Below are 57,671 nucleotides of genomic sequence, written 5' to 3'. Positions count from 1 at the left end.
TAAAGTTGCTGAGACTTTCCTGTATTTCCGCACTCATGCCACCGGTGCTCTTCATATTGGCGGCATTCCTTTTCTTCACCATCGGAGAAAGAATACGGGTGAAAAGCAACAGTAATACTGCCGGAATCAGCGTGGCGATACCCAGTTTTATATTGATGGACAACAGGAAAATACCTGCGCCGATCATAGACATAATACCACTTGCAAACTGTACAAGGGACTGTGAAAAGAACTGATTCATTTTGTCCGTATCGTTGTTGATACGGGAGATCAGATCACCGGTTTTATTCTGATTGAAGAAAGCGATCGGCAATTCCTGCAATTTCACAAAGAGTGCGCTTCTCAGCATATAGAGCATCCTCTGTCCTACTTTTCCCATCATCAGGGTCTGGGAATAGGCGAAAATCAGGTTCACCAGAAATATAGCCAGCAGCAGACCTGCTCCCCGGAGAATGCCGGAAAAGTCTTTATGTGCTACATAATGATCGATCGTATAACCAACCACATATGGTACGGTGATGGTCAATGTCTGGCTGATCACCATGATACCGAATACGCCCAGTAATGCACGATGTTCTGTTTTTATATAGGCCAGTAATTTCAGGAGGCGTTTCCCCGAAGTACTCTGCTGTTCGTTTGTATCTGTATTATTCAGGTTGTAATTCATAATTGCTGGTACTACGTTGGGAATTAAAGATCTGTACGTATTCGGGACATGTCTGCATCAGTTCATGATGTGTACCTGTGGCCACCACTTCACCATCCATCAGCAGGATGATCTGATCGAAGTGTGCGACAGCAGCTATTTTCTGAGTCACAGAGATGAGTGTCAGGTGCGGATAATTCTCCTGTACATTTTCCAGTATACGCTGTTCGGTATTGGCGTCCACTCTGGCGGTAAAGTCATCCAGCAGCAGGATCTGCGGATTGATGGCAAGCGCTCTGGCCAGCATGATACGTTGTTTTTGTCCGCCGGAAAGACTGTTCCCCCGCTCAGAAACCACTGTATCTAATCCTTCCGGGAGACTGGCAACAAACTCCTTCAGCTCTGCTGTAGCAATCGCCTGTTTCATCAGCTCCTCACTCACATTCTCGTTGAAGGCAATATTCTCCCGCAAACTCATATTGAATACGATACTATCCTGAAATACCAGTCCAACCTGTTGTAACAGGGCTGTTTTATCATAATCTGTCAGATCAGTGTTGTCATAGCTGATATGACCACCATTTGGCTTCAGCAAACCGACAATAATATTGAGCAACTGTGTTTTACCTGCGGCTGTCGGACCGATAATCGCGGTACGCGTACCTGCTTTTACGGAGAAGGACACTTCCTTCAGGATTGGTTTGCCGTCAAGGGAAAGATCGATATGATCTACATGCAGATCGCCTTTCAAGGCATCTTTCACAGTTCCTTTTTCTTCAGATTCGGGTGCATGGAGCACTTCTGCAATACGCTGATAGGAAGCGGTGGCCTGTGCGATCAGGTTACTCATAAAACCGATTACAATGATCGGGAAGATCAGCATGGCGATATAGCTGTTAAAGGCAGCAATATTACCGAGGGTCATTTCTCCGTTGATCACGAAGTGACCACCCAGCAGTAAGGTTGCCAGTGTGGCCATACCACCGAGGAAACTGATCACCGGTACCAGACCGGCAAACAGACGCACGACAGCAATACCGAGGGACATGGATTCACCATTCGGTGCTATAAAACGATCATATTCCTGCTGCTGTGCATTGATCACCCGGACAAGGGCAGCGCCGGTAATACTCTCGTTAATGGTCTTATTCAGTTTATCGACTACTTCTCTGCTTTTCCTGAAGGTGGTTCTTACCTTCCGCAGGACCGTCCCGAATGCCACGGCGATGAAAGGCACGACAGAGATAACGGTCAGACCAAGTTTCCAGTCGATGCTGATCAGCAATACGCAGCAACCGATGATCATAAATACGGAAGAAGCGATCGAGATGATAGCCTGCGACACGAACAGTTTGATACTATCGACGTCGCCGGTGAGGTTGGTCAGTAGTTTGGAGGGATTGACCTGCTGTATATAGGCATAGTCCTGACGGGAGATACGCGCAGCGAGGTCCGTACGTAACTGGCGGCCTACCCTTTCAGACATGTAGGTCTGAATGATACTCTGCACATATGTAAAAATGAAAATGGCGACAGCAGCACCAATGAATTCTGCCACCAGATGGTTCAGATTGAGTGTACCGGCGGTGTAAGCGTCGATTCCTTTGGACGTCAGGTAAGGCAGCACCAGATTCAGCAGGTTGCTGCATAGAGCCATCAGAATCAGTAGGAATAACTGGCCACGGTAAGGGCGCAGCAGAGACATTAATCCGGAGTTTCCTTTGCCCGTTTTGGCTACGGGCGTGTTGGTCTTCTTCATATCAATAGCAAATATATAACAGGCGGCAGACCTGTGGGCTGCGGGAGGCCAAATTTACTTTAAAAAAATAGTGTCAGGCGCAGGTATAAGGTAATGGCTATCGGGCCACTTATGGAGAGACGAATGAACAAAATGAATATTGTATGCACAAAAAAATCCTTCCGGAAAAACCCGGAAGGACTTCGACGCGTCCGCGTCCCAGATATTTTTTATGGAGCAACCCGGTTAGGCGATACCAACCGAAGGTTTCCATGAATATTCTGTAGATTGCATGAATACCTCCTTTTCTTTGATGAGTTATGAAATTACGGATTTTATCCGAAAAAGCTTAGCCCATTTGTCTGTTTTAGCGAATAATTTTCGTGTTATTTATGATACTTATCGAGACCTATATTCCAGCGCAGCTGACCCATCTGATCAAAACCTGCTGGTACCTGCAAGTACCGGCTGACCTGCCACATCCTTATCAGGAAGATATACTGCCCGACGGGCATCATGAAATTATTTTTCACCTGCCTCCACATACAGGCAAACGCTGTTTCAAAGACGGCAACTGGATCGAAGAGCCTGCTGCCTTTATTGCAGGTCAGACGCTCACCAGCTACCGGCTGCAGTTGATGCCGGGAGCACAATTGTATGGTATCCGCTTCTATCCGCATACACTGTCAGCCTTCCTGAAAATGCCGGTGCCTGATACGGAGACAGGCATCACACCTTTGAGTGATATCCTGCCGGAAGCACCTTTTTTACAGTGTATACAGGAAGATCCGCAGACGACTTTCAGGCGGTTTGAGTGTTTGCTGACAATCAGCATCAGCAGACTGGAGCAGCCTTCAGGAGCTTATGATTATGTACATGCAGCGGTAGCCGCTATCCTGCAAAGCAAAGGGAATATTTCGGTGGACAAGCTGATACAGCGTACCGGCGTTTCGGCCAAACATCTGGATGTCCTTTTCAAACGACAGGTCGGATTAACCCCAAAGGCCATCAGCAATATTATCCGCTTTAATCATTTTATTGCGTCGAAGAACCGGCATCCGGAACAGAATTATACGGCCGGTGGCTATGAAACAGGTTTTTATGACCAGTCTCACCTGATCCGCAGTTTCCATCAGTATACACAACAATCACCTAAAGCCTGGTTCAATAACAACACCGGGATCAATGATATATTTGTCAATATCTGACAGTTCACTTTTTTACAATTTTACCCATCTCCCGCAGAATAGCTTTGCAGTAAAAAACATATGCGACTATTACTGATCATAGCGATTCTTCTCTCATTTCGCGCATCCGCACAAGATAAAAACATTGCTCAGTTTGTGATCTGGGAACCCAAAGAAGGCATGGAACAGGCTTTTGAAAAAGGCTACCAGCAACATTTGCAGTGGCATGCCACTAACAGTGATCTATGGGATTGGTATGGCTGGTATTTCATATCCGGACCAAGGGATGGTCAGCTGTTAGATGCGACGGTGGACCATACATGGGCCGACTTTGATCAGCGGCTGAAACCTGCTGAAGATGCGGCAGATAATCAGCTGCATGTCCACCCTTTCGCAAAATTAAAGGCAGTTATAAAAATGGAAAAGATCGGCAGCTGCGGACATAATAAAGGCCTGCAGGCACGCTTCTTACGCATGATCACGATAGACGCCTGGCCATTGACAAATGCCATAAATGCACTCAGTAATGTAACAGGACAATTACACGCAGGGTGTTTTTATACGTATAAGGTCATCGATGGCGGGCATCTCCATCAATTGATCTTATTGCTGGGATATGACAGCTTCAGCGACTTAGGCAAAGATGCAAACATTACGGAACTACTGGAAAAACAGGCCGGTATCACATTGAAGGAGATCAGTTCGGAACTGCTGTCATTCAGGAAAGAGATGAGCCGCCTGCATCAGTAAATGGCTGCTTTTTCTCAAAGACTTCCGCTTTCCAGAGTAATAAAAATATCCAGCCGGTTTCTATGGTGTACAACAACAAGGCAACAATATAGAGTACCCTTTGTGTGGTTTCACTGACAATCTGATCTCTCGAATTCAAATAGCAGAAAATGACATTTTCGGCTTCCAGCGAAGGTTCTGCAGCTCTTACTATGCCCGGAGAAAAGGGTTCTGTTTCTTTTGGTGGAAATACCTTTTGTATGCAATACAATGCCGGCTCGCCCCAGCCATATGCCAGTACCAGCGCAAAACCAATCAGCCAGTTACGGACCTTTCTGGCCTTTGCGGCGTTGGCAGCGTAGCCCCTGCCCCAGAGAAACAGCAGGAAAACCGCGATGAATACAGGAATAAGGAATATCAGATAAAGCAATAGCCCAAAAGGGACGAGTATGGCCCATTCCCATAGCTTTTCCGGGAAAATGTACAGGCTGAGTACATCTGCTACAGTACGCGACGGATAGAAATTGTGCCTGATATGGAATAACAGGCCGACAAACATAACGGCTGTCAGGATCTGTACGTGAATGGATATTTTTTTACGTAGGGTTGTATGCGTGGTCTGGTTCATTGACATAGTTAATGACTGAAATATAGTCATTATTCTTTATTTCAGTAAAAAGGCCCTGCTTACGCAGGACCTTCTACAGATTATTTGTACCACCCAGCCACAGTGTCCAGATAATTTTCTATTGGCATCGATCTGCGCATTTCCATCAGTTGATTACCCATGGCGCTGAGTACAGTACGGAACTGTTTACTTGCGCCGGTAGCCAGGGCGTAGATAGCATCTACAATGGTTTGCGGATCGTCCAGCGGGCCATTCTTTGCCTCCTGCATCATCTGTTTGACGCGTGTCGTAATGGCCTCATAATCCGTTATTTCCGGATGTTCATTCCAAATGACTTTATCTACGAAATTGTTACCACTGGATCCACCCTGTTCTATCAGGTGCAGACTGATATTCAGTGGCTCCAGTTCGTAATACAGTCCTTCGGTCAGTCCTTCCAAAGCAAACTTCGACATGTTATATAAAGAGCCTACCGGCACGGCGGTAGTCACGCCCATGAAGGAGCTGATATTAATAAACTTTCCTCCTTTCTGTGCTCTGAAATGCGGCAGGAAGGCACGGATAACATTGATAGGACCACGTACGTTTGTTGCAAATTGCCAGTCAATTGTTTCTTCTTTCGCCAACTCCAATGCACCATATGTGCCCGCCCCCGCATTATTTACCACTACATCAATTTTACCGAATGCAGCAATCGCCTGTTCTATTGCTGTATTGACCTGCGCGATATCTGTAACATCCAGTTTGAAGATCTTGACATTATCATATTGCGTCAGTTCTGTTTCTTTTTCAGGTGTACGCATCGTAGCCGCTACATTCCAGCCCTGTGATGCAAAATATTTAGCTGTCAGCTTACCCAGACCACTGCTGGTACCTGTAATGAATACTGTCTTTTTCATATCTGATGATGATTATTTTTATAATATTGGAACTTTTATTCCACTAAGGTAGTTATAACGGAACAAAAGTTCCAAATAAATCTTTCACTTTTTTAAAAATTCCGGAATATTAGTTCCGTTTCGTACCTTTATGCCGGGCAACTAAGCATTAAGACCTGAAAACTAACGTGAAGCTCTTCGCTGCATGTCAATTCATAGTTCTTAATTGCTAATTCTTAATTTCACTTTGTTATGGCACGAACAAAAAGATTTGACGAAGAGGAAGTGTTGGATAAAGCGATGCAGTTTTTCTGGCACAAAGGCTATAACGGTACTTCTCCGCAGGAGATACTGGATGAACTGGGGCTGAGCCGTTCCAGTCTGTACGATACATATGGCGACAAACGAAGTCTGTTTATCAGCGCACTGACGCGTTACAGAAATACAGTGACGGGCAGTATTCTACAGTTATTGGCCAATGCGGAGAATGTACCTGAAACGCTGAAATCATTATTCCTGATTTCAAAAAACAGCTGTTTTGTCAACGAAGATAAAAGAGGCTGTTTTATGGTAAATTCTATCATGGAACTGGCCACGCATGATGACGAAATTGCGGAAATTGTAAAAGAGAACAGGGAAGCTCTGGAAAATGGTTTCACAGCGGCCATCAAACGTGGACAGGAAATGGGACAGATCCCGAAGGAAAATACGCCACGATCGCTGGCACGTTTTATTATGAATAATCTCTGGGGATTGACCGCACATTCCAAGTCAGGGGCTGACAAGAAAGTGTTTGATGACATTATCAGACTAACAATGTCAATGCTGAAATAAAAAAGAATTCACACATAAAAGAAGAGGCTACCCACCATACGGCGGATAGCCTCTTTTTTGTTGACCACAGCTTTTACTGCTGCCGTCTCATGGTTTGTAGTCATATAACGAAGGCTTTAAAAGCTGGTAGATTTTGTCAATGCTTCTTTTTCTTTAAAAGCGTCTTTCAATAATTCCAGTTTTGCCATACCCCGTTCGTAAGCGTCTGAACCCAGCAACAGGTATACCGGAGGTTTTTGTTCGTTGACAATCGCGATCATCGCTGCCGCTGCTTTGTCAGGATCTCCTGCCTGTTGACCATCCATTGATTGGTATTTTTCATGCGAATTTCTGATAGCGGTATATTCCGGAATCGTATTTTTCGCCAGGGTCAGTGATTCTTTTGTCAGGAAGCTGGTCCTGAATGCGCCCGGCGCCACAACAGTCACTTTAATACCAAATTCTTTTACATCTTCTGCCAGTACCTCGCTCAGTCCTATCACGGCATGTTTTGCAGCACCATATATAGACCAACCAGTGGCCGGAGCAATACCTGCGATAGAAGAGATGTTAATGATGTGTCCTGAACGCTGTGCCCTTAACTGTGGCATAGCCAGACGGATCACATTGAGTGTACCGAAAACATTGACGTCAAAAGCATCCCGGGTTTCTTTATCTGTCAGCTCTTCGATACTACCACCGATACCATAACCCGCATTGTTTACTACGACATCCAATCTGCCGAAAGTAGCAATCGTCTTTTCAATTGCTGCTGTCACACTGGTTTCGCTGACAAGATCAGTTTCCAGCGGGAGAAAATCTTCAGACTGTTCACTTACCGCCTTTACCAGTTCTTCTACCTTTCTTGAAGTTGCTGCCACGCGTTGACCTGTGGCGAGCAGCTGTTTTACCAGACTTAATCCCAATCCCTTGGAAGCGCCGGTTACAAACCATACTCTGTTGTTGTTGTTGCTCATCGTTTGCTAAGTTTAATGATGCAAAACTACACCGGATCTCTATGCCGGCTATTACATCATTCAAAGCAATACTTGCGGAATTCAAACAATCCTGAAAGAGGATGGTGTCTGGCTGGTCTGCTTCCTGAAAAAGTTATTGAAATGCGCAGGTTCTTCAAAGCCCAGACAGTAACTGATCTCAGAAACGTTCCAGTTGGTATGTTTCAGCAGGGCTTTGGCCTCGCTGACCAGTCGTTCTGAGATGTGCTCGGTCGTCGTTTTACCCGTTGTTTCCTTGATGGCCCTGTTCAGGTGATTGACGTGTACGGCCAGCTGATCTGCAAAATCTTTGGCCGAACGGAGCGTAAAGCGCTGGGATGGTGATTCGATAGGGAACTGTCTTTCCAGCAGTTCTGTGAAGATGGAGGTAATCCGGGACTTGGCATCCGGATGCTTATATAATGTCTCACTGGGCTCCAGTTTCAGGGCATAATGGATCATTTCTGTCACATAGTTCATCAACAGATCATACTTATACCGGTAATCCGAATTGATCTCGTCCAGCATTTTGGTAAAGATCTGACTGACGTGTGCATCCTGTTCTTCCGTCAACACATAGGAAGGTTTACCTCCGGGGGCAAACATCGGCAGTTCATTGATACTGCCTCTCATCCGCTCGGTGAAGAAGCCTTCTTTAAAGATGCAGAAGAAACCTGTCTTTGTTTCGGACAGGGTCTCATATGTATATGGTACCTGAGGATTGAAGAAAGTCAGGGTACTGCCATCCAGTTCCACGCTTTTATCAGCGTAATGATAAACATTCCGTCCTCTGACCAGATTGATCTTATAAAAATCCCGGCGGCTATATTTAAAGGTCTTTGCAGACGGCCCCTGGAAGTCTTCCAGCCGGAATACATTGAAATGTCCTATATCCTGCTGGAGGTTTTCAGGCAGCCAGTTGAACTTCTGCTGATAGAACTCCGCTAATGTTTGTGTTTCTGCCATACTGCTAAGTTACAAAATTCAAACATTCCGAAAAACGGGTTTTCTCAAAGGCTATTGATAGGGCGTCAATGTCACCGGACCGATCAGGCCTGAAGCCTGTAAGGGCCAGCCTGCGGCATCAAAAGGTTGGTAGTTGATATTGACAAAATTGATCTCATGGTAGTTACGCCATTGAATGCCCCGTTGATCCATATAACGGATCCTGTTGGCCATCAGATTGGCCACCTCGATCCGGATCTCATTTTTACCCGGACGCAGGTATTGCCCTACCCTTCCCCGGAACGGAATCGCCCAGTAAATACCAGCGTCCTGTCCGTTGATCGTCACCCGGGCACTTTCATGCACTTTTCCGAGATCCAGCACATATTCCTTTTCCGGCTTATCCGGCAGGGTAAATGTCTGGCTATATACAGCCGACCCGCTATAGGCAATTGCCGCTGTATCGGAGAGGTTTGTCCAGGAGACCAGTTGAACCAGCTGACGGTCCGCAGGTTTAAAAGGGCCTCCCTGCGTAAATGTAAGGTCCCATTTACCTGCTAAAGGAAGCGGTGTTCCGGGCTTATTCAGATACGTCCAGTTACCAGCCGCCTTTTCTGCGGCAGTGACCTGACCGGTTCTTATAATCAGGGACTGACCGGGTTCCAGCTGGATCCTGACCACATCATTAACATGCTGATGTCCTACTGCTGTAGTACCATATCTTCCTGTCATAGGGTCGAGCAATAGTACGGTGTCTTCTTCCCCTATCTGATTAAGAGGTATCGCGTCATCTACAGCGTCTGCCGTATGATTGACGATATAATACCATGTTCTGTCTTTATCTTTTCTACGGATAAACTGCAGACCATCAGCCGTCAGTTTTTCTCCATCAATGTGCTGTTGATGCAAGGCTTCCTGTATGCCGTAATAGTCATACATAATGCCTTTTCCCATCTTTTTACGGACCATTCTGCCCGGTAAAGGTCCTTTCACCTTTTCCCGCAGTGCTTTAAACTGTTGTCTGCGTTTATCAAGATTATACAAACCCGGCACATCCTCTGGCATTGATTCAAAAATAACCGTCGCACCTGCTTCTACCAGTCTGATGATCTGCTCAAATGTCTCCGGAGGCATCAGCTTCATTGTAGGAATGATCAGCACTTTATAAGGTGCAGCATTGGCACCTGTAAGCAATTTCCCGTCCTGCACATGCGTCCTGCCCAGTTGCTTATCTGAGACAAAATCGAGCGAATATCCTGCCTGCTGCAGGCTTTTTACCTGTTTATAAAAAGGTGTCGGATGCAGCCATTCGTCAATATCATGCACTTTCAATGGCAGATCCCTTCCTTTGGTATTTTCCCAGCAGTCATACACCGGCCAGTAGATCAGCAGTTCATTATCAGGTATGCCGGTCTGTAGTACAGACTGTACTCTGGTAATATAGCTATTGAGACCAGTCAGGTGCGACCAGAAACTATTGGCAGGTACGAAATTGACAGATGCATAAAACAGCCAGCCGGGCCATGCTACATCTGGTGGAGAAAAGGTATTACCATGATAAAACACGTGATTCACACCTGCCAGAAATGCCTGTTCTACTTCGGGTTTACATTGGGAAAGGGAGGTCTTGAAATGCTCCGTCAGCCAGGTAAATGTCTCACAGGATACCAAAGGATGGCCTGCCACATGCGCTGCCGAGGAGGCAAACTTTAACATGACCGGATCGGGTGCTACGTTACGGATATCGGCACTATCCCTTCTGAGTCCGGGGATGGGGAAATAAGTGGAGCCAAAGGTTTCGCATTCGGGGATATCGACCGCTGCGTATAAATCCAGCAGATTACCGGGAGAGCCATGCGCCTGATTCTTCGACACACTGCCATAGCCATGGGCCCATTGGGTCCACGGAGTAGTAAAATTGTCCAGCAGTAATGCTGCCATGGTTTCCCGGTAGTCAGACTTTACCCTGCCCACCAGCGCTGTACTATCTTCACTGAGCAGTTCCGGCAGATAGTCACTGAGCTCATAGCCTCTATGCGTTTTAAAGGCAGTAAGAAAAGTGGGTGTCCAGTCTGCATTGTACACTTCATAACTATCGTTATAGAAAGAGCGTATACCCGGTGACTTCCCTTTAAAAGCAGTATCAAAACGTTGCAGATATACAGGTAAAGCAGCAGCGGAAAGGTGATCAAGCGTATACCCTTCTCCACCGGGAGCGGCTCTTTTTACCTGCTGAAGCGTCCAGCCGCTGAACAAGGCATATAATGTCCAGTCACCCGCAGGCGGCGTCCATTTCAGGTAACCGTCCTTATCCACTTTATTGAGCAGGGAGAGACGTTGTTTACCATTATACGCGGTCAGGGCCTGTAAGACGGCGCCCTGTTGTCTGGCATCATTTACCCGTATCTGTGTTGTGAAAGCAGTGCCGCCTTTTACAGGATAGGACTGTATGATCATACGGGAGGCGGCTTGTTCTTTTGTCAGCTGTGGACCACCAAAAGGCCATCCTGTACCGGTAGTTAAGTCCACGCCCATATTATACCCTGCAGCCGTTTTTACTGTATACCGTAATAAATCCATCCATTGTGGCGAGAGAAAACTGACATATCCGGATTCATATCCTTTGGCCCCATAGATCGGGGCTATTTCAACACCACCGAATCCTGCATCATGCAAAGTCTTTAATGAGACCTCCAGACTTTTTTCATTTACTGCACTGCCCGGCCACCACCACCGAGTCCATGGCTGCTGCAGCCTGTTACCCGGCGCAGGCCATACGGATGGACGCAAAGTGTCAGTATGTGGTATTGAAGGCTGTTGGGCCACAGCCGGCTGTACAAACAGCATTGACAGGATAGCTGGCAGTAATCTGCAGGATCTTCTGATAACAGTTTTCATAACGTCATTTATTGTTCGGTAGCCGACCAGTCAAACTCTGGGTTTTCCGCCGGCGTTTTGGATTGCAGCATCAGTCCGGAGAGCGCTTTCACTTTCTGTGGATATTTAGCGGCCAGATCATGCTCTTCTCCTATGTCTTCTGAGAGATGATACAGTTCAAAACGTTCGGGTGTGCCACGTTTTTTAAAACGGATCAGTTTCCAGTCATCCTTTAGCAATGCTTCCTGTAATCCGCCTTCATTGAACTGCCAGTAGAAGTAGTCATGCTGCCTTGCGGGTTTCTTTCCGTTCAGCGCTTTACTGTAAGATAAGCCATCTGCTCCGGATAAAACAGGGGAATGTGTAATATCACTCAGAGTTGGCAGTACATCCCAGAAAGCCCATGGAATACTGCTAACCTGTCCGGCAGACACTTTACCCGGCGCTCTCACGAGCAGGGGTACTCTGATACCTCCCTCATAGAGGTCTCGTTTAATGCCTTTTAAAGGGCCATTGCTGTCAAAATAAACAGGGTCTGCGCCCCCTTCTCTATGCGGACCGTTATCGCTGGTAAAGAAAATATAGGTATTGTCGTCCAGTCCGAGTTGTTTTATCAATGCACTGATCTCCCCTACATTCCTGTCCAGTTTTGTAACCATGGCTGCAAATGCAGCATGCGGATTATCCTGACTGCGATAGGTTCCATTCTTTCGTTCGTAAGGTGTTTCAGGACCGAACTTACTGCCGCCATCCGCATTCAGGAAAGGCTGCATGTCAGCCGTCGGTGGCGCCAGCTCCGCATGTGGCAGGGTAAAGGGCAGGAAGAGGAAGAAAGGTTTGTCTTTATTCTCATGGATAAAAGACAAGGCATGTTGCAGGATCTCATCCTGAGAATATACATTCGTATCCCTTGGCACACGGCTGATCTGCCCGTTCTTCACTTCAAAGAGATAGTCTGTATAGTAGTTATGTGCGTGTTGCTGGTTCAGATAACCAAAGAAGGTATCAAAGCCTTTTATCTCCGGCGATCCGGTTGTACCTGCTTCTCCCAGTCCCCATTTACCAAACATACCGGTACGGTAGCCATTCCCTTGCAGCAGCTGTGCCAGAGTGCTGTCCTGCGCGCGTAAGGGCAGCCGTGTATTACCTCTGATATAGGCATGTCCCATATGCTTTCCGGTGAGCAGGGCGCAACGGGAAGGAGCGCAGACAGTATTGCCGGAATAGAAGTTCGTGAATTGTATGCCCTCCTGCCCCAGCCTGTCAATATTAGGTGTTTTAACAGGGCTTTTGCTGTTATAATCGCTGATATTACCATATCCCAGATCATCTGCCAGTATAAAGATGATATTGGGTTTGCGGGTCTGTGCCTGACTCAGGATAGTAGTCAATAGCGCACATCCTGTCAGGACGAGGCCCAAAAGTTTCTTCCGGTCCATAGTGTTGGTTGATCGACGTAAATAATCTGTTAGCGAAAGCCAAGATACACAACTCCACTAAATTAATAGACTAGTCGGTCATAAAAGAATAGAATGGGGTAAGCCGGGACAATAGTATTCAATAAAAAAGGCTTCCGTTATAGCGGAAGCCTTTTACCTATAATATGTTGTCTGACTATTCAGCTACTTTGAAAGTACCTACTGCGCTTTCGATCACAGGTGTAACAGTGGCTTCATCTTTTACTTTCGCCACACCGGTGATAATATAGGCGATGCCATTTTTCACCACGGTATAGTTGCGGGCAATAACGTCAGCACCGCCTGTCTGGTCGGAACTGTATTTAAACCATTTACCCGGCAGTCCGCTGATGTCTTTATCACCGCTTTCCAGCACCTTGAAATTGCTCATATATTTACCCATGGTAGCGAGGGTTGCTTTATGATAATCCTCGAAACTGAGCTTACCGACATTTTCACTTACAACGTTAATATTGGAACGGAAACCGTCTGTTTCAACAGGCGCAAACAGGAAGGTCAGCTTGATACCATTCAGTGTGGTATCGGTTTTTCTCCATCCTGCAGGTGCATCAATTGAAAATTTACCTGCACCGCTGTTCATATTCTTCTGGGCTTGTTCCAGCAATTCCTTAGACGTCTTTGGGGTATTATTACCATTCTTACAGGCACTGAAAAATACAGCTCCTGCAACAACCAGTAAAGAAATGTACTTCATAAATTGGTGTTTATTAGTCCGCTAAAGTAAAATCATTTTATTTAAAATCAGCATATTTCAGACAAGTACCGTGCCGTCCATACTATTCCACATTTTGCTTTTTTGCAGATTTTCTATATTTAATACAGGTTTTTACCTTTTAATATATTATTTTCAACTTAAGTCTTATTGTCACTACCTGTGCCAGATTATGTGGTAGAATATTTCAAACAGATAGCAAATTATGGTCAGATACTATGCAATATTCAGGGATGGAAGTTATAGTCCGCTACACAATCTCGAATCAATTTCTGCTTTTCCGGAGTACGCGTATATTCTCATGACAACGGATACCTTAAAACCCAATGGTTATGTTGAATCCACCATTTATCAATTCGTGAATGCAAAAGGAGAACTGGAAATGCTTAGAATAGCTAACTGGGAACTCCTGTATATCAGTCCATGGACCTTCAATTCAGAGGGCCTCCGTTACTGCCTGTACAATCACCTGACGAAAACAGCCCATGAATTCCGCGGAGAAGAAACCAGTCTTTCCTTCTTCAAAAATGACCTGTTTCCGAAGTTACGGGAGCTCTCCATCATACCTGATTATCACCAATATCTTTTGAGTGAAAAGGTGGATCTGCTGGAAGAAGAGCTGACAGAACTCAGAAGACGGCTCTATGAAGTAGAGAAAGTATTAAAGAGATAAGCGTCAAAAGACATAACTTGCTATGACTGAACAGACAGGTTATGCGCACATCAGAAGAAATCATCATTATAGGGGCTGGCGCCGCCGGCCTCATTGCAGCAAGGGAATTATCTGCACATCATACAGTTACCGTGCTGGAAGCCCGGGAAACTACCGGCGGAAGGATACAGACCGTTTATAAGGACGGTGTCAAATCCGCCGAAACCGGTGCTGAATTCGTACACGGTGAATTACCCATCACACTAGGTCTGCTGAAAGAAGCAGGACTCTCCTATTATAACATTTACGGGAAGATGTTCCAGGTACGGGACGGTAAATGGGATGCCCGATACGAAATGATCGAGGACTGGGACGGACTGCTGGAAAAAATGAGCGCCATACCAACGGATACGACCATGCAGGCATTTCTGAATGAACATTATCCGGGGGAACAGTATGCCAGTCTCCATGAAAGCGTACAATCATTTGTGCAGGGCTATGACCTTGCCGATATGACGAAAGTGAGCGTAAAGGCCCTTTACCGTGAATGGACAAATGAGAGTGAAAAGAACTTCCGGATCGACCGGGGCTATTCTGCTATGATTCATTTTCTGGAAGACGTCTGCCGCCGGCAGCAGGCACGCATTATTACCAATGCAGTGGTCAGCCATATTGAATGGTCAGCCGGTATGGTCAAAGTCACCACAAAAGCCGGCACTACCTATACAGGCACTAAGGTGATCATTGCCGTTCCTTTAGGCATCCTGCAACAGGGAGCCATCCACTTCTCACCTGCCCTTCCTGCACACACGACCGCCGTCCATCAAATTGGCTGGGGTACCGTCATCAAAACAGTGCTTGCATTTAAGGAGCCCTTCTGGGAGAAACATGCTGAACAGATGGGCTTTCTCCTCGGAAAAGCGCCCATTCCTACCTGGTGGACGCAGCTGCCGGATAAAGCAAATGTGCTGACTGGCTGGCTGGGTGGCCCTCCTGCTATTCCTCATTTGCACAAAACAAATGAAGCATTACTGGAAATGGCCTTACAATCACTGGCGATCCTCTGTAATGAAAGCATAGATATGCTGAAAGCACAGCTGGTAGAAAGCCACATTTCTAACTGGGCGACTGATCCGCACATAAGCGGTTCATATAGTTACAGCACACCGGCCACAACAGCGGCACAGGTGGTCCTGAATACACCAGTGGATGGCACCATCTACTTTGCAGGAGAAGCCCTGTATAATGGCGCCAGTCCGGGTACAGTAGAAGCCGCACTCAGTACCGGTAAAGCAGTAGCAGAAAGAATATTGAAAAGGGCGTCGCAGAAGTGACGCCCTTGTTATTCATTCCATTTTTTATAACTAATTACTCCTTAGAGCAAACTTTCCAGTAGTGGCTTCAGTTCCGGCATGGAAGGTCTTGGCGCATCAACAGAGACAATGTTGCCCTGTTTGTCAAACACCATGAAACGGGGAATACCGTTTACATCATAGAACTTCTGCATGTCAGACCAGCCACCGGCAAAGAGCTGGATCCCGCCCATGTTTTGCGCTTTCACAAATGCTTTCCATTTCTCTTTATCTTCAGCTTTGTCTGTTGAGATACTGACAAAAGCTACATTTTTACCATGCATTGCTGCCTCCAGTTCTTTCATAAAAGGAATTTCTTTTTTGCAGGGACCACACCAGGTCGCCCACATATCCACCAATACTACTTTCCCTTTCAGACTGGCCAGCGTTACTGTATCTCCGTTGATACCGGGGAAAGAGAAGTTATAGCCTGCAGTTCCTTTTTTGAAAGTGCTGAGGGCTTTACGTGTGTCAAACAGCGCCTTCTGCATGTTATCTGTCATCAGGTATTTTTGATAAGGTGTATACACCGCATCAAACTTCTCCAGTGATCGGTAAGACCTGAAATCATTCACCAGCCACACGCCTTTCAGGGTATCATTGCATAATACAGACAGAGACAGCTCAACGCGGTTGGCCAGCGTAATACTGTCCACCCTTGATGCTGCCAGCATCGTATAACGTTGCACCAGATCGGCGCCCTCTCCCAGTTCCAGTATATTGGCCGCACAATAGCGTTTAGGCTGCAGAATGGTATTGTAATAAGCAGGCATCTGCTTCTTGTCAGGATGTGTGGAACGTGGCATTACCAGTATTCCCATGGCAGTCGATTCCATATCTGCGTCAACGGTCATCGTCAGCAGCCGGTTAAATGTTCCATTCTTTGTATGAATGGATTTCTTAAACGTCGCTACCGCTGGCTGAATGGCATCCACAGCCGGAAAGAAAGCCCGGTAAGTAGTTGTGTCATTCAGACTCGCTTTACTTTTCAGTGGTCCGATCAGCTGCTGCCACGCGTAAAGGAGTTTATTCTCCTCACCGCCTTTTACAACGCTGTAATGACCCTTATCATCCTGAATATCCAGCGTCACTTGCTCGCCGGATTGCAGGTATACGCGGATATTGTTTCTGCTCGCCTTTCCGTCAACTGACATGGCGATGTAATAATAACCGGCAGCAGGTACAGGGATAGCAAACGCGAAGTTGTGTTCCTTGTCAAGGGTGGTACTGGCAAATTCTACCAGTCTGCCTTCTCTGACGTTATAGAGTTTCATGCCATTGGCCGTTTTCAGGGCACAATTACCGCTGATCATAGCTGGCGAAGGGTTGGCATACGTTGCCTTCATACCTGCCAGCGCTGCCAGCAGGAGGATCATTTTTTTCATATGTGAGCAGGTTTAACGTTCTCTGTAAGTAACCGTTTTGATTTTACCAAAGCCAGTATAGGATTCACTCAATACCAGATTGCCATTTACAGGCGGTACGGTATATAGTTCGAAGCTTCCGGCACTTTCAGCAGGCAATGACGGGTCATACACACCTACCTGTAATTTGTTATAGTAAGCTTTCGCCGCTACTGTTGTAATCCCCATAAAGCCATCGCACTTCAGGAAAGACACAGATTTCTGACCATAGTCTATCATCAGCTTTGTCGCCTTTGTACTGATGTCATATTCATACAACTTTCCTCCTACGTTATAGAATACATATCCCAGATCGGGATGTATGGCAATATTCTCTGCTTTTGTAAAATCAGTCGCCAGCAACTCTTCATAATAGGTCTGGGCAATAGTAGCAGCTACATTGAACCTCGCCAGATAATATTTCTGATGCAGGGAATCGAGTATTGCATAAGTATCCCCGCTGTTGAAACGGGTGGTCTCCATAAAGCGGAGATCCTTGCCTGTTGTAAAACTAAAGCGGGTACCCGCAGGCATATCGGTACAGTTGGCCGGCAGACTATATATATGTCTTACAAAGCGTTTTTCATCCTCGTTATATAAGACGTGTACCTCTGTAGAACCCGCTGAATTGTCAACGTAGCCGATATACTTTGAGACTTTGAAGGGAACAGATTTACCATACATTACATTTACCGGCAGACCGAAATAAATGTTGAATGTGTACATGTAGTAGTACATGTTGTTATCATTCCCGTGCAGGTACATCGTCGCAGAAGAACGCTGAGTGACTTTATCTGCATAAAATCCTGTCGGTAAGGTGCTGAAAACATCTGTCTGTAAAGGAGACTTAAACTTGAACGTTTCCCCATCCAGCCGACTGGTTCCATTGGTGGTACTGACGTAAACCGTGTGACCGGTAATGGCAGCCGTCGTACGCGCAAACTTAACGTCAACAGGTTTACCTGTTAATGTAAGACCGGCACCGATACTCCCTAATACATCATATATCGGTTTATAGCCGTTGACGCCTTTAGACAGCATGTCAAGCCGGCTGTTCGCATTCACCTCCGACAATAATACCCATCCTTCATAGACACTGGTCACCACCGCCATCAGAAATCTTTTGGAATAGCTGATGCCCGTATTCTTATCGGTGACTCTGTATATAACCGTATACTGACCGGAAGGCAGGGTAATGCGTGCTTCGAGGTCATGGCTGTAAGCCAGTGTATCGTTATCTATTGTATTGCCGGTATTGGTAATAGCGGCTACCCACAGATAAGTATAACTGCCGGTATCCTTCGTGGCGTCCAGTGTAAAAGACAGGTCAGGCCGTAGGGTGAATACACTACCGTAGTCAACCGTATACAGGCTGTCAACGCCGGAAATATTCACCACATTGACATCGACGTAATCGTAGTTTCCCTTGTCCTTATAGCAACTGCTCAATGCAAATGCGATAAGAATATATAAGAATAATTTCTTCATGTTAAGTTGATAAAATGATGATTAATCGTTTGCCATCTGCACAGATCACTGGGAAGCCTCTCCCATGATCATTTCCCTGCCATCTTCTTCATAGATAATATTACCGGCTTCACGCTGCTGGTTCAGATAACGCTGCATGGCCTTACCCATATACACCGCTTCTGCAACAGATATGGTGGTAAAATCATTAATGGTCATATCCAGTTGCTCACATATCAGCAGGATCTTTTTACGGGAAAACTCTCCCAGATAAGTATCCAGCCAGCGGCCCGGTTTGGGGATCAGGTCTCCGATATATAGTGTAATCGAACCGGTAGACACCAAAGAGTCTTTTGTCTGCGGTTGTGTCAGCGTCGTATCGAAATCCTGATTGGGTAATAAGCGGAAATGCAACAGATACTGACGTTCCGACATTTCTTTCGTGCGATGGATCTGTATGGAATATACATCCATGATTTATTGGCCGGCATGATATATGAATCGGCCAATGCTTCATAATGTACACCTGCCACAGCAGAGCTGAGGCTGTCGATCACCTTCACACCAAAGCTTCTGTCATGATCTGCCTGCCGTCCCATCAGATCAACTCTTATCTGCAGAATGCTATCCTTAAGATTGGCATCTGCCAGAGAAAAGGTGAACAGGAGTGTATCTATACGCTGGGTATTTCTCACGTTACCGTAATTGATGGAATTATCGAATACAGCGTGGAACTACCACTATAAAAATCTATTGTTTCCTTTTTGCAGGCGGTCATTGCGAGTAGCAATGCCGCGGCGATATAGAATGCTTTCATACTATGATCAGTTATAGGAGATTAACGATAATCAGACTCACTTTTCGGCAGCGGTACTATATATGTCTTTGCTGACATGGTGAAGTTTCCGCTGGTAGCACCACCTCTTGGTACAGTTGTCTGCCCTTTTCTTTTATAATAAAAAACACCTGTCCTTCGCCATAAAATTCTTTCTGATATTCCTTCCTGAGTTCCGTTTCAATCGCTGCTGCCGGTGGCAGGTCTGCCAGTCCGCGGTTATACCTGACCGTATTCAGATAGACAATGCGGCAGCCGGATCCGTTTCACATTCCGCCGCGATATAGTACATCTCGCTGATACGCAGCAAAGGCATTCTGTAGCGGAATAACTCCGAACTATCTTTATTATCCAGATCTGCAAATTTGAAGAAACAGCGGAAGGTTTTATTACCACCCGTAGGGATGATCCAGCTTGGATTATAGCGGTAATCGCCTTCCAAAGATTCGTAGGTGGTTGTCAGCCTTGTAGGATGCGCCGCCAGAATAGTACGGTCGGTCGCACTGGGCGAGAAACTACCGGTGTAGGTAACATACAGTCTCGGACAATAAATATCAAAGAGATGTTCGGTAGAAAAGTCCGGTCGGGGAAACCTCCATTACCGGTCACCAGCTTCAGATTTGTCCACGGAAACCATTTTCCGGCCCCTTCTATCACCGCTTTCGCCTCTGCCAGTGCAGCTGGTTTATTCGCACGATACAGCTGTACTCTTGCCTTCAGTGCCTTTACAGCAAAGTAATTAAGGCGGCCATTACGCTGTTGCAAAAAGAAATCCACCTGTTGCTGTCCGGGAATACGGCGTGGTCCGGCAGTGATCACAGGATCATTACGTAAACAGCTTTCTGCACGTTCAAGATCACCAGCACACTGTCGATGACATTATTGGCAGACAGCAGAACGAACGTTAATATCAGCATGTGTCACATATGGTACGCTCGGTGCTGTAGAATCCGTCATATACAGGTCCATACAGCCGTAGCAGGTCAAAGTGCATAAAAGCCCTGATCGCATAGGCCTCTCCTCTGATGGTAGAATCTCTGCCCGACGTAGTATACCCGGATATTTGTTCATATTTTCCAGCAGGTTATTACTGGACATGATCACTTTATACCCGTTGGTCCATACCGCGTCTATTGCCGGTTCTGTGAGGAGTTGGTATAAATATAATTGGCATGCTGATACCAGTCATGTCCGGCTGTGCCGGAAACATTATACTCCTGTCCTAATACACCGACAAAGGTGAGCGTGAGATTACCACCATATAAGCTGGTTGATCCCATATCCTGATAGAGGCCGTTCAGATGGTTAATGAAGCCCTGTTCTGTACTATATACAGAGCTTTCTACGAACTGATCTTCCGGTTTTACCTCAAGGTATTTTTTGCAGGAGAATAATCCCACAGACAATAAAGTTATAATAGCAGAGATCCTGAATGATCTTTTCATAATCTTACTTTTAGAAAGTGGCTCTTACACTCAATGAATAGGAGTTAGAGAAAGGATAGTCCGTACCGCGTTCGCTCTTGATAGTCGCCAGACGGAACACATCGTTGGTATACCCTGTGAAACGCAGTGTAGACAATCCGGCCTGACGCATCCATGGTTTGTTTAGCAATTCATAGCTGACATTGATCGATTCTCCTGCCAGATAATTGTTACGCTGTACATAGCGGGAAGTCATTTTCACCGCCGTGAAATTATTGATCGCCTTAAAGCGGGCGACATCTCCCGGCTTTTTCCAGCGCTCATACAGGGCACGTTTGTCCATATTCTCTTCTGCTACTTTTCTCACAGTGATATTTTCTACACGGTCATACAAGGCCTGATTAAAGACGTCGCCACCATAAGTATAGCGGATGTTCATACCGAATGTAAATGCACTCCAGCGAAGATTAGCACTGAGGATACCCTCCATTTTAGGTTGCGCATTACCAACTACCACTTCATCTTTGGCTTCATAATCGAAGGACTTTGTACCATCTTTTTTGATGAACACCTCTGTTCCTGTACCCGGATCTATACCGGCGGAACGTACAGCCCATATTGCATCCGGACTACTTCCGTCTCTGAAGCGCTGTAATGAGTTATTATCCTGTGCCAGATCATTTTGTTTCTCCATCATGGTCAGGAAACCACCATAGGTACTTTTCTGGTAACGGCCGGTCATCCCCAGTGTGAGATAGAGATTTTTCCGCAGGTTACGGATAGGGGCCGCTTTCAGGTTCCATTCCACACCGCTGGTATGCTGATAACCGATATTAAAAGGATATGCACTGATACCCGTAGAAGATGGTGTTGTTACCAATGCTATGAGCGGATCTGTATTCTTTTTATAGTAGTCCACCGTCAATGTGATACGATCTTTCAGGAAAGACATATCCGCACCGATGTCTGTTGACATGGAATTCTGCCATTTCAGATCGGGATTACCGATGTTCCTGATAGTATACCCCTGTCCGAATTGGTTATTCGAAGAATTGATACCATATACGGATTCAGAAGAAAGTCCCTGAAAGTTCTGGTTACCGGTGAGACCGATATTTGCACGGATCTTTAATAATGAGATCCATTTCACACCGCGGAGCAATGCATCATTGTGCAGGTTATAACCGATACCGGCGGACCAGAAAGGAGAATATTTATTATTCGTACCGAAAGAGGTAGAACCGTCCATACGGAAAGATCCATCCAGCAGAAAGCGGCGGTCGAACATATAACTTGCTGTTGCCAGCGCGGCTACGCTACGTCTGATTGTCTTGGTATAAACAGGTATACCATCCGGCTCATAGCCATAGGCAAAAGATGGATTACCCGGTGCACCTACCGGAAAACCAGCAGCAGTAAAGGCTTCGCGGTTATTCTGTTCATTCCTGATCTCACCACGGGCATTCAGGTTGACCTGATGTTTGTTACTGATCAGTTTTCCGTAGGAGAGCATCAGGTTACCATTGTACCCGTATTGCGTTTGTTCATCGTAATCGTAAGTGCCTCTGTTTTCGGCGGTCTGCCCGATAAACGTTGTATTCATCGGAGACAGAAAAGTCTTTGTTGTGGCGTTATCACTGGTGATGTTGATACCACCGGTAATACGCAGGTCGCTGTTAATGTCATAGATCATCTGCAGATTTTCTGAGATAGCCTGTGACTTTGTATAATCATAGCTGTTGAGGGTTGCGTTATACAATGGATTACCGGCAGTATCAACCTGATTGTTAGAAGTTGTATAGATGTCAAGATACGGATCGACTGAACCGTCCGGGTTTCTTTTTTCGAAGTATGGCAATACCTTCACCCAGTCTGAAAAAGAACCGTATGGTGACTGATCCGCACGATACCCGTTCAGGTAGAGTTTATTGCTGATATTTAATTTTCCTTTGCGATACTGAAGGTCAATATTGGCGCCCCAGGTATTACGACCGGAACCTTTCATCACACCGTTGAGGTCTTTGTAATTGACCCCTACACCGTAGCGCATCTGGTTATCTCCTCCTTCTGCATACAGGGCATGTCCGTTGGTAGTTCCGATACGTACCGGTTCATTGAGCCAGTAGGTATTCACGCCACGTTTTACATTGGTAAGACGTTTCGCATACAGTTCATCCAGCAGGATCTGTGATTCATACAGGGGGGCGGTGCTTCTGTTGATATTATATCTGCCTGCCAGCTTTTCATATTCCAGCTTCTCTGCTGCGTTCATCATGTTATAGCTGGTCAGGTCAGGCGCTTCCACACGAAAGTCGTAGTTATAGCTCACGCGCATAGCACCGGGCTTTGGCTTCAGTGTTTCAATCACGACCACTCCATTGGCAGCACGCGCACCATAAAGAGCGGTAGATGCCGCATCTTTCAGCACGGTGATAGCTGCCACACGGTTCATATCCAGATCGTTGATCACCTGTAAGGTTGTTTCAAAACCATCTAATATAAATAATGGCTGATTGGCGTTTGCGTTGGATTGCGTCTGAACGGAGATAAGGCTGCTTTTACCACGGATCTCAATATTGGGCATTGCATTCGGGTTAGCACCTACCATATTGTTTTCGACGATAATAAAGGAAGGGTCCAGTGTTTTCAGACTTTGCAGTACGTTCTGGTTACCTACGGTTTTTAGCTGACCGCCGGTATAAGTGGCAGCAGCGCCCGTAAAACTTTCCTTCTTACGGGTAACGATACCGGTCACCACGACTTCCTTTGCATTGTTCCTTGCTACAAGAGAGATCTTCAATGAGGTGCGTCCTTTCAGGGGAACCATCTGTGGCTCCATACCGATATAAGAAACCTGCAGAATGGCGTCCGGAGAGGTTGTTATTTCGAAGTTGCCGCTTTCGTCGGTAAAGGCACCTATATGACCCTTGAGGTCTAGTATGGTCGCCTTACCCAGCGCCTGTCTGTTATCGTCAGTAATGGTACCGCGGACAGTCACCAGCTGGGGCGCCTGTTCGGTGACGGTATTGTTGTTTGTCGGCGTGGGCGGAGGTGTACCACGTTTGATCACCAGCACACCATTTTCCACGTTCCAGGAAAGGCGGGAGTTGCTCAGTACTTTGCGCAGTACTTCATCAAGGGTGGCGTTTTTCACGCGCATGGTCACAGGAGGCAGCTTTTTCAGCTCTTCCTGATCATAGATAAAGCGTAGGCCGACCTGTTTTCTAATTTCATTCAGTAATGCAGGTACAGTGATATTCTTTACATCAAGGGTGATGCCGGGTGTGGCCGGTGCTTGCGCGTAGACACCGACGGGCATGAGGGATAGTGAAGAAAAAAGCCCGGCAGGAGCAGCTGCGAGCAGTAACCATACTGCGCCCCGCCTTAAACGGCTTCCATAACAATACTTTTTTTTCATTACTTTTAATGAGATTTTAGGTAATAGAACCCCACTCCTTGTCTCCGACAAGGAACAGGTTTTTACTTAGGGCGGGTCTTGTTGCAACCAGGACCCGTCTTTTTTTGGCTGTGATTGTGCTACTTGTTTACTGCATAACCTGTTATTATTCTCTCTTTTTGGTTGACATTAAAATGAATAGCTGTCATTTTCTCAAGTAATTCTGTTATGGTGCTGATTTCTTTGTATTGTGGCAGATTGGCTTCGATCTTACGCTCCCTTATTTCGCCCTCAGGCAGAATGATCTTATAATTGTATATCCGCTCAAGACGGCGGCAGATATCTTCCAGCGTCGTTTCAGCAAAGACCAGTTCTCCATCTTTCCAGGCCGTATATATTTCTGTATCTACATTACGGACCTTTGTATTGTCGTATGGCGCCTTGCTGAGCAATTGCTGTCCCGGTTTCAGGTAAGTGCTGTCCCCCTTATGATGCACTACTATTTTCCCTTGTACCAGTGTAGCCGCAATATTGTTTTCGTACGTATTAATGTTAAAAGCTGTCCCTAAAACTTTGATTGATGCATGATTGCTCTGTACTGTAAATGGCCGGGCGGCATCTGTTGCCACTTCAAAATAGGCTTCCCCTTCTACGGTTACAAGACGCGCATCCTGTGGGAATCGTGATGGATATCGGAGACGGGTATCAGCATTCAGCCATACTTTTGTGCCATCTGACAGTACCAAATGATACGTGTACCCTCTGGGCACTATCAGTGTATTATAGGAAATATGATCGTTCGTTCCCTGTCCCTTCTCATATATCAGTTCTTCACCACTTACTGCTGTTGCCCCCTTAAGTCTGCTGAGCGTATCCAGCTGCACCTCGTCTCCTTCTGCTGTCAGCAGTGTAATGGCCGAAGGAGATTGATTTTCGGTTGATCTGACGGCTATCTGAGATGCATGCTGACCAGCATACCGGAAATAATACCACGCAGCGCCTGCCAGTAACAATACGGCAGCAGCTGCTGCATATCGCCACATAGGACGCACACGGGTGTTCCGTGGCATCGTCCAGTCAGTATCCTGCCGTTCCAGACGTTGCGTAAGCGCTTCCCAGCCTTCAGCTACATCTGCTTTTGCCCATTCTTTCAGATCCAGTTCATCTTTTATGGCCTGATACTGGCGCAGCAATGCCTGTTCTGATTCATTTAAATCAGAATAGTCCTGCGTTTGACCATTTTCCAGATAATGGAGCAGTTTATCGTTATCGATATTCTTTTTACTGTTATCCATGGGCTACTACTATAATGACAGGTGAGGTGTAAAAAAGGGTGACTGCCCTCCACAACTTTTTTTTAAAAAATAGTGAAGTATACAGGATCTTGAAGATTACCAGCGAGATAAGCAGCTTTTCCAGCCTTTCACGTTCTTGTCTGAGCGTCTCATAGGCTTTGCGAAGCTGGGTCTTCACGGTATTCAGGGAAATATTGAGCTGTTCAGCAATTTCGCTGTACTTATAGCCTTCTCCATTGCTGAGCAAAAATATCTTACGCCGCTGTTCCGGTAAACGTTGCACAGCCAGCAGTAAAGCGGCTTTCAATTCGTCTTCTTTTTGCAATATGGCCTCTTCCCTCTGAGGATCATAGGCATCAGGGGCGGCGGATTGTACATTGTGTTTAGTGCGGGTAGCTGCGCTGTTCTGGTAGTTGATGACGCCATTACGGATGGCACGGAAGGCATATTTCTCGAAACTATCTGGCGTAGGCAGGGTGTCGCGTTTGCCCCAGCAACGGAAAAAGAAGTCCTGCACTACATCTTTTGCAGCTTCCATATCTTTCAGGTAGCTATAAGCAAAAAGGCATAATGGTTGATAATGGTCCCTGAACAACTGTTCATACCGTTGTCTGTCTGTCCACTGCTCATGCATCAGTAGTTCGTATCATCTTTTTTGTAAGCGGAGGCACAAAATAAAAACAAAATCGCGATTTATGCATATGCAATTAAGAATTAGGAAGGAGGAATCAGGAATAGCGGCTATCAGTGAACAACAAAAAAGCGCCCGTATCAGATGCTGATACGGGCGCTAACGACTACGCTCTTGTTTTATAATCTCGGATCAACCGGTTCACTTTCCAATGCCAGCAGTCCGAAGACACACTGATGCACTTTCCGCAAAGGCTCCTTCGCTACAAAGTGTTCTATTGCCTGTACCCCCAGTGCAAATTCCCGGAGCGCCAATGCACGCTTGGCTCCTGATCCTCTCTTCTTTAACCGGGTCAGATTAGCCTCAAGGGTATATTCAGGCCCATATATTATCCGCAGATATTCCCGCCCTCTGATCTTTATAGCGGGCTGTAAAAGACCTTTACTGCCTCTTTCAATAAAAGAAAGTGATTTCACCACCATTCCCTCCCCTCCTTTGGCAGTCAGGGCTTCCCACCAGTTGACAGCATCCGCTACGCTTTCTGCATCCTCCAGATCTACCAGTTTCCAGTTAGTGGGGATCAGGGGATTCCCTTCTCCACCGCAATAACGGGCGATCGTTTCTATATGCCAGACGTGGTCTTTATCGAAATATGTCCTGCCTTCGGTGGCCATAATATGAAAAGGCGCCAGCTGATAATCTGCAAGTGATTTCACCTCCCAGCAATACTGTCTGTAAGCCTCCACAAACAGCCTGCACATCTCTGCCCGCTCCTCATACCCTTTCAGCAAAGGAGCCGTTTCTGGCAGGTGGTCAGCGATACGGAGTGTTTCCACTACTTCTGTCATGGCATGTACGGCCGCCGCTCCTGTAGCAGCATATTGGTGCTGTAACAAGGCTTGTGCTTTCGCATTCCAGGGCATCAGTTCACAGTCCAGACACACCCAGTCCGTCTCCATCTCCTCCCAGAAGTTCCGGGCAGTAAGGGCGTCTCTTACCATCCCAAGGAAAGCCTGTTCCAGTTCTTTGTCAGTGAAGAAGACCCTTCCTGTGCGGGTGTAACAGGTACCAATGCTGTCCTCTTCCAGACCGAAGCGCCTGCTGACCACCGTACTATCTTTGCAGACAATCACAACAGCTCTCGAACCCATGTGTTTTTCCTCACAGATCACCTTTGTGACGTCATTCTTTTTATAATAGCTGAAAGCGCCGGCAGGATGTTCCAGATAATCTGGTAAGGTGCTTGTTTCCGTAGGCGACATGGTTGGTGGCAGATAGATCAGCCATTTGGGATGTATGCTGAAACGGCTCATGGTTTCCAGTGCTGCCGCGGTATAGTCCTCCCTGACGGTCACCAGATTGAGCAGACGGGTTTCTATCACCTGTTTGCCCATAAGATCTTCTATATCCAATACATCATCCTGTTCATGCTGCAGGTTATTGCCTGTACCCGGCATCCTGAGCGGACGCGTAGGTTCCATATAAGTAGCCAGAGCAGGTACATTGATCAGTTCTTTTTCCGGATAACGCAAGGCCGTCAGTTTACCGCCGAACACACAACCCGTATCGATATCAATGGTATTATTAAACCACTGTGGTTCATATACCGGCGTATGTCCGTATACCACCATTGCCTTTCCTTTATAATTGGATGCCCAGTTGTATCTTACCGGCAGGCCGAATTCATCGATCTCTCCGGTCGTTTCGCCATACAAACAGAATTCACGTACTGCTCCGGAACCCCTGCCCTGCATCTCTTCTTTTAATCCGGCATGCGCGACTACCAGTTTACCGCCATCCAGTACATAGTGACTGATAAGACTATCGAGAAATACTTTTAGCTCTTCGATGAAAGCGGTATCCTCTTCTGCCAGTTGATCTACTGTCGCTTTCAATCCGTGACTGAGTTTTACATTACTGCCCCGCAGATATTTCAACAGTTTCATGTCGTGATTACCCGGTACGCAAAGTGCGGTTCCTTCTTTCACTGTATGCATGACCAGTTTAAATACCGCCGGACTTGCAGGTCCTCTGTCACAAAGATCTCCCAGAAACAACAGCTTCCTGCCTGTCAATACATCAACGCGATGTGTTGCTGCATCCACCGTATGTCCCAGCTTTGTGAGCAATGCACACAGTTCGTCGTAACAACCGTGTATATCACCGATGATATCAAAAGGACCGTGTTCTTCTTTCTTTACAGTCCACAATGGTTCACGGTCAATCCCTGTAATATCAGCCACTTCTGCTTCCGTACGGAACTCAAATATCTTGCGGAACCCTTCTGTTTTCAGTTTGCTGATACCTCTTTTTAAAGAGTTAATATGACTGTTGACTACATGTACCGGCAAGGTTCTCTCTGTACGCATTTCATTGCGGGACAAACACACGGTATCCGGCATATTCATAACAATGGCCACCGGCAGGGTGTGATATTCTCTTGCCAATGCCACCAGCTGCTTTCTGTCTTCAGGTCGTACATTAGTTGCATCTACCACAGTCAGCAGGCCACGCTTCAATCGTTTACCAACGATATAATAAAGCAGATCGAAAGCATCAGCAGATGCATCCATCGCGTTCTCGCTATTGCTTACCATTTCCCGGCAACTATCACTGCTTACAATCTCCGCAGCACCGAACCATTTTTTTGCGAAAGTGCTCTTTCCTGACCCCGTCGCGCCGATCAGTACGATCAGGGATAATTCAGGTACTTGTATGTTCATTAAAGGGAATTAAAAATTAAAAATTGAATCAGGAAATAATCAGGAATCAGCTTTTCTTAACAACCAATTCCTGATTCTTAATACCTAATTCTTAATTAGTGTAAAGATGGCCATTTGCGTAGGCGCACCTACATGCTCCGCTTCTTCACCTATTGCTTTGATGACATAAGTATACCCATAAGTTGTACTTACTTTCTCACACCAGTCACTGAACTGAGCGCGTGTCCATTCAAAGCGGTGATCGCTGTGCCGCATCATACTTTCATCTTCAGTAAAGGTGACATTCCATTCTTTGTTAGGTGTGGTCACCACTACTTTACCCGGCTTTGCATATTCAAATACACACTTCTCCATCGCTTTGAGCCGCACAGTATCCAGATGCTCGATCACTTCCACCAATGCGGCTGCATCAAAACCTTCCATCCGGCGGTCCCTGTATACAAGAGAGCCTAATATCAGCCGGAGACGCTTACGTTGGTTATCAGGCAGCTGATAATATTTTAATCTGCGGTATGCTATTTCCAGCGTGCGGGAAGAAACATCCATACCCGTAATATGCGTCAGTTGCTGATGCGTCATTAAGCGTTTCAGGAGTTTACCTTCTCCACAACCAAGGTCGAGAACAGATTTTACAGGTGTACTGAGCAATTCATCACATACTATCTGTAATCTGGAATCATGTAGTTTAGGCGTAGAGATCTCCGGCTCGGGAATCAGTTCCGCTTCCACTATATCCTCCGGAATATCGTCTTTCATCAGCATCGCCATCGCATCATTCATCAGGCTTTTCTGATGACGCAGATAGCGTCTGGAAATCAGTTCACGCTCCGGATGCTTATCCAGCCAGCCTTTTCCTTTTGCCAGCAGTTTCTCTACCTCTTCCTTATTTACCCAGTAATGTTTATCATTATCCAGAACAGGAATCAGAATATACAGATGCGTAAGCAGTGTCTGTAAGGTCACTGTATGTTTCAGGACAACTGTAAAATAACGGCTATTCCCCCATTCGGGGAATTTGTCATCCAGTGTATACCTTGTGGCAGTGACCGTATACCCCAGCGGCTCAAACATTCTCAATAACAGCTGTTCTCCGCCATTTACCGGTAATACAGAGAGTTTCACTTCAAATGGCAGGGGCATATCTACCAGTTCAGGTTTATCCTTACACTTGCCATTTAAAGCGGAGGCAAACGCTTTTGAAATAGCATTACTCATGATGGAGGACGCCACATAGGGCCTGTCATTCACATACTGCTCCAGTGCGAAGCTATTGCCCGAAGAGCCATCATTGGTACGCACCAATCCTACCGGATCAATATCCAGTACCATGGCACAGGTACATTCCTGTTCGTTTGCAACGGGGTAAAATATATGTGCTTTCCCTTTAGACAGTCCTATGTCCTGCACTTTTGCGGGGTGTTTATGCAACAGATACCCGAGGTCTGTCGCGGGCGTATGTCTCGTCGTAATTGTTAGTAACATCTTTCCTTAAAATTGACAATGTAAAAGTGCGCTACATGTGTGAAGTCTTTTTGCGCAGTTGGAAAGAATCTTAAAAAAATCTTGCAAGGCAATAACAAACAACGGATACTACAAATGCCCTTGCTTCAGTTTCCAGATTAAGTAAAAGCCCATAGCAGCCAACACAAAATATATCCACCACCAGTTGGCCACATGCGATTTATGCGCATCTTCGTCATCATCATGATGATGGTGATCCTCCTCATGATGCCCGTAGTACATGAAGATCTCCCAGTAACAGTTCTCCACTTCTTCGGCTGTCAGTGCTTTTTCTACCCCATTCTTATGAAAACGGGTACCGGTCAGCAGGGTCAGCTCATTCTTTTCGATCAGCTCCTCCATAGCCAGCAGTAACGCTTCTCCTTCGGCATCGGCAAGCGGTCCTGCTTCCAGGTATTGTATCAATAGTGTTCTTATCTGTGGTAATTCCATACGCCAATTTATAAAACATTCCCGAGTGGCGAAACTTCCTGCATGATAACTTTGCCCCACATTCCCCCTTGCCATTCTGGAAATACCGGGTACCTTTAAGGTGAAAACTCAGCCGGGTATGCAATTCAGACAAATACCTCCACCGGAATATCTCAGGGACTACATCCGGTTCTTCTGGGTACTGGAAAGTAACGATACAGACGTTTCTGCCGCCACCTTCAGAACAATTGCTGATGGTTGCCCGGGACTTATTTTCCAGCATCAGGATCAGGGAATACTATTTCAGAATGACAAACAGCTACCGGGTACGATCCTTTACGGACAAGCCACCCGGCATGCGGCACTCCGGATAAACGGCCGCTTCGAGACCATCGGTATATTCTTCCACCCACACGCCTTAAAGTCTATCTTCGGACTGAATGCTGATGAACTGACTGATACCTGTCTTGACGTGGACTTGATCGCAGCATCCCTTGATTTTCAACTATCTGCGCAACTGACAGACATCACCTCCCCGGAAGCCAGAATAGATATACTCTGTTCCTTCCTGCTGGCGCAACTGACGAAACATAATCAATTGGGAGACAAAGCAATGCACCATGCGCTCGACCGTATCAGGCAAACCAATGGCAATATTTCTGTAAAGGCGTTGCGGGAAGAGTTACAGTTGTCAGAAAGAAGCTTTGAACGTAAGTTCAAACAACATATAGGTATCACCCCAAGCTCTTTGCACGTATTGCACAGTTTCAGGCATCCATGCAGTTACTCAGACAAAGCGATTATAATAAACTCTCTGATATCGCTTTTGAAAATGAATATGCCGACCAATCGCATTTCATCCGCGCCTTCAAAGAATTTGCCGGCGCTTCTCCTTTTCAGTTCATGAAAAAATCAGAAGAACTGATCGAAAATCTTTCCATACTGACGAAATAATCCGCTGCCGGTTTTGTTCTATTTTCCGGTGTTAGCCCGCAATAGCTTTGTGATATAAAACAATCTATCATGAAACTAATCATCTTTGGCGCCACAGGCGGCACCGGCAAACAACTCACCGAACAGGCACTTGAACAGGGACATATGGTGACTGCTTTTGTACGCGATCCTTCCAGATTGGGTATCATGCACTCAAACCTGAACATTGTAAAAGGCGATGTCATGGACCCCGCTTCTATTATACCTGCCATGCAGGGACAGGAAGCCGTATTATGCGCAATCGGCTCTCCTGCCAACAAGATCGGTACTATCCGGTCTACCGGGACCAGCAATATCATACAGGCCATGAAAGCAACAGGGGTGAGACGCCTGATTTGTCAGACATCATTGGGTTATGGCGACAGTAAAAAAACACTCGACCAGACTCCTTTTATCTTTAAATACATCATTGTTCCCTTCATCCTGAAAAAAGGTTTTGCGGACCATGCGTTACAGGAAGAATATATTAAACAAAGTCAGCTGGATTGGGTCATTGCCAGACCCGCCAATCTCACAGATGGTACGCTGACACGCCGTTATAAAAAGGGATTTCCTGCTACGGAGAAGCATCTTAAAATGAAGATCTCCCGCGCAGATGTAGCGGATTTTATGTTGGAACAGATCAGCGGGAGTGCGTATCTGCGGAAGACAGCGGGATTGTCTTACTGAACTCCAGTTCCGTTCCTGCTTCCACCTCATAAGCTGCTTTGTCTTTCTCAAAAATCTTTGCTGACAAAGTGCCTTCCAGTGTAATGCGTTTATCTTTTATCCGGATCCAGCTTCCTTCTCTCAATCCGACTACCGGCAGATCCTGCTGTACCTGAAACTCACGGATACGTGTTTCTCTTGATTCACCCATATGCGGCAATCCCGGAATAGGATCAAGATAATGCGGATTCAGATTAAAAGGGATCAGTCCCATGGTCTGGAAACTGGGAGGATATACAACCGGCATATCATTCGTCGTCTGCATGTTTACACCGCCGATATTGCTACCCGCACTGGTACCCATATAAGGCGTGCCTTTCTCCACTGCTTCAGCCAGCAGATCCATCAGGCCCAACTCATGCAGCTGCTTTACCAGCAGAAAGGTATTGCCACCTCCGGTGAAAAATGCCTGTGCATTTTTAATTGCTGCTGCAGGTTCTTCAAAAGTATGCAGTCCCCGCAACTGATAGCCTGCAGCGGCAAACACTGTCGCTGCTTTTTCTGTGTATTCATCATGAGAGATGCCACCCGGACGGGCATAAGGCACAAAGATCACTTCTGTGACGCCGGCAAACAATTCTCTCATAACCGGCAACAGATAAGACAGGTATGCTTCCCCATGTAAGGTGGAGGTACTGGCTAAAACGACATTTTTCATGGGCTGCAATATAAAGAGATCAGCGATAATCACCACCTTTTCTCCTTGCGGTTCCCATCAGAATGCCTCACCCAGATTAATACTGAAGCGGGTACCGTATCTGCTGATACCATAGTCCACCGCTATATTTGTATTGGATTTCTTGTTGAATTTCAGACGCAGACCACCGCCTCCTGCCGGATGGAAAGCGGTAAACCGGTACCGTTCGCCATCTGTCACAGTATTCATATTGGCAAACACGACGAATCCCAATAATCCATCCCGGGTAATATCCCTCCTGTATTCTGCCTCAAGGTCAATCAGCCCTTTTCCACGGAAACGGTTCTGATCCATCCCTCTGCCACTTCTGAAGCTGGGATCCCAGCCAATACTGGGCAGATCCAGATAAGGCGTCTTTGTACTGAGTGATGTCCAGTAAAAACCCCAGAAAGCCAGCACATTTTGCTGCTTCCCATTGCCAAGGTTGAGATATTTGCGGTAATCGAGGTAAAGTGACTCCCAATTATCATTACTGCCCAAAAAGGTCGGATTGATCCTGAAAACGGCGTTAAAGTAATGTCCTGACTGAGGGTTAATAGAGTTCTGGCGGGAATCTTTCAACAGGTTGAGTGATACACCGGAGGAAACTGTTTGTCCGCCGTCAGTGCCATAATTATACCCTACAAATTTAGACAACTGCACACTATCATTCGACCGGATCCCTATATTGGAATGCCAATCAAGGTGATAACCCACACCTACCAGCCATTCTTTAGTGACTCTGCGGTAGAAGGTCTCATATACGCGGAAGTAATTGTTGCCCAGCAACTGTTTCTCCTCATCAGGCACACCGTCTCCCATACCCCAGGTATACTGTGGATTGATGATAAAACGGATATCACCTACCATATTGTAGGCATTGTCCTGAAACCAGACGTTAGACCTCAATGCAAAAGAAAAGCGTCCTTTAAAGGAAAAGGAGGGCGTAAAGGATACGTTAGACAGGTTGGTGGTACGTCTTGGTCCCATATAAAACGCTGCATTGGTAGATGTGATCAGCGCAATACCACCACCGGGTATGTTCGATGGTGCAGGCAGCAAAGAGTAATAAATCCGGCGTTTCCCCCGTTTTGGTGGCTTCGCCTTATACTTAATCACACTTTTAAAGATATCAATGACGTCCTTATGCGGCACAGTGTCCTCATCTGACTCGTAATCCCAGGCCCAACGTTTTTCTTTATCCTGAGCGGCTACCCAGCAAGGCAGGGCTAAAAACAATATTATCAGTGCAAGCTTATTCATCCAGTTGTACGGTCTTATTGCTGACGGAATACTTAGACTATGTCCTAATATTGTGCCAGTAGAAAGATCGCCACACCCGGTATTATGCAACCGCTGGTTTAGCCTTTGCAAGATTAGACAGCGCTATCAGCCCCGCACTGGCCATCACAGCGCCTGCCAGAAAAGGGAATCCTGCGCCCACAAGGTCTTCCATCGAAGAGGAAAAGAGGAAAGGCAGGCAAAACAACATCCCCAGTGTGCCCAGAATAATCGCGGTATAAGCCCCATACGGGTCACCCTGCCAATCTCGAATATACCCGGTCCCCGCTCTGGTTGATAGCTGAAGACCACCTCCCGTAGTGTATTTGTCCTGCACATGGCATATTCTTCAATCGTCCACGTACTGATAGGCTTCGCCTTCCGCCCATTCAGGAAGTCTTTGTAAAATGTATGCCACAGATCGGGTAACAATACCGCTCCAAACAGGAAAATGGCAAAACTCGCCGGACTGTAATTCCCGTTCCCCAACATAAATGCCTGTAACCTGATCTCCCCTACCGGTGTCATTTTAAAATCCAGCAGTATGTGTTTCATATCATGGCTCTCAAAACCCGGTACCAGCCGTAGCCCATGTTTTTCCAGACAATCAGCGATGTCCTTTCCCAGCGTACCTTCCGGCAAAGCACTCAGCTCCCGGGTCTTTTCCTCATAGATGGCTATATCATAAAACTGCTCAATGGTAAATACAGAAAGATGAAATGACTTACGGATGATCCATCTGGCGGCAACTTGTAAAATATTCATAGATCGGCGATACTGTTTACTCCAAAATAAGAAAAAATCATTATATATTAGCAATACTTAAATATCCTATGCAACGAATACCTATCCTGCTGATACCACTATTGTTCCTGCTTGTCCGATTGCAGGCGCAAAAAGCAGCGCCGTTATCCATAGGTGAAACACATACGTTCCGCTCGGAAATACTGCGCGAAAACAGAACGGTCAATATCTATCTTCCAAAAGAATATGATCCTGCTGCAGACAAACACTATCCCGTGATCTATCTGCTGGATGGCGCCATGGATGAAGACTTTGTACATATTGCCGGACTCACGCAATTCCTTACCATGATAGATACCCTGCCTCCGTCCATCCTTGTAGGTATTGCCAATGTAGACAGAAAACGGGATTTTACATTCCCCAGTGCCATCAGGGAACTGACGCAAAAATATCCCACTACCGGAGGCGCAGCCAACTTCATTGCTTTTCTCTCGCAGGAACTGCAGCCTTTTGTAAAGAAACATTATAAGGTCAATGATACCAGTACGCTGATTGGCCAATCCCTCGGCGGATTACTGGCAACTGCCATCCTGCTGAAACAACCGGATATGTTTCTGAATTATGTCATTATCAGTCCGAGTCTATGGTGGGATGAAGGCGCCCTGATGACAATGGCCCCCTTCCTCATCTCTCAAAGGAATATTCGTGCACATGTGTTCATTGCTGTAGGAGATGAAGGAGCAGAGATGCAGGACGCAGCCAGCAATCTTGCCACCGTATTACAGGATGCAAGACAAAAAGAGCTCTATACCAATTTCCTGTATATGCCCAAAGAGACGCATCGCACTATCTTACACAACAGTGTATATAAGGCTTTGCAGGTCCTTCATGTAAAACGAAAACCATGAGTGAAAACAGCAGCCGTATCACTTTTAAAGATCAGGTGATCTGGACCAGTTCCGGTTGCCGGGATCTGGTATTGCTATTGCTGCTGCAGGAAAGCGCCTTACCACAATACCATCCGGAAGGTGGCATACTACAGCACTATCTGTTGAAGAACTTAAGCGTTTTTTACGATACGGAACTGGATACCATCCTGTCAGGTACAACTGTTGCTGACCAGTTGGAAAAGATGCTGTCACATATAGATGAAACGATCGGACAAAGTACAAAAAAGAGTCGCGACGACTGGTGGCAACAACTGGTCGGCATTTATCTGCGAAACAATCCCGGCATTGATAAAAAGAAAGCAGGAAGAGCCTTACAGGAATTACCAGACATCGGCGACCCTGCCGTCACAACATTGCTTCGTCAATTACGCAGACTGATCAAAGGAGAATATATCTTTGACACGGTAACAGACCTTACTATAGCACAACTATGCGGCACATGGCAATCAGTTAGTGTAAAAGACACACCACAATACGATATCAACTTCAATATGCTGGATGATATCAGTCCGCAGAATGAGCCGATACGCCTGTCCGTTCAAGCTTCAGCCGATACATTTACTATTCTCGTTGAAATCCCGGTATACAACTGGGCTGCCCGCCAAAGCGATACACTGGACTGGCTGGTGGGTACTACTACTGTTAAAGACGGCTGTTTACATGTCAGTTATGCTGATGGCAGGATATACAACATTCCTATATTGAAGATGGAGCTGCATCGTTTTGAAACCTTTCTCTTCCGGACGCATATCATTTTTGAAAAAATAACGTCATAAAAAAACGTCCGCTAATGGCTGGACGCTTTTCTCAATATGTTATCTGTATATCTTCCGCCCCTTCTGGACCAGCTCTTTCTCAACCAGATATTTAATCGCTCTGATAACCGTCTCTACCCTGAGTCCGGTAAGATCGGCTATTTGTTGTCTGGTGAGGGTAACAGGATACAATTCACCGGTATATCCATCTCTTTCCTTCAGGAAATCTATCAGGGTAATGATGCGATGACCGGCATCGTAGAGGCTGATCTCTTTTGCCATCATCGACTTAAAGTAAATACGTTCAGACAGACTTTTTACCAGTTGCATCTGCAGGTCAAAATTCTGCGACAGTAATGTCAGCAGTTTTGCTTTCTCCAATACAAGCACGTCACAGTCTGTAATCGCGATAGCTGATGCAGGATAGGCCACATCAAGGAATAAAGGTGGTTCTGCAAAACTGTTACCTTCCCTGAAAATGCCTTGTATGAATTCCTGTCCGTTCTCTCCGGTATTCACCATCTTTACTTCACCGCTTATCAGCTGGAAATAAAATCTGGCATGATTGCCTTCTTTCAGGATCGTATCCCCTTTCTTAAAACTGCGTGTCACTGCGCCAGCCTGTATGAGTAATTCGTAATCCAGCATTTTTTGTCTTTATGATCCAGGTCATAAACCCGGGTGCAAATGATTAGTTCCTTTGTGATATAAAATTACACATTTATGGAAACGGTTCATATCAACTTAAACGATACGCAAAAAACAGATAACGTAATCGCGCAACAATTTGTACAGGCAAAAGCGCAGGCTATTCCTTACAATGCCGTACAGACACTCAGTTTATGGCAGCGGTTCATGCAATATGCAGCAGCACAACAGCCTAACCGCTTTGGCTGGCTCGCCTTCTCTTTCTTTATGCAGGGTTGTGTACTGGTGCCCATTACTCTGATGATTGTTGTGATGCGTGGTAATCCGTTTGAGTTGTGGATCCCCTGTCTGGTTGGTTTTGTCATTACAGAAACCACCAATCTGGCCGCCATGCCGACAAAAGTCACTATTCCTGTGTTCTGGGCAGGCGTTATTATAGACCTGTTAGTAGTGGCCAGTTGTTTCCTGTTTTACTGATCACAACAGGTAGCAGGTAACACAGTGGCTGCCTGCCTTCCGTTTTATTAAACTGAATCATAAGACCATGAAAAAAGATATCACCACGATAGAAGATATACAATTGCTTGTCAATACCTTCTATAGCAGAGTAAGAGAAAATGAGACACTTGGCTACGTCTTTGACGGTGTTGCACAGGTGAACTGGGAGAAGCACTTACCTGTCATGCACAGTTTCTGGGAAACGGTATTATTTGGCATAGCTTCATTCAAAGGCAATCCTTTGGCAAAACATACCGCATTACATGAACGCGTACCACTGACAGACGAGCACTTTACAACATGGCTGCTACTCTGGCATCAGACAATAGACGAACTGTTTGACGGCAAGGTAGCGCAGAGCGCAAAAAGCAAGGCTGAACTGATGAAGATACTGATGCTTGGCAAGATACAACAGCTCAATACCGCGAATGCAGTGTAGACAAATATTTGTGTGAATGAGTGCCTGATTATGAAGCGACTGCAGGTCAGATGGATGAGACATGCTGCAGATGGCTGAAGGTCATTCCGGAGTACCGGAATGACCTCTTTATTTTTAGGGTCAGGCATTATCTTTGCACCTGTCGGTAAAGCTAATCGTTACCAGCCATGACTAAGAAACACCTGTCTTTATTACCACTACTTCTTTTAGTAGGTCACTTCGCCGCCGCCCAACAATCACCTGCTGCCATACCTGTTCAGTTTACACTCAAACAAGCCGGATATGTTACTTTGGTAGTTGAAAACAGCGACGGTACCCGTGTACGGAACCTGATATCAGAAACCTACTTCCCTGCCGGCGCCAATACGGTACAATGGGATGGGCTGGACGATCTTGGCAGAGATGCCGATGGCGCTAAACATGGCGTTTACAATGTACCGGGCAAAATGGTTGCGCCGGGACAATATACCGTCCGCGGACTGGTCAGAGGCGCTATCCACGCTCATTATGAAATGGCCACTTATTCCCCCGGTACACCTCCATGGAGAACAGAAGATCACACCGGCGCATGGCTGGCCAATCACACTCCTCCGCAGGCCGCATTATTCGTTCCTGCAAAAGCATCTCCTTCGGGACAGCCTGCCGTATTACTCGGCTGTTATGTTACTGAAGGTCCTGACGGACTTGCATGGGTAGATATGAGCGGACGCAAACGCGGCGGACGTAACTGGGTAGGTGGTGCATGGACTGCCGCCCCTTTTATTGCGGCAGATAATGGCCCTAAAGCAGTGCCGGGTAATGATGTATATGTAGTATCTGCATGGGAAACGGATAAACAATCCGGCGTAGCCGAACTGCGGCTGAACGCTTTAAGTGTAGGTAAAAAGAATGATTATAATGTCAGGCAGATCGTAAAACGTTCTCTTGGCGCCGTTCCTCTGGAGCAGGTAAAAGAGATGATCACTGGTTTTGCGGTCAATAATGGTATTGCACTGATCAGTATCGCAGGTAAAAATCGTATACTGATTGCCGATATCGCTAAAAGCAGACTGACCGACAGTATCAAAGCAAATGCACCGGCAGGTATGTGCTTTGATAAACAAGGCAGATTGTTGTTGCTCACCGGGAATCAGCTGTTACGCTTCTCCGGTACACTGCCGGATGATAAAGGACAGGTATTGATCAGCGGACTGGAAGGGCCTGTCGCACTCACCCTCGACAATAGCGGCAGGATTTATATCAGTGACCGCGGAAAGAGTCACACCGTAAAAGTCTTTTCTCCGGAAGGAAAGTTCGTCCGTCAGATAGGTACCCCTGGCGCACCTGCTGCCGGTCCTTATGATCCGCAACACATGAACAATCCCGCCGGTATTACCATCGATGCAGATCAACAATTATGGGTAACTGAAAATGATTACCTGCCTAAACGGGTCAGCGTGTGGTCACTGGATGGAAAACTGATCCGCGCGTTCTATGGTCCGCCAAAATATGGTGGTGGTGGTACCCTTGATCCACAGGATAAAACCCGCTTTTATTATACAGAAGAGAGTAAAGGTGCGATGGAATTTGCGCTGAACTGGCAGACAGGCACTTCCGCCGTAAAGCAGGTCTACTATCGCCCGGATGGGGATGATATGCCGCTGGCCTTCCGTAGTGCTGCTCCGGAAACACCGCTTTACTATAACGGACAACAATACTTCACCAATTGTTATAACAGCAGTCCGACCAATGGCTGGACCACTGCTTTTCTATTCATCAGGCGTAATGGTGTGGCTGTGCCTGTAGCTGCTATGGGACAAGCGTCCCAGTGGGACTTGTTGAAAAGCGATGCATTCCGGTCCGGATGGCCTCAGGGTGTAGACCTCAATGCAAAGGGCGCTTCCTCTCAGGCCTTCTTCATCTGGCAGGACCAGAATGGCGATGGCCGTGCGCAGGCAGGAGAAATACAGTATCAGAAAGGCAACAGTGGTGGTGTTACCGTTATGCCGGATCTGTCCTTCTGTATTGCGCGTGTCAATGATAAAGCGATGAAATTTGCCGTTTCTGGCGTTTCCAAAGCAGGTGTGCCGATGTACGATATCACAAAAGGAAAAGTGATTGCACAGGGCGTGCTGGCGCCTGCTTCTTCCGGTGGCGATCAGTTACTGGATGGAGCTGATGGATGGAGTGTGATCACATCAGGTGTGAAGCCCTATTCGCAGCTATCCCTCAGTGGCGTTAAAAACGGTGTCCCTGTATGGAGTTATCCGGATCTCTGGCCGGGTTTACACGCTTCGCACAATGCACCGGAAGCTGACAGACCCGGACAGCTGATCGGTACTACCCGTCTGTTAGGAGGCTTTTTTACCGTAAAAGGATCTGCTGCTGGTCCGCTGTGGGCGATCAATGGCAACCATGGTAATGTGTATGTATTTACCGCAGATGGACTATTCGTTGCCTCCCTTTTTGAAAATATGCGTAGTGGCACACAATGGCGGATGCCGGGTGGCAAGAGAAATATGTCATTGGACAGTATCACGCTGGGTGAAGAAAACTTCTGGCCGGGTATTACTGCTACAGAAGATGGGAAGGTATATCTGGTAGATGGCGCCCGTAGTGCGATCGTAAGACTGGATGGACTGGAAAGCATCAGCCGCCTGCCGGATATGCAGATCTCTGTTAATCAGTCCTCGCTTAACCGTAGTCTGGCAGTAATGTCTTCAGCACCCACCAGTCAACAACAGGCAGGCGGTCCGCGGGTACTGGAAGTAAATATCAGTAATCAAAAGCCCGTTGTAGACGGTAAATTGAATGAGTGGGCAAAAGCGTCATGGGCAGATATTGACAAACGGGGGGTAAAAGCAAACTTTAACTCGAATTCCAAACCATATGATGTAGCCGGTGCACTGATCGTCTCCAATGGAAGACTGTATGCCGCCTTCCGTACCGGTAATGCCCATCTTGCCGATAATTCCGGGGAAATGCCCATGGCGCCGTTCAAAACAGGAGGTGCACTGGATATCATGATCGGTTCTTCAGACGCGAAAGCAGATCCTGAGCGCCGTACCGCCATTGCCGGTGACTACCGCCTGCTTGTCAGCGTTGTAGATGGGAAACCACAGGCACTGCTCTATAAAGCGGTAGTACCGGGCACCAGACAAGATGATAAAGTGCCATTCTCCTCTCCCTCCCGGACGATTACTTTTGACAAGGTAGATAACATCAGCAGTCAGCTCCAGTTTGCCGCTTCTGAGGGCAATTACGAGCTTTCTGTGCCTCTGACGGCTTTGGGTATCCGGGCAGACAATGGAGCGCAAATAAAGGGCGATATAGGCATTTTAAGAGGCAGTAAGGGAGAAACCACTTCCCGTCTGTATTGGAGCAATAAAGCAACCGGTATTACGGCAGATGTTCCTTCTGAAGCAATACTTTCACCCAATCTCTGGGGAACATTCTTATTCAAAGGGAAATAAGACTTACATAAAAAGAGAAGGGCTGATGCATTACTTGCATCAGCCCTTCTCTTTTTATGTAAATAACTATTCTGATCTGAGACTCTTCACCGGATTCACCAAAGCTGCTTTACACTTTGAAAACTCACCGTAGCCATTGTGACGATAATAATGCTTCACGGGTACCTGACAACATACTGACATCTATCAGTTCAGGACCGCCGGTTTCCATAAAACGGCCTGTTTTACCCAACTTTTTATCCCCTACTGTCAGTACTTTGTTGAAGTCCAACGAAGACTTTACTACCTGTTTAAAGTTACCACCATACTGATCACGCAAAACCTCTCCCATATAGTAGGGCATGGTCTGCTACAGTGTCCGGTTTCGTTAGACGAAGGTGTCCGTTCCCGGATCTTTATTATCTGCGGTAGTGTTGCGGTAAGATAACGTATTTTCATGCTACAGCCGTCAAAGGATACATACACTGTTTGAACCCATACAATGCCAGCTGATCATGAGGGCGGACGAAAAACACTATACTTATTTTATAAATCATAACCATGCACATTGCATTTGTAATTGACCTTCCCTCAATGGAAGGCTTAGGCGCCACGATTACTTCTCTTGTGAGAAACTGTTCTGATACAGCACAACTCCACCTGCACTTTATCTGCAATAATTTAAGCACCAGACATAAGAACAATATCCTGATGTTGTTACAGACGGAGAGTTATCATGGCCGTACACGGTTCTATGATTTCGATGCACAGGAAATGTTCGGACATCTTAGTGCGGTACATGGCTCACGCACCAGCTACGGCCGTTTTCTGATTCCTAAGTTGCTGGACGTTGATTATGTGCTCTGTCTGGACCCTGATCTGCTGATACTACTGGACGTTATCACATTTGAGCAGATACGTTTTGAGGACCATTTCCTCGCAGCAGTACCGGGAGGTTCTTTCCGGAATACACTGGAAGCAAAATTGCTGCCGGGGCAGTTGAGTGTCTGCAAGGACGAACGTTCTTTTATCAGCGGGATGTTGTTACTCAATCTCCGTAAATGGAAAGAGCAGGACATCTGCCATGAAATAGAAAAGATCTGTCTGCGTCATGCCACGGCTTTACAGGAGGCCGATAATACCGTGTTGAACACTATCTGCAATGGTCGTTTTCATCACATTGATGACAGGTTTAACTGTATCTGGACACCCGGACAGGAAACCCCCTCTTTTAAAGAAAATACCATCCTTCATTTTGCCAGTACACCGAAACCGTGGGACTTTCTGGGCAGGGAGGTACATGCAGGTTATCAGCGATGGGCGGACTATGATACGACCTTCTGGGACAGAAGGTATAAGCGGGTTGCTTTTGCAGGATTACAGAGGATATGGAAGATCAGGAAGTCACTGATCAGATATTATCTGAAGAGTTTCAGAGGGACGGGCAATTTGAAATTGGGGATTAAAAACTAAGAATTGGTGTGACAAGGTTGGCGATGAACAACCGGTGGTATATGAATAGCTGAAAATCAGGAATGACTGACTGATCACGGTTCGTTGATACTATACTTATACAGTACTCAACTTACGTTAATGCTACCTTTTTTACGTAGCATTAACGTAAGTTGAGTATTGTATAAGTATAAATAGCCCCAAAGTTGTTGTTCTTCCGATGCTATTTCTTAATTAAAGGCCTTTTTCTATAAATGCGTAATACTTAGTGCGTAATTGACTCCAGGTTCCAGGCTTTCAGTGTTTCCAGTCTCACATCTCCATCCTTTGCGAATACCGACCATCCTGTAGCCTTTGCATCCGGGAACAACAAGGTTGTCAATACTTTCTCTCCACCGTTCACAAATACCTCCAGAGATGACTTATCCAACAGCACCTGTAGTCTGATCTTACCATTAACTGGTTTTACAGTGAGTTTATCTGTAGTAACAGCAGCCTGTCCATCTTTCACGGTGGCTACATACAGCTCATTAGTAGCAGTATTATAGCCTAGTATTGCTTCACTTTTTGTTTCCTTATGCTGGATGAGTTTCAGGCCGAATTCTTTTGCTGTTCCTGTTGCAAAAGTCAGGTCTATCCAGTTTGTGTTTGCATTAAATTTATCGCCTTTATTTAAAGGAATTTCTTTACTGCGAATGTCGGTCTGCTGCATCACCAGTTTTTTGGATGCCGGTAGTGCGTGCAGTATTTTATCCAAGGTAGCGGAAGGTTGCTGGTATAGTGTTACTCCATCCGCACCAGACTTCAGTGCCAGATCTCTGGGAATAGACATCTGGCCTCTCCACGGATAGGTAGGCGTTTCAAATGGCATCAGCCATCCCAGCATCATTTCACGGCCATCCGGCAGGTTATTGTAAGGAATAGCCGCATAATAGGTTCTGCCATAGTCTACAAATTGCTGATGAGTAGCCGGACGATCATTGGTGAATGTCTTCCCATCGAAATCACCGGTGAAATATTGCATACCTGTAGCGCCGTCCTGATTGCCGGAAGAGATCATGAGCAGCCATTTCTTTTTAGCAGGATCTCCGTCCACGAAGAGCGGCGTCATGGAAGGACACTCCCATATCTTACGCGTATCACCCTGATTACCGAATTCACCCTGCAAGGTCCAGTCTCTCAGGTTTTTTGAGGCATAGAATTGTAATTTATGCTCATGCGGTACAGCTACTGTCATGATCCATTGTTGCTGGTCTTCCATCCAGACCACACTTGGATCACGGAAATCTTTTTTCCGGATATTGACTACCGGGTTACCGGCATATTGTACGAAGCTGGCGCCGCCATCGTTACTATAGGCGACAAACTGTGTTTCCAGCTGTTGTTTAGGCTGATCTGCGGTATATATTGCTACCAGTGGCGCTTTACCATTCTGCCCGAAACCACTGGTATTTTTAGTATCCAGTACTGCACAACCCGAGAAGATCCAGGTAGTGGTATCTTTTGTTTCGATTTCGGGAATAGCTACCGGCAGGTGTTTCCAGTTCACCAGATCTTTACTGGTAGCATGTCCCCAGCTCATATGCCCCCATTTGTTTTCAAAGGGATTATGCTGATAATAGAGATGATATTCACCATTCAGGTAAATGAGGCCGTTAGGGTCATTGGTCCAGTTCTTCGCTGGTGTAAAATGGTATACCGGCCGCCATTGCGGTGTGGGTGTCTGATCCTGCGCAGATACTGCTATCGGCAATAAAGCGGTCAGGAGGGCAAACAAATGTTTTGTCATACGGTGGAGCTTTAGTCGCCTGTAAAATAGACAATTCTGTAAATAAAACGAGGCCACCCGGTAAAACCAGGTGGCCTCGTCGTCTGATATGTTCAGCGGCATCAGAGTTCCGCAAATATTTTCTCTCTGCTGGCAGCCAGTAAGTCCAGAACGTCCTGTTTATTACCCGTGAATGGTCCGGAAGATTCGATGTTCATTGTGGCCATTGCAGCGGCAAATTCACCCGCATATTGCAGCGATGCACCTTTACTACGCTGATAGAGATAACCGGCCATATAGGTGTCTCCGCAACCTGTTGCATCGATAACCATATTCGGCAGATAAGCAGGGATACGATGGAATACACCATCCGCATAGATCACAGAACCCATACTTCCCAATGTGATCACCACTTCCTTTACGCCCCACTCGGCCAGTACCATGGCACCTTTACGTACGTCCTTATGACCGGTCAGTACTTCCATTTCGTGCTCATTGGCCTTCAGGGTGTGAATATATTTCAGGGCCTCCTGTTTGGCCGGCCAGTCGATCGCGTGTACATTATGATCTTCCACTTTACGCAGGTAGCCCTGTACGTCCAGTGATACCTGTCCTCTTGCAGAGAGTGATTTAATCAGCTCTACAGGAAAATCATCGGCCAGTAATGGTCCAAGATGGAAGATACGTGCGTCGGTATGCGACAGTGCTTCGATGGAAAATGGATCTGCTTTCTTCAATACACGCTGGGTGCGGTGATCCTGATTTTCTGAATAGATATTCTCGAAATAGACGGTATGTTTACTTGGCAATGCATCCACTTCTATGCCTTTCGCCCTGAGCTCATTTACACTATTCATTTCACTCTCTGCCAGCGCGGTTACCAGTCTGTATTTAACGTCCATATGACGGATAGCATTGGAAAAGTAAAAAGAAGTGCCTCCTGCCATATGTACCACTGATTTCGTGGTCACTACTTTATCCAATGTGATATGCCCTACACAACAAATATCGTACATGTACTTTCTTAATGTGATTAATATTCCAGCTAATTAGGCATCAAATATAGTTAATAGATGTCTATCTGCGGCCGGAATACTGTTTTTGGGCATCCCACAACACCTTTTCAATTGGTTTTCATCACTTTAAGAAATTCATCATTACTCAGGTGGACTCCCTTTTCCGGCGCACGCATTTACCCTTCCTATCTTCTGCAGGCATCCCTGATCAGAAAAGCGACCGCCACGGTACCTCGCTGATAAGCCGCTTTCGTAGCTAAACAAAAATCCATATATCAGTTAATCACACTTTATCTGCAATTCAAATATGCTATAAGTTTTATCTCAAAAACATAATTTCAGCCGTATTGATTATTCTAAATAATTTATTTACATTCACTTAACCCTTAAGAAATCTGTAGCAAGAAAGTCAACCAAGAGCACATTACCGATATTCCGTCCGTTTTCTATTCCATCATCTTTAAACAAAAATCACTATGAAAAGAAATCGACTATTGGCCCCCGCGTTCCCCATTATGATGCTGATGCTGATGACCGTTGCCTCCTGTACAAAAGACGACAAAATGCTCAACGTCCGTAAAGATGCACTGACACCCCAACAACACCAGGACAGAGGTTTTCTTATTATCGCTAAAGAAGGCGCAAAATTAGCCGGTATCTCCGAGAGCCTGACTAAACTACGTGTAAAGAATTTTAAGCTGAAAACAGCCAACCAGGAGCTGGGTCTGATACGTGTACAGACGCCCGACCCTTCATTCCCTGAAAAAGCAAGACAGATTGCAGATGTGCAATCTGTAGTAGTAGACGTTGTAATGAACTGGCGTCTGCCCGAAAAAACCTTCCGTGCCAACAAACCTTCTCAGCCTGCTGCCAACGCAAAACTGAACAATCCATTAGCCAACAATCCTTTCAGTCCGCTACAGTGGGGACTGCAGTCTGTAAAAGCACCACAGGCATGGGCAAAAGGCTACAGAGGACGTGGTGCGAAAGTAGCAGTACTTGATGGCGGTTTCCTGCTGCAAAATCCTGAAATCAAGCCCAACATCATTCTCACCCAAAACTTTATAGAAGGTGAAGAAGTACAATACCACGGTATTGAAGGTTTCAGTCATGGTACACACGTAGCGGGTACTATTGCTGCTATCGATGATGCCAATGGCGTAGTAGGTGTTGCTCCTGATGCCAAACTGATACTGGTGAAAGTATTAAATGATGCCGGTAGCGGTCCATTCAGCGGTATTGTGGATGGTATCTTCTATGCGGCCAATCACGGTGCGGATGTTATTAACATGAGTCTTGGCGGAGAACTCCCACGTAAGACCTACACAGATGATAACGGTACACCGGATGATCCTTCCGATGACTACGTAGTAAAATATGACAGAGACGTAAAGGACCTCATCATTGCCATTAACAGAGCTACCTTGTATGCTACCCTTCGTGGTACTACAATCATCGCTGCTGCAGGTAACGATGCCTATAACTACGATGTTGAAAAACGTTTCATCACCTATCCTGCCGCAGCATTGGGCGTTATTTCCATTGCGTCTAATGGTCCGTTAGGATGGGGTATCAATCAGGATACAACCTTGTACCTGCCTTCTATCTTTACCAACTATGGTAAGAATTTTATCTCTTATGGTGCACCGGGTGGTAACTACAGCATTCCGCTGAATACGCAGATCGTGACCGTAGCAGGTATTACCTACTATGAATATGTATTTGACTTCATCTTTAATATCGGCTTCTGGGATGAAGCGACCAACGAATTTGGCTATGGATGGTCAGCTGGTACCAGTATGGCAGCTCCGCATGCAAGTGCTGTAGTGGCACTGTTGTATGGTAAACATCCTAGAATCAGCCCTGTGCTGGTAGAACTGATACTGCGCAAATCATCCAATGATTACGGCGCTCCGGGCAAAGATCCGTTCTTTGGCAATGGACAGATCAATGCAGGAAAAGCAGTTAGTTATTAAAATGGGAAAAGGCATCCGCCAATGTTGGTGGATGCCTTCTTTTTATCATTCAGTTGTTACTTTTTCTTAGCATAATCAAATACCAGCTGACAAAACACTTTCACACCTGCATCCAGTTTTGAATCATCTATATAAAAGTCCGGCGTATGGTGTGCGGCTGCTTTCAGCGGATCCTGTCCGGCAGGTAAGCCTCCCAGAAAGAAAAAGAAGGCCGGTGCTTTATCACCATAAAAAGAAAAGTCTTCTGCCCCTGTTGTCCATTCTGCTTCTTTTACATTTTCCTTTCCGATAGCGGCCTCTATTGAAGGTACCATCTGTTTTACGAGTGCGGGGTCGTTATAAGTTACTTTGGTTTTTGTATCGATGGAAACTACTGCTTCTGCGCCGGAGGCTTCTGCAATTTTCGTGGCTGTCAGTTTCATCCGCTCGTGTACATCTGCCTGCATACGGCTGTCCAGTGTCCTGATCGTACCTTCCATGATCAGTTCTTCAGGAATAATGTTACTTCTGACACCGCTATGAATCTTTCCTACAGTGATCACTACCGGGGCTCTGGTCAGTTCTGCCTGACGACTCACAATCGTCTGAAAACCCTGTATGATCTGAGCGGCTACTACCACCGGATCTATACCATGCCAGGGTTGTGAGCCATGGGATTGTTTCCCTTTCACTTTTACAACAAACCAGTCGCTGGAAGCCATTTCTGCACCTGACTTATACTTTACAGTACCTATGGGCGTCTGTGAGTTGATATGCAATCCGAAGATGGCATCTACTTTAGGATTATCCATGACACCTTCTTTGATCATCAATGGTGCGCCACATTCTTCGTCTCCCGGAGCGCCTTCTTCAGCCGGCTGGAAGATAAACTTCACAGTACCCGGTACATCCTTCTTCATCGCCGTCAGCACAGTTGCTGTACCCAATAACATAGCAACATGTGTATCATGTCCGCAGGCATGCATCACTGGTACCTGTTGTCCGAGATAATCAGCAGAATCGACTGATTTAAACGGCAGGTTTGCTCTTTCATAGACTGGCAATGCATCCATATCTGCGCGTAAAGCGACAACGGGACCGGGCTTCCCTCCTTTCAGGATAGCTACCACCCCTGTTTTACCGACGCCTGTCTGTACTTCCAGTCCGAGGGCTTTTAAATGAGCTGCAACATAAGCGCCTGTTTTATACTCCCGGTTAGACAGTTCCGGATACTGATGCAGATATCTTCTCCACGACACTACGGAATCTTTGACCCCGGCAACCTGTTTATCAAGGTCTTTCAGCTGTGCCATCGACCATAGCGGCAGGAATGTAAGTAAAGCAAGCAAAGGGGTTTTCATAAGCAATAATAGGTTTTGGTTGATTGATGTTATACAAAATAGACATTTTCAGTAGAATGACATAACCCTTTAAGAGATAATACTCACAGGACCGGCTACTCATTTCAGTCAGTCCTCCGGGAAGTGATAATCATCCGGCTGACTGACCACCGTCATGCTTCACCCCGGTCGGGCCTGCTAATTTGCAGTATCAAATTCAAGTAAACAGACTATGAAAACATTATTAAAATCGACCGCCCTGTTGTTGTTTATCCACTTTATTGTCAGTACAAGTTTTGCTCAGGTACAGTATCAGCAGAAAAGAGACTTTAATCTGAGTGTCAGCGGCACTTCCACGATGCATGACTGGGAGATGAAAACATCCAAGATCGCCTGTAATGCTACTTTTACCTTCTATGAAGACGGAGAATTAGGCGGCTTATCCTTACTCGATTTCACTATGCCCACGGAAAGTCTGAAGAGTGAACGAACGGGGCTGGATGCTGTCGCTTACAATGCCCTGAAAACAAAACAAAATCCGACCATCACCTTCAATCTGATCAAAGCGTCTGTATCCAAACAAGGTACTTTAATCAATTGCTCCGGCAAACTGACCGTAGCCGGTGAGACCCGGGAGGTAGAGCTCGTGGCTGCAGCCAGAATGAATCCGGACCACAGTATCAATATCAGGGGTAGTAAACAGATTGACATGCGTGATTTCGATATTGAACCGCCTACTTTCCTCTTCGGTAAATTCAAGACCGGAGAGATGGTTACCATCAATTTCGACCTTACTTTCAGGCAATAACCACATATTCCAGCGTCGTCCACGTAAAAACAGCTAAAAGTTCATCAGCATCTGTTAAAATATGCGTACCGGGTACAGATCAATTCCGGATCTTACACGGGCATCACAATACTTATTTAAACAGGTCAATACATGAGGAAATCATTCGCCGTATTCCCATTGTTAGTAGCATGCATGCTGACGGGAAAGCAGGTATCAGCCCAGGAGAAAGAGGGGGTACACGAAATGTCCAAAGATTATCAGGCGCCTAAAGACCCTCTGGTCATCAGAAAATTATCACAATGGCAGGACCAGCGCTTTGGTCTGTTTATGCACTGGGGCACCTATACACTATGGGGTGAAGTAGAAAGCTGGAGTATTTGTCCGGTTGACTGGGTAGTAAGAAAAGGTCCGTACAGCGAGGATTATAACACTTATAGAAGCGCGTATGAACATCTGCAATACGACTTCAATCCGGTGCAGTTCAACCCTGAGAAATGGGAAAAAGCGGCTAACGCAGCCGGTATGCGTTATGTGGTGTTCACCACCAAACATCACGATGGATTTTGCATGTTCGATACAAAAGAAACTGATTATAAGATCACCAGTCCGAATACGCCATTTTCCAAAAATCCAAGGAGTAATGTTACCAAAGAGATCTTTGATGCCTTCCGCAAGGATAGTTTCATGATCGGTGCTTATTTCTCCAAACCAGACTGGCATAGTCAGGATTTCTGGTGGAAGTATTATCCGCCGAAAGATGAGCATGTTAACTATGACATTAAGAAGTTTCCGGAGCGTTGGAAACGATTCAACGACTATACTTACAACCAGATACAGGAGCTCATGACGGGGTATGGTCCTATTGATATTCTGTGGCTGGATGGCGGATGGGTAAGACCGGATGGCAAACAGAGTCTTGACATGCCACGTATTGTGGACATGGCTCGTAGTCACCAACCGGGTCTGATTGTCGTAGACAGAACAGTACCAGGTGAATATGAGAACTACACCACACCTGAGCAGTCTATTCCTGACAAACCATTGCCTTATCCATGGGAGACCTGTATGACGATGGGTTATTCCTGGAGTTATAGTCCGCGGGACGAATACAAACCTTCCCGTCAGCTGGTATCCCTGCTGGTAAAGATCGTTTCAAGAGGTGGTAACTTCCTGTTGAACATCGGCCCCAGCGAAAAGGGTGATTGGGCACCGGATGCTTATAAACGTCTTGAAGACATGGGTAAATGGATGGCGATCAATGGCGAAGGGATACATGCCTCAAGACCGGTAGCACCTTATTCAGATAAGAATGTCTATTTCACACAATCGAAGGACCAGCATTCTATTTATGCTTACTACCTCTCTGAAACAGATGATATCACACTGCCGGCTGAAGTAAGTTTTGCTGTAACAGATGTAAAGAAGATCAATAAGATATCCCTGCTGGGTAGCAAAGCTAAACTGCAATGGACACTGAAAGATGGTCAGGTGACCATTAAGATTCCGAAGAATGTGCAGACACAAAATGGGCTGAAATACAGCGCTGCCTTCAAAATAAGCGTATAAGTAATTCAAATACAATCAGAAAGGGCTATATCAATATTTGATATAGCCCTTTTGTTTATATGAATGCATTATTAGTTAACGTTCCTTTATCAATCCCTTAACTTTTTATTTAAATACGATTGTCCATTTTTACAGCGAACCTATACGTAAACACTCTTAACAATTAACTATGTTCAGGAAATGTACACTTGCATTGGCGTTAACTGCTTTCACGACATTTATCGGATCAACAGGATTTGCTCAAACGAAGATCGCCTACATCAATATGCAACAATTGATCACAGGCATGCCCGAAGCAAAAAAAGCATTTGATACGCTCTCGGTTTATCAACAGGAATTAGCAAAAGACGGACAGGAACTGGTGAATGAATTTCAGACAAAGCTGGCTAAATTTCAGGAGACAGAAGCTACTTTAAAAACGGATATAAGAGAGGCGAAGATAAAAGAACTGGAAACGATGAAAGCTAATATCGACCAATATAATACACGCATGGAACAGAGACTGGCCGAAAGAGAACAACAGCTGACAACACCGATCATTGCGAAAGCGAAAAAGGCGGTGTCTGATCTGGCCGCAGAGAAAGGATTTGCCTGTGTACTTGATAACTCAAAAGATATTGTTATAACGGCTACCTGTGAGGATCTGTTACCAGCAGCGAAACAGAAACTCGGTATTAAGTAGTCATTCATCCATTGTGAACCCAAAAGGGCGTCCGCCATATGACGGAACGCCCTTCTTTTTTATTGTAAGCATTTGCTGATTAAAATCCGTATCTGATACCAAACTGGATCTGCCATGGATTACCGGAAGGAACGATCACACCGGAGTTCACATTCACGTTATACACGTAGCTCCTTGTATCCTTATCAAAACCACCGATAGAATACAGGTTCTGTTTACCCAATGTTTTGATAGTACCCCAATCCTTTTTGATCATATTAGCGATATTGAAGAAATCGGCAGAAAGCTCAACGAAATGTGTTTTGTGGATCTTGATCTTATTGGCAATACGCATATCCCAGATACCATAGAAAGCATTTACACCTCCATTTCTTTCAGCCACTTTACCACCACTTTTCTGATATAATCTTTGATACTTTCTGATGCCAGCGGATTGTCGAGGATAGACTGTATTCCCTGACGCACCTTCTCCGGAACATGCTGATTTTTTGTATCAAATACGTAAGCCAGATCGTTGGAGTTCACAAAGTCACCATTTACGTTACCTCCTACAGCCAGTGAGTAGCGGGTACCACCAATACCGGAATAACGTACACCGATGTTAAAGCCCCAGAAAGAAGGCAATGTACCGTAGAATACTACTTTATGACGGAACTGGTTATCTGAGTAAGACATGGTGCGCAGGTCACGCGGATCATCCTTCACCATCAGTGACAGGGTTGCAGTGTTTGCAACGTCACCATTGTAAGAAGTGTTATCTTTTGCGTCATTCCATGTATAGCTGAAAGAGATCTCACCATCTCTGAAATAACGGTAGGTACCATCCACCACAAAGGCGAACTGGTTTACTTTACCTTCACTATTCAGTTCCAGTACGCGGCCTACTTTTTTGCTCTTACGTCCATCCATCCAGTTGGAGTTACCTGTTGTTCTTCTCACACTATCCAAAGGAACAAATACACCACGATTACCCTCGTCAGGCAATGTAAATAATGGTTTGTCTACCATGTTGCGGTCTACGTACATGTAGTTATGACGCGCCAGAGTCATGAAAGCAGTAATACCCATTTTAAAGCGCTCATTGAAGAAGTGGTTATAAGAGATATTGGCTTTATATACCACCGGAATGCGGGCGTCTTTGCCATTCATGTTAATAGTACCCTGACGATCCAGTCCCAGCTGGTCAAACAACTCTTTACCGGGTGCTGCAGACGGATTCTTGCGGTATTCCACAAAATTAGGTGCAGGTACACCCACATTCTGAATATCCACTGTCAGTACTTTAGTACCATCAAACAACTGGTTGTTGATCATTGCATAGTTGTTGATATCGGAACCAAAGATCGCTGCACCAAAACGCAGATAGTCCTTGTGTTTATCGTTGATGTCCCAGTTGAACTGTACGCGGGGTTGTAACTGGAATGTATTCAGTTTATTATCGGTGCGCAGTCCCAATTCCTGATATACAACAGGATTGTAATTGGCATTATTCAGATAAGTCGTATAATCTGCACGGATACCGGCGATCATTTCAAAACCTTTGAAGAGTTTGGTCTGCATTTGTGCATACAGGCCACCTGCCACAACATTCTGGTTGATAGCCGGGTCGTCTGCCAGTGCTACTTCACGTGCATAACGATATGGCGTCATGTTATTGAAATTCTCCAGACCGGTAAAATAAAAGCGACCATTCATTTCACTGCCATACAGAGAATTCATATGACTGTACATAATGTCTGTACCGAAGGTAAAGTTCGCCTTGTTGGTGCTGAAATATACGTTATCTACGAGTTGTACTACGTGGTTGTAGAAATGCTCCGGAGAGTAACGCTGACCACCTAACTGTATATTGGTAAATACACTGTTACCACCGATGTTCGACTCAACGCGCTCAATAATAGCGCGCGGAATGTTTTGTTTTGGCAATTCACCGCCCGGAGAACTTTCTTCAAAAGTATACAGGTGCTGTACTTTCAATTCATTTGTCAGACGTGGATTCAATACGGTACGTAAGGTAGCCAGTATACTGTTGTTAACAGCCTTTGCATCTGCATACACTTCATAGAGATTGATGGCAGTATTGTCATCACGGCCTAATGGTGCGCGGTCACTAATAAAGTTATCACGCAGTGTAAGCAGGCTTTTTTCACTCAGCTGAATATCCACACGGGCGAAGATCGCATCGGTACTTCTTTTCTTATCGAAAGAACCGAATTGTTTCGCGTTGGATACACCATATTTGCCACGGGCGATGGTCAGGAAATTATCCAGTGTGCTTTGTGTAACGTTCAGGCGTTTTTCATCCGCAGAGACTGAATGTCTGCCAGCTGTAAAGGACGTGCATCTGCCTGACGATCCCATGCTACAAAGAAATGCGCTTTGTCTTTTACGATCGGTCCGGATAAGGTGAAACCGAACTGTTTGGTAGAGAAGTCATTTACGCGTTTCGCACCACGGATGTCGTAGTTGGAAGACAGCTGATCTGCTCTGTAAAACAGGAATGCGCTACCTGAGAAGGTATTGGTGCCTGACTTGGTTACGGTACTGATCGTACCTCCGCCACTACGACCAAACGTCACGTCATATTGGTTGGTCACTACCTTGAATTCCCTGATAGCTTCCATGGATAATGCATAAGGACCGCCGATACGGGCATTCGTTCCACTGCTGGAAGTAGGGTTCTTGGCACTGGTACCATCAATCGTAATGTTGGTAGAAGAGCCGAGCTGACCCGCAAGATTACCGCCACTACTTAATGGTGAGAGATCAATGAGAGAGGAGAAATTACGTCCGTTCACCGGTAGTCTGGCGATGTCCCGTGCAGTCACGGTAGTAGCAGCGCCGAAGTTTTCCGTTTTGTTCTTTAGTGCGTTACCTGAAACGGTGATCTCTTCATCCCTACGGTAGAAGATCTCATAGCAACATTAATCCTGACGATATCTCCCTGATTAAGAGAGTAGCCGGACAACTTCTGTTCGCTGTAGCCTACGAAAGATACGGTTACGGTGTACGGTCCACCAAGTGGCAATTCCTTCAACAGGAATTCACCTTTTGTGTTTGTAATGGTTCTGCTACTAAAACCAGTAGATTCATTCCGGACGAGTACGGAGGCGCCGGGAATCAACTGTTTTGTTTCATCTGCAACAACCCCTGCAATGGAGGCTTGCGTGGTCTGGGCGAACAACTGTGTATGGGCTAAACAACACAGCAGTAGCAATGTAATGCTGGCAAATATAGGTTTCATAAGCGCGAAAATAGAGCCATGCGGAAAGCAATGCAATACAGTTGCGGCTTGTTAACGAAGAATTCATATTACGCGTCAGTGCGACATTATTTACGTGTCCATTCTTCATGAATAGGATCCCCTTTTGAGCTCTTTCCACTATGATCCCATTTATCACCTGATACACTGCCTTTAAAGGTAAGCATTGCACCTACCTGCTGTTGTCTCTTGAGAAGAATTCTATCTTTTCTGTATATGCACCGTTTTCAAAAGTATGTTCCACCACCAGTGCCAAAAAACTGTCCTGTCTTTGTATCATGGCAATCCACTGGAACTTTGTACCTGTGAGTATTTTGATGGTTTTTCTATCCCCGGGTTTCATGGCATTCATTGCGCCATTGTTCTCTCTTCCGGTGATCTGCCATACACCCTGCCAGCTGACTGGTACCGTCATATTCTTGTCCAGGTAGTCGTTTATCACCTAAAGTGGTGACTTTTATCTCCTTCAAAGGTTACGTTGGCTTCAGGCCTCGTGCCAACCTGTGCCGAGTCTGCTGAATTAAATTCGATATTAATCCCGTTATCATCCAGGTACCTCCCATAGGGATTGAAACCAGCATCGTCATAGATGGTAATACTGAAATAACCGGGTGAGATCAAATCAGTGAGTTAGTATTGCCTGATACAGATTTCCGCGCCTACCGGGGAATTTTGTGCTTTAACGGATGCTGTCAGTGGTTACAGCAAAAAACAGGATAAGTAAGGAATGGATGATTGTTTTCATAACTGGTGGATTTTATGATTGTAAATGTACATCATAACACGTGGATCAGTAAAAGAAAAAACTATCTTGATACGTTTCCAATAAATATTGATGACAAATAATTCAACAGCAAAAACACCGGCAGCGCTCTATCTGGAGCACCTGATAAGATCTTTCAGGTGGAGCCCGCTTTCTACAGGGAAAGCAGCATCACCGAAGGACTACCCGGCATCACCGCCATTGTGTACAAGGATATTCCGGAAAAGGGGTATACTACCGCTTTTACATATGGTCTTTCCTTAGGTACGCACCCTGAATGGAAGGCTGGCAGACCGGAATTATGTGTATGTGTGGCTTCTGACAATGACGCATGGGGGCAGGTAGCAGCGTATCGCGAATAAGTACGCGGGGATTGCCCTTTCCTCTACGGACAGACCATCAACTTTGGTACACGTATCAGTGAAGATGCTGACATGGATGCATTCTTTGTATTTGCCCCGAGTATAATGGAGAGAGAAGATTATACAGATATAGACGTTGGCGCTGACTATAAGATCAATATTGCAGGGTTATATCCGATGTATGCAGATGAAACGGAGGCTTATGAGAAAACTGGGCTTAAAAGACTTCTGGCATCAACGGATTATGACAATATAGCGTGAACAGAAAGAGATCACTATATAAAAAAATCCGGAGCGTTCACTCCGGATTTTTTTACTAATACACACCGCTCAGGTTAGTATGACCATTACTTGACGGCATATCGTATATTTTCTTCAGATTCTTGCCGTCCACATCACAGGAATAGATATCGTCTTTATTGGCGGTTGCCTTTGTACTATTCCAACAAAACAGTTTTCTTACCATCAGGAGAAAGATGCATCCCGTCTATTCTACACCAGCCGGAAGCGTATATTCACTTTCGTCTGACCGGTACCGTCATAATTCATCAGCCATATCTCATTGCCTTTATCCACGTCATATTTGGAAAAAACAATTTTATTCACGGTGTGGCGCCGCCCGCATCTGACACAGAAAGTACACCTGAATTGCTTACCGCAAGACCATCTCCCACTATACTCCACCTAATACAGACTTCGTTGCGGTGGAAGAGTATAACTGCCATTTCCGCTACCTGCCTGGGGCATCGGCAGACTTCTGACAACTGATCTGGAATAACCAGCATTGAAGAGGAAAACAGGATCAACGCAAAGGTCCGAGGATTACTTTTTTCATACAATAAATTTAATGAGATA

General features: G+C 45.9%; 56 protein-coding genes and 1 pseudogene (1 of these 57 running past the window's edge). 21 read left to right on the top strand and 36 right to left on the bottom strand.

The features are described 5' to 3' along the window. Both FEF09_RS14140 and FEF09_RS14135 read right to left on the bottom strand, forming a co-directional pair. Positions 1–667, bottom strand: partial view of an ABC transporter ATP-binding protein gene (locus FEF09_RS14140; protein ID WP_146305723.1) — the start only. Its footprint begins 1,094 nt before the window's first position; only the first 667 of its 1,761 coding nucleotides appear in the window; the start codon lies at positions 665–667; its stop codon lies off the left edge, out of view. After that, positions 648–2,405, bottom strand: coding sequence for an ABC transporter ATP-binding protein (locus FEF09_RS14135; protein WP_146305722.1), 1,758 nt, complete (start codon positions 2,403–2,405; stop codon positions 648–650). The genes FEF09_RS14140 and FEF09_RS14135 overlap by 20 nt, the downstream gene beginning before the upstream one ends. A gap of 371 nt (positions 2,406–2,776) precedes the next feature. On the opposite strand from FEF09_RS14135, the gene FEF09_RS14130 reads away from it, so the two are divergent. Both FEF09_RS14130 and FEF09_RS14125 read left to right on the top strand, forming a co-directional pair. Next, on the top strand, positions 2,777–3,592 hold the full coding sequence (locus FEF09_RS14130) for a helix-turn-helix domain-containing protein (RefSeq protein ID WP_146305721.1): 816 nt from the start codon (positions 2,777–2,779) through the stop codon (positions 3,590–3,592). A 60-nt stretch (positions 3,593–3,652) separates the two neighbouring features. Continuing rightward, entirely contained in the window at positions 3,653–4,321 is a 669-nt protein-coding gene (locus tag FEF09_RS14125; protein ID WP_146305720.1) for a hypothetical protein, read from the top strand. Here FEF09_RS14125 and FEF09_RS14120 read toward each other — a convergent pair. Both FEF09_RS14120 and FEF09_RS14115 read right to left on the bottom strand, forming a co-directional pair. Beyond that, positions 4,290–4,928, bottom strand: a complete 639-nt coding sequence (locus FEF09_RS14120) for a hypothetical protein (RefSeq protein ID WP_146305719.1) — start codon at positions 4,926–4,928, stop codon at positions 4,290–4,292. The two genes, FEF09_RS14125 and FEF09_RS14120, sit on opposite strands and share 32 nt — an antisense overlap. An 80-nt stretch (positions 4,929–5,008) precedes the next feature. Beyond that, on the bottom strand, positions 5,009–5,827 hold the full coding sequence (locus tag FEF09_RS14115; RefSeq protein ID WP_146305718.1) for an SDR family oxidoreductase: 819 nt from the start codon (positions 5,825–5,827) through the stop codon (positions 5,009–5,011). A 231-nt stretch (positions 5,828–6,058) separates the two neighbouring features. Between FEF09_RS14115 and FEF09_RS14110 the strand changes: the two genes are divergently transcribed. Continuing rightward, positions 6,059–6,640 (top strand): TetR/AcrR family transcriptional regulator, encoded by a 582-nt coding sequence (locus tag FEF09_RS14110; RefSeq protein WP_146305717.1) that lies wholly within the window; start codon positions 6,059–6,061, stop codon positions 6,638–6,640. 116 nt (positions 6,641–6,756) lie between these two features. Here FEF09_RS14110 and FEF09_RS14105 read toward each other — a convergent pair whose 3' ends face one another. From FEF09_RS14105 to FEF09_RS14085, 5 genes are all read right to left on the bottom strand, one after another. Beyond that, positions 6,757–7,596, bottom strand: a complete 840-nt coding sequence (locus FEF09_RS14105; protein ID WP_146305716.1) for an SDR family oxidoreductase — start codon at positions 7,594–7,596, stop codon at positions 6,757–6,759. A gap of 81 nt (positions 7,597–7,677) precedes the next feature. Further along, complete coding sequence (locus FEF09_RS14100) at positions 7,678–8,580, bottom strand: helix-turn-helix domain-containing protein (protein WP_146305715.1); 903 nt, start codon at positions 8,578–8,580, stop codon at positions 7,678–7,680. Between the two features lie 51 nt (positions 8,581–8,631). Then, a complete protein-coding gene (locus FEF09_RS14095; RefSeq protein WP_146305714.1) occupies positions 8,632–11,457 on the bottom strand; it encodes a glycosyl hydrolase in 2,826 nt (941 codons plus the stop codon). Positions 11,458–11,465: 8 nt separating this feature from the next. Then, positions 11,466–12,875: an arylsulfatase gene (locus FEF09_RS14090; RefSeq protein ID WP_146305713.1), complete on the bottom strand. Its 1,410-nt coding sequence runs from the start codon at positions 12,873–12,875 to the stop codon at positions 11,466–11,468. A 175-nt stretch (positions 12,876–13,050) separates the two neighbouring features. Beyond that, positions 13,051–13,608, bottom strand: a complete 558-nt coding sequence (locus FEF09_RS14085) for a DUF1795 domain-containing protein (protein ID WP_146305712.1) — start codon at positions 13,606–13,608, stop codon at positions 13,051–13,053. Between the two features lie 223 nt (positions 13,609–13,831). On the opposite strand from FEF09_RS14085, the gene FEF09_RS14080 reads away from it, so the two are divergent. Next, complete coding sequence (locus FEF09_RS14080) at positions 13,832–14,299, top strand: hypothetical protein (protein WP_146305711.1); 468 nt, start codon at positions 13,832–13,834, stop codon at positions 14,297–14,299. Positions 14,300–14,340: 41 nt separating this feature from the next. Beyond that, positions 14,341–15,612, top strand: a complete 1,272-nt coding sequence (locus FEF09_RS14075; RefSeq protein ID WP_146305710.1) for a flavin monoamine oxidase family protein — start codon at positions 14,341–14,343, stop codon at positions 15,610–15,612. 41 nt (positions 15,613–15,653) lie between these two features. Here the strand turns inward: FEF09_RS14075 and FEF09_RS14070 are convergent, their stop codons facing one another. The 4 genes from FEF09_RS14070 to FEF09_RS34780 are packed head-to-tail and all read right to left on the bottom strand — an operon-like array spanning position 15,654 to position 19,150. After that, complete coding sequence (locus FEF09_RS14070; protein ID WP_146305709.1) at positions 15,654–17,015, bottom strand: TlpA family protein disulfide reductase; 1,362 nt, start codon at positions 17,013–17,015, stop codon at positions 15,654–15,656. Positions 17,016–17,027: 12 nt separating this feature from the next. Further along, positions 17,028–18,521 (bottom strand): PKD-like family lipoprotein, encoded by a 1,494-nt coding sequence (locus tag FEF09_RS14065; protein WP_146305708.1) that lies wholly within the window; start codon positions 18,519–18,521, stop codon positions 17,028–17,030. A 45-nt stretch (positions 18,522–18,566) separates the two neighbouring features. Next, positions 18,567–18,974: a hypothetical protein gene (locus FEF09_RS14060; protein ID WP_146305707.1), complete on the bottom strand. Its 408-nt coding sequence runs from the start codon at positions 18,972–18,974 to the stop codon at positions 18,567–18,569. Beyond that, a complete protein-coding gene (locus FEF09_RS34780) occupies positions 18,869–19,150 on the bottom strand; it encodes a DUF4843 domain-containing protein (RefSeq protein WP_409994857.1) in 282 nt (93 codons plus the stop codon). The genes FEF09_RS14060 and FEF09_RS34780 overlap by 106 nt, the downstream gene beginning before the upstream one ends. Between FEF09_RS34780 and FEF09_RS33000 the strand changes: the two genes are divergently transcribed. Further along, positions 19,079–19,246 (top strand): hypothetical protein, encoded by a 168-nt coding sequence (locus FEF09_RS33000; protein ID WP_261387485.1) that lies wholly within the window; start codon positions 19,079–19,081, stop codon positions 19,244–19,246. The genes FEF09_RS34780 and FEF09_RS33000 overlap by 72 nt on opposite strands. A gap of 324 nt (positions 19,247–19,570) precedes the next feature. Here FEF09_RS33000 and FEF09_RS14050 read toward each other — a convergent pair whose 3' ends face one another. The 9 genes from FEF09_RS14050 to FEF09_RS14005 all read right to left on the bottom strand — a co-directional run bounded on the left by FEF09_RS14050 (position 19,571) and on the right by FEF09_RS14005 (position 30,758). Further along, positions 19,571–19,777, bottom strand: coding sequence for a RagB/SusD family nutrient uptake outer membrane protein (locus FEF09_RS14050; RefSeq protein ID WP_186774341.1), 207 nt, complete (start codon positions 19,775–19,777; stop codon positions 19,571–19,573). Between the two features lie 17 nt (positions 19,778–19,794). Beyond that, on the bottom strand, positions 19,795–20,154 hold the full coding sequence (locus tag FEF09_RS14045; protein ID WP_146305705.1) for a hypothetical protein: 360 nt from the start codon (positions 20,152–20,154) through the stop codon (positions 19,795–19,797). A gap of 311 nt (positions 20,155–20,465) precedes the next feature. Further along, a complete protein-coding gene (locus FEF09_RS14035) occupies positions 20,466–20,780 on the bottom strand; it encodes a hypothetical protein (protein ID WP_146305704.1) in 315 nt (104 codons plus the stop codon). Positions 20,781–20,790: 10 nt separating this feature from the next. Beyond that, a complete protein-coding gene (locus tag FEF09_RS14030; protein ID WP_146305703.1) occupies positions 20,791–24,177 on the bottom strand; it encodes a SusC/RagA family TonB-linked outer membrane protein in 3,387 nt (1,128 codons plus the stop codon). 119 nt (positions 24,178–24,296) lie between these two features. Continuing rightward, positions 24,297–25,451: a FecR family protein gene (locus FEF09_RS14025; protein WP_146305702.1), complete on the bottom strand. Its 1,155-nt coding sequence runs from the start codon at positions 25,449–25,451 to the stop codon at positions 24,297–24,299. Further along, positions 25,444–26,085 carry an RNA polymerase sigma-70 factor gene (locus FEF09_RS14020; RefSeq protein ID WP_146305701.1) on the bottom strand — a complete coding sequence of 214 codons (642 nt, stop codon included), beginning with the start codon at positions 26,083–26,085 and terminating at the stop codon, positions 25,444–25,446. Before FEF09_RS14020 ends, FEF09_RS14025 begins: the two co-directional genes overlap by 8 nt. Positions 26,086–26,261: 176 nt before the next feature. Then, on the bottom strand, positions 26,262–28,805 hold the full coding sequence (locus FEF09_RS14015; RefSeq protein ID WP_146305700.1) for a polynucleotide kinase-phosphatase: 2,544 nt from the start codon (positions 28,803–28,805) through the stop codon (positions 26,262–26,264). 84 nt (positions 28,806–28,889) lie between these two features. Further along, entirely contained in the window at positions 28,890–30,287 is a 1,398-nt protein-coding gene (locus FEF09_RS14010) for a 3' terminal RNA ribose 2'-O-methyltransferase Hen1 (protein ID WP_146305699.1), read from the bottom strand. Positions 30,288–30,395: 108 nt separating this feature from the next. Next, positions 30,396–30,758 (bottom strand): hypothetical protein, encoded by a 363-nt coding sequence (locus FEF09_RS14005; RefSeq protein ID WP_146305698.1) that lies wholly within the window; start codon positions 30,756–30,758, stop codon positions 30,396–30,398. Positions 30,759–30,876: 118 nt separating this feature from the next. Between FEF09_RS14005 and FEF09_RS34775 the strand changes: the two are divergent. The 3 genes and pseudogenes from FEF09_RS34775 to FEF09_RS13995 all read left to right on the top strand — a co-directional run. Beyond that, positions 30,877–31,149, top strand: a pseudogene (locus FEF09_RS34775) (DUF6597 domain-containing transcriptional factor); the annotation flags it as partial. Positions 31,150–31,514: 365 nt separating this feature from the next. After that, entirely contained in the window at positions 31,515–31,691 is a 177-nt protein-coding gene (locus FEF09_RS34770; RefSeq protein WP_222596979.1) for a helix-turn-helix domain-containing protein, read from the top strand. A 69-nt stretch (positions 31,692–31,760) separates the two neighbouring features. Continuing rightward, positions 31,761–32,399 (top strand): NAD(P)-dependent oxidoreductase, encoded by a 639-nt coding sequence (locus tag FEF09_RS13995; RefSeq protein WP_146305697.1) that lies wholly within the window; start codon positions 31,761–31,763, stop codon positions 32,397–32,399. Here FEF09_RS13995 and pepE read toward each other — a convergent pair. The 3 genes from pepE to FEF09_RS13980 form a co-directional block, all read right to left on the bottom strand. Beyond that, on the bottom strand, positions 32,353–33,096 hold the full coding sequence (pepE, locus tag FEF09_RS13990; protein WP_146305696.1) for a dipeptidase PepE: 744 nt from the start codon (positions 33,094–33,096) through the stop codon (positions 32,353–32,355). The two genes, FEF09_RS13995 and pepE, sit on opposite strands and share 47 nt — an antisense overlap. A gap of 57 nt (positions 33,097–33,153) precedes the next feature. Then, positions 33,154–34,377 carry a BamA/TamA family outer membrane protein gene (locus FEF09_RS13985; protein ID WP_146305695.1) on the bottom strand — a complete coding sequence of 408 codons (1,224 nt, stop codon included), beginning with the start codon at positions 34,375–34,377 and terminating at the stop codon, positions 33,154–33,156. Between the two features lie 144 nt (positions 34,378–34,521). Next, positions 34,522–35,160: a hypothetical protein gene (locus FEF09_RS13980; RefSeq protein ID WP_146305694.1), complete on the bottom strand. Its 639-nt coding sequence runs from the start codon at positions 35,158–35,160 to the stop codon at positions 34,522–34,524. 68 nt (positions 35,161–35,228) lie between these two features. Here FEF09_RS13980 and FEF09_RS13975 point away from each other — a divergent pair, with 68 nt between their 5' ends. Then, positions 35,229–36,047 carry an alpha/beta hydrolase gene (locus tag FEF09_RS13975; protein WP_146305693.1) on the top strand — a complete coding sequence of 273 codons (819 nt, stop codon included), beginning with the start codon at positions 35,229–35,231 and terminating at the stop codon, positions 36,045–36,047. Further along, positions 36,044–36,865: a hypothetical protein gene (locus tag FEF09_RS13970; protein WP_146305692.1), complete on the top strand. Its 822-nt coding sequence runs from the start codon at positions 36,044–36,046 to the stop codon at positions 36,863–36,865. Before FEF09_RS13975 ends, FEF09_RS13970 begins: the two co-directional genes overlap by 4 nt. Positions 36,866–36,904: 39 nt before the next feature. Here FEF09_RS13970 and FEF09_RS13965 read toward each other — a convergent pair whose 3' ends face one another. Next, positions 36,905–37,492: a Crp/Fnr family transcriptional regulator gene (locus FEF09_RS13965; RefSeq protein WP_146305691.1), complete on the bottom strand. Its 588-nt coding sequence runs from the start codon at positions 37,490–37,492 to the stop codon at positions 36,905–36,907. Between the two features lie 75 nt (positions 37,493–37,567). On the opposite strand from FEF09_RS13965, the gene FEF09_RS13960 reads away from it, so the two are divergent. The 3 genes from FEF09_RS13960 (at position 37,568) to FEF09_RS13950 (ending at position 41,881) form a co-directional block, all read left to right on the top strand. Next, positions 37,568–37,969, top strand: coding sequence for a hypothetical protein (locus FEF09_RS13960; protein ID WP_146305690.1), 402 nt, complete (start codon positions 37,568–37,570; stop codon positions 37,967–37,969). A gap of 67 nt (positions 37,970–38,036) precedes the next feature. Then, positions 38,037–38,429 carry a group III truncated hemoglobin gene (locus tag FEF09_RS13955; protein ID WP_146305689.1) on the top strand — a complete coding sequence of 131 codons (393 nt, stop codon included), beginning with the start codon at positions 38,037–38,039 and terminating at the stop codon, positions 38,427–38,429. 167 nt (positions 38,430–38,596) lie between these two features. Continuing rightward, entirely contained in the window at positions 38,597–41,881 is a 3,285-nt protein-coding gene (locus FEF09_RS13950) for a hypothetical protein (protein ID WP_146305688.1), read from the top strand. 124 nt (positions 41,882–42,005) lie between these two features. Here FEF09_RS13950 and FEF09_RS13945 read toward each other — a convergent pair whose 3' ends face one another. Continuing rightward, on the bottom strand, positions 42,006–42,212 hold the full coding sequence (locus FEF09_RS13945; RefSeq protein WP_186774340.1) for a hypothetical protein: 207 nt from the start codon (positions 42,210–42,212) through the stop codon (positions 42,006–42,008). 209 nt (positions 42,213–42,421) lie between these two features. Here FEF09_RS13945 and FEF09_RS13940 point away from each other — a divergent pair, with 209 nt between their 5' ends. Next, positions 42,422–43,333, top strand: a complete 912-nt coding sequence (locus tag FEF09_RS13940; protein ID WP_146305687.1) for a glycosyltransferase family 8 protein — start codon at positions 42,422–42,424, stop codon at positions 43,331–43,333. A gap of 244 nt (positions 43,334–43,577) precedes the next feature. Here the strand turns inward: FEF09_RS13940 and FEF09_RS13935 are convergent, their stop codons facing one another. Both FEF09_RS13935 and FEF09_RS13930 read right to left on the bottom strand, forming a co-directional pair. Then, positions 43,578–45,101, bottom strand: coding sequence for a glycoside hydrolase family 32 protein (locus tag FEF09_RS13935; protein WP_146305686.1), 1,524 nt, complete (start codon positions 45,099–45,101; stop codon positions 43,578–43,580). 101 nt (positions 45,102–45,202) lie between these two features. After that, a complete protein-coding gene (locus tag FEF09_RS13930; RefSeq protein ID WP_146305685.1) occupies positions 45,203–46,096 on the bottom strand; it encodes a PfkB family carbohydrate kinase in 894 nt (297 codons plus the stop codon). Between the two features lie 476 nt (positions 46,097–46,572). Here FEF09_RS13930 and FEF09_RS13925 point away from each other — a divergent pair, with 476 nt between their 5' ends. Then, positions 46,573–48,072, top strand: coding sequence for a S8 family peptidase (locus FEF09_RS13925; RefSeq protein ID WP_146305684.1), 1,500 nt, complete (start codon positions 46,573–46,575; stop codon positions 48,070–48,072). Positions 48,073–48,128: 56 nt separating this feature from the next. Here the strand turns inward: FEF09_RS13925 and FEF09_RS13920 are convergent, their stop codons facing one another. Continuing rightward, complete coding sequence (locus tag FEF09_RS13920) at positions 48,129–49,412, bottom strand: amidohydrolase (RefSeq protein ID WP_261387480.1); 1,284 nt, start codon at positions 49,410–49,412, stop codon at positions 48,129–48,131. A 211-nt stretch (positions 49,413–49,623) separates the two neighbouring features. Between FEF09_RS13920 and FEF09_RS13915 the strand changes: the two genes are divergently transcribed. The 3 genes from FEF09_RS13915 (at position 49,624) to FEF09_RS13905 (ending at position 52,429) form a co-directional block, all read left to right on the top strand. Further along, positions 49,624–50,199, top strand: coding sequence for a YceI family protein (locus FEF09_RS13915; protein WP_146305682.1), 576 nt, complete (start codon positions 49,624–49,626; stop codon positions 50,197–50,199). A gap of 132 nt (positions 50,200–50,331) precedes the next feature. After that, positions 50,332–51,747 carry an alpha-L-fucosidase gene (locus FEF09_RS13910; protein WP_146305681.1) on the top strand — a complete coding sequence of 472 codons (1,416 nt, stop codon included), beginning with the start codon at positions 50,332–50,334 and terminating at the stop codon, positions 51,745–51,747. A 169-nt stretch (positions 51,748–51,916) separates the two neighbouring features. Then, positions 51,917–52,429: an OmpH family outer membrane protein gene (locus tag FEF09_RS13905; protein ID WP_146305680.1), complete on the top strand. Its 513-nt coding sequence runs from the start codon at positions 51,917–51,919 to the stop codon at positions 52,427–52,429. Between the two features lie 79 nt (positions 52,430–52,508). On the opposite strand, the gene FEF09_RS31445 is transcribed toward FEF09_RS13905, so the two are convergent. The 5 genes from FEF09_RS31445 to FEF09_RS13895 all read right to left on the bottom strand — a co-directional run bounded on the left by FEF09_RS31445 (position 52,509) and on the right by FEF09_RS13895 (position 56,133). Then, positions 52,509–52,811: a hypothetical protein gene (locus FEF09_RS31445; protein WP_222596973.1), complete on the bottom strand. Its 303-nt coding sequence runs from the start codon at positions 52,809–52,811 to the stop codon at positions 52,509–52,511. After that, complete coding sequence (locus FEF09_RS31440; RefSeq protein ID WP_222596972.1) at positions 52,787–54,790, bottom strand: hypothetical protein; 2,004 nt, start codon at positions 54,788–54,790, stop codon at positions 52,787–52,789. Before FEF09_RS31440 ends, FEF09_RS31445 begins: the two co-directional genes overlap by 25 nt. Next, entirely contained in the window at positions 54,718–55,257 is a 540-nt protein-coding gene (locus FEF09_RS31435) for a hypothetical protein (RefSeq protein ID WP_222596971.1), read from the bottom strand. The genes FEF09_RS31440 and FEF09_RS31435 overlap by 73 nt, the downstream gene beginning before the upstream one ends. A 35-nt stretch (positions 55,258–55,292) precedes the next feature. Then, a complete protein-coding gene (locus FEF09_RS31430) occupies positions 55,293–55,673 on the bottom strand; it encodes a carboxypeptidase-like regulatory domain-containing protein (protein ID WP_222596970.1) in 381 nt (126 codons plus the stop codon). Positions 55,674–55,863: 190 nt separating this feature from the next. Next, on the bottom strand, positions 55,864–56,133 hold the full coding sequence (locus FEF09_RS13895; protein WP_146305679.1) for a hypothetical protein: 270 nt from the start codon (positions 56,131–56,133) through the stop codon (positions 55,864–55,866). A gap of 461 nt (positions 56,134–56,594) precedes the next feature. Here FEF09_RS13895 and FEF09_RS31425 point away from each other — a divergent pair, with 461 nt between their 5' ends. Then, positions 56,595–56,816 (top strand): hypothetical protein, encoded by a 222-nt coding sequence (locus FEF09_RS31425; protein ID WP_222596969.1) that lies wholly within the window; start codon positions 56,595–56,597, stop codon positions 56,814–56,816. Between the two features lie 72 nt (positions 56,817–56,888). Next, entirely contained in the window at positions 56,889–57,077 is a 189-nt protein-coding gene (locus FEF09_RS31420; RefSeq protein ID WP_222596968.1) for a hypothetical protein, read from the top strand. Positions 57,078–57,132: 55 nt separating this feature from the next. On the opposite strand, the gene FEF09_RS30745 is transcribed toward FEF09_RS31420, so the two are convergent. Then, a complete protein-coding gene (locus FEF09_RS30745; protein ID WP_186774339.1) occupies positions 57,133–57,282 on the bottom strand; it encodes a hypothetical protein in 150 nt (49 codons plus the stop codon). Positions 57,283–57,671 lie beyond the last annotated feature (389 nt).

This window comes from Chitinophaga pinensis (assembly GCF_007896845.1).
Taxonomy (GTDB): domain Bacteria; phylum Bacteroidota; class Bacteroidia; order Chitinophagales; family Chitinophagaceae; genus Chitinophaga; species Chitinophaga pinensis_C.
Note: the sequence above shows the minus strand (reverse complement) of the source record. Positions and strands in the feature narration are given on the sequence as shown.

Bases quoted from the DNA above. Each gene is read 5' to 3' on its own strand.
- FEF09_RS14135 (WP_146305722.1), bottom strand. From the start codon at position 2,405: ATGAAGAAGACCAACACGCCCGTAGCCAAAACGGGCAAAGGAAACTCC.
- FEF09_RS14130 (WP_146305721.1), top strand. From the start codon at position 2,777: ATGATACTTATCGAGACCTATATTCCAGCGCAGCTGACCCATCTGATC.
- FEF09_RS14125 (WP_146305720.1), top strand. From the start codon at position 3,653: ATGCGACTATTACTGATCATAGCGATTCTTCTCTCATTTCGCGCATCC.
- FEF09_RS14120 (WP_146305719.1), bottom strand. From the start codon at position 4,928: ATGAACCAGACCACGCATACAACCCTACGTAAAAAAATATCCATTCAC.
- FEF09_RS14115 (WP_146305718.1), bottom strand. From the start codon at position 5,827: ATGAAAAAGACAGTATTCATTACAGGTACCAGCAGTGGTCTGGGTAAG.
- FEF09_RS14110 (WP_146305717.1), top strand. From the start codon at position 6,059: ATGGCACGAACAAAAAGATTTGACGAAGAGGAAGTGTTGGATAAAGCG.
- FEF09_RS14105 (WP_146305716.1), bottom strand. From the start codon at position 7,596: ATGAGCAACAACAACAACAGAGTATGGTTTGTAACCGGCGCTTCCAAG.
- FEF09_RS14100 (WP_146305715.1), bottom strand. From the start codon at position 8,580: ATGGCAGAAACACAAACATTAGCGGAGTTCTATCAGCAGAAGTTCAAC.
- FEF09_RS14095 (WP_146305714.1), bottom strand. From the start codon at position 11,457: ATGAAAACTGTTATCAGAAGATCCTGCAGATTACTGCCAGCTATCCTG.
- FEF09_RS14090 (WP_146305713.1), bottom strand. From the start codon at position 12,875: ATGGACCGGAAGAAACTTTTGGGCCTCGTCCTGACAGGATGTGCGCTA.
- FEF09_RS14085 (WP_146305712.1), bottom strand. From the start codon at position 13,608: ATGAAGTACATTTCTTTACTGGTTGTTGCAGGAGCTGTATTTTTCAGT.
- FEF09_RS14080 (WP_146305711.1), top strand. From the start codon at position 13,832: ATGGTCAGATACTATGCAATATTCAGGGATGGAAGTTATAGTCCGCTA.
- FEF09_RS14075 (WP_146305710.1), top strand. From the start codon at position 14,341: ATGCGCACATCAGAAGAAATCATCATTATAGGGGCTGGCGCCGCCGGC.
- FEF09_RS14070 (WP_146305709.1), bottom strand. From the start codon at position 17,015: ATGAAAAAAATGATCCTCCTGCTGGCAGCGCTGGCAGGTATGAAGGCA.
- FEF09_RS14065 (WP_146305708.1), bottom strand. From the start codon at position 18,521: ATGAAGAAATTATTCTTATATATTCTTATCGCATTTGCATTGAGCAGT.
- FEF09_RS14060 (WP_146305707.1), bottom strand. From the start codon at position 18,974: ATGGATGTATATTCCATACAGATCCATCGCACGAAAGAAATGTCGGAA.
- FEF09_RS33000 (WP_261387485.1), top strand. From the start codon at position 19,079: ATGATCTGCCTGCCGTCCCATCAGATCAACTCTTATCTGCAGAATGCT.
- FEF09_RS14035 (WP_146305704.1), bottom strand. From the start codon at position 20,780: ATGAAAAGATCATTCAGGATCTCTGCTATTATAACTTTATTGTCTGTG.
- FEF09_RS14030 (WP_146305703.1), bottom strand. From the start codon at position 24,177: ATGAAAAAAAAGTATTGTTATGGAAGCCGTTTAAGGCGGGGCGCAGTA.
- FEF09_RS14025 (WP_146305702.1), bottom strand. From the start codon at position 25,451: ATGGATAACAGTAAAAAGAATATCGATAACGATAAACTGCTCCATTAT.
- FEF09_RS14020 (WP_146305701.1), bottom strand. From the start codon at position 26,085: ATGCATGAGCAGTGGACAGACAGACAACGGTATGAACAGTTGTTCAGG.
- FEF09_RS14015 (WP_146305700.1), bottom strand. From the start codon at position 28,805: ATGAACATACAAGTACCTGAATTATCCCTGATCGTACTGATCGGCGCG.
- FEF09_RS14010 (WP_146305699.1), bottom strand. From the start codon at position 30,287: ATGTTACTAACAATTACGACGAGACATACGCCCGCGACAGACCTCGGG.
- FEF09_RS14005 (WP_146305698.1), bottom strand. From the start codon at position 30,758: ATGGAATTACCACAGATAAGAACACTATTGATACAATACCTGGAAGCA.
- FEF09_RS34770 (WP_222596979.1), top strand. From the start codon at position 31,515: ATGCAGTTACTCAGACAAAGCGATTATAATAAACTCTCTGATATCGCT.
- FEF09_RS13995 (WP_146305697.1), top strand. From the start codon at position 31,761: ATGAAACTAATCATCTTTGGCGCCACAGGCGGCACCGGCAAACAACTC.
- pepE (WP_146305696.1), bottom strand. From the start codon at position 33,096: ATGAAAAATGTCGTTTTAGCCAGTACCTCCACCTTACATGGGGAAGCA.
- FEF09_RS13985 (WP_146305695.1), bottom strand. From the start codon at position 34,377: ATGAATAAGCTTGCACTGATAATATTGTTTTTAGCCCTGCCTTGCTGG.
- FEF09_RS13980 (WP_146305694.1), bottom strand. From the start codon at position 35,160: ATGAATATTTTACAAGTTGCCGCCAGATGGATCATCCGTAAGTCATTT.
- FEF09_RS13975 (WP_146305693.1), top strand. From the start codon at position 35,229: ATGCAACGAATACCTATCCTGCTGATACCACTATTGTTCCTGCTTGTC.
- FEF09_RS13970 (WP_146305692.1), top strand. From the start codon at position 36,044: ATGAGTGAAAACAGCAGCCGTATCACTTTTAAAGATCAGGTGATCTGG.
- FEF09_RS13965 (WP_146305691.1), bottom strand. From the start codon at position 37,492: ATGCTGGATTACGAATTACTCATACAGGCTGGCGCAGTGACACGCAGT.
- FEF09_RS13960 (WP_146305690.1), top strand. From the start codon at position 37,568: ATGGAAACGGTTCATATCAACTTAAACGATACGCAAAAAACAGATAAC.
- FEF09_RS13955 (WP_146305689.1), top strand. From the start codon at position 38,037: ATGAAAAAAGATATCACCACGATAGAAGATATACAATTGCTTGTCAAT.
- FEF09_RS13950 (WP_146305688.1), top strand. From the start codon at position 38,597: ATGACTAAGAAACACCTGTCTTTATTACCACTACTTCTTTTAGTAGGT.
- FEF09_RS13945 (WP_186774340.1), bottom strand. From the start codon at position 42,212: ATGGGAGAGGTTTTGCGTGATCAGTATGGTGGTAACTTTAAACAGGTA.
- FEF09_RS13940 (WP_146305687.1), top strand. From the start codon at position 42,422: ATGCACATTGCATTTGTAATTGACCTTCCCTCAATGGAAGGCTTAGGC.
- FEF09_RS13935 (WP_146305686.1), bottom strand. From the start codon at position 45,101: ATGACAAAACATTTGTTTGCCCTCCTGACCGCTTTATTGCCGATAGCA.
- FEF09_RS13930 (WP_146305685.1), bottom strand. From the start codon at position 46,096: ATGTACGATATTTGTTGTGTAGGGCATATCACATTGGATAAAGTAGTG.
- FEF09_RS13925 (WP_146305684.1), top strand. From the start codon at position 46,573: ATGAAAAGAAATCGACTATTGGCCCCCGCGTTCCCCATTATGATGCTG.
- FEF09_RS13920 (WP_261387480.1), bottom strand. From the start codon at position 49,412: ATGAAAACCCCTTTGCTTGCTTTACTTACATTCCTGCCGCTATGGTCG.
- FEF09_RS13915 (WP_146305682.1), top strand. From the start codon at position 49,624: ATGAAAACATTATTAAAATCGACCGCCCTGTTGTTGTTTATCCACTTT.
- FEF09_RS13910 (WP_146305681.1), top strand. From the start codon at position 50,332: ATGAGGAAATCATTCGCCGTATTCCCATTGTTAGTAGCATGCATGCTG.
- FEF09_RS13905 (WP_146305680.1), top strand. From the start codon at position 51,917: ATGTTCAGGAAATGTACACTTGCATTGGCGTTAACTGCTTTCACGACA.
- FEF09_RS31440 (WP_222596972.1), bottom strand. From the start codon at position 54,790: ATGGGATCGTCAGGCAGATGCACGTCCTTTACAGCTGGCAGACATTCA.
- FEF09_RS31430 (WP_222596970.1), bottom strand. From the start codon at position 55,673: ATGAAACCTATATTTGCCAGCATTACATTGCTACTGCTGTGTTGTTTA.
- FEF09_RS31420 (WP_222596968.1), top strand. From the start codon at position 56,889: ATGGATGCATTCTTTGTATTTGCCCCGAGTATAATGGAGAGAGAAGAT.
- FEF09_RS30745 (WP_186774339.1), bottom strand. From the start codon at position 57,282: ATGGTAAGAAAACTGTTTTGTTGGAATAGTACAAAGGCAACCGCCAAT.